Origin of the sequence: Lysinibacillus sp. NPDC094177 (assembly GCF_050279145.1) — a bacterium.
GTDB lineage: Bacteria > Bacillota > Bacilli > Bacillales_A > Planococcaceae > Lysinibacillus.
The window spans coordinates 27,430-85,100 of record NZ_JBNNTW010000011.1; the positions used below are offsets into that span (position 1 = coordinate 27,430).

The following is a 57,671-nucleotide window of genomic DNA, read 5'->3' on the forward strand; positions in this document are numbered from 1 at the left end:
GGTGAACATCGCTGATAAACCGGTGAACATCGCTGATAAACCGGTGAACATCGCTGATAAACCGGTGAACATCGCTGATAAACCGGTGAACATCGCTGATAAACCGGTGAACATCGCCGCTAACCCCTGCCAACAACCAAGAAATTAATTTTTATCCTCAATTAAAGAATTAGCGAGCAACATAAATTCAAGTGTAATCCGATTATGGCCCTTCATGAAATTTTTCCCTAAGAGACTTTCAAGCTTTTTTAAACGATGATAGAGCGTTTGGCGCACGATGAACAGTTGATTGGCTGTTTGTTGTTTGGAGCCATTCGTTTGCAAGTATACTTGTAGAGTTTCTAATAGTTTGCTGTTATATTTTTTGTCATATTCAATAACAGGTTGCAAATAATCTTGAATTACTTCCTGTAAATTTACTTGCATCTGTAATTTATAGATGAGGTGATACAAATGTAAATCATCGTAAAAATAAGATGTTGTTTGTACTTTACTGCAAATATACAATGTTTCGAGTGCCGTTTGATAGCTCTTCGGGATTTCTTCTACGTCTGCAACGACTTTGCCGATTGCTACTTGATAACCTTGGACCATTTGTTTTTTATAAAAATCGGTTTTCTGAAGGGAAGAAACTAATGTATTTAATAATTCACGACTCGATTTACTATCCTTCGTATGGAGTAAAATAAAAATGACATAGCTTTTTCTTTCAAATAAAAATGGTATAAATCCATTTTGTTCGAAAAGATTTCGATAGTAGAGCTTACTATAGACAATATCCTCTTGTACCTTAGTGACTGCATTAGGAGTTGCTAAAATAAAAACAGCTCCGCTAGAAAGATTATAGTTAGAATGATAGGTTACGATAAATTTGTATATTTCCTCTTTCGATAGTTTTTGATCTATCCAGTCCGCTAAAATAGAGGCATCTTCAATGTCTCTTTTCTCTTCAATATAAAATTCTCTCATTAACAGTTGTGCTAACGCAGTAGCTGTACGGTCTAAGATAAGTAGTTCGAACTCTGAGAATCGACCATCTTCTCTATAGAGCGTTAAATCTGCATATTGCTGATCAAAAATAAAGATTGGCTCATTTTTAAATACGGGTGCTAATTTTTTCATCGTTAATAGTTCTTGGCGTTTTTTATACGGCATATTTGGAAAAAAGATAGGCTCTCGACCTTTAATAGAAAAGATAATTTGTGTCTTTAATTCGTTATACATATTTTGTAAAATTTCTTCTGCGGTTTGCCCTAATAGCGCGTTCTTATTTAATGTTTGAGAGTAGGATTCTAACGTAGAGATCATTAAATATTGTTGATTCATAATTTGACTATGTAAATCCTGTGTAATGCGGACAAAAGGAACCGTGTCATGAAAAACGATAATAGGGAAGCTGTGACGGTTGGCAAGGGATACAATTACTTCTGGGATGGTTTGTATGGAAGTCCCATATTCAATACACAATGCAGCGCAATTTTTTTTGATTAAGGATTCTACAAAAAAGATAAAATCCTCTATGCTATGCTGAAGGCTTATCCCTGTTGTTAAAACCAGTTCATCACCAGCTAGAAAATTATCTACCTGTATAATTTCAATGACATGAGCCCATTTTACAATTCGTAATAATCCATCCTCACCAGCTACGACCTCGGCGCTTTGAAAGTATGTATTTTCTAATACATCCCTCACTTGAAGCTTAAATTGGCTCATTTTTATCCTCCCTCCTTTTAACATAGACCATTTCCCGATTTTCTTATTGATGTGCGATTATTGCTTAAATAAGTAATAATATTATATTTTTAGAATGTTTAGTCTATTTTACATTATGTTTAAAACAAATGTATAGAATTTTACAGTTTGTCTATTACTTCGTTTCTATGTAACATGTAAAATTTTAGTAAGCGGTAATCCAATCTAATAAAAGAGGGGAGTTGATATGGAGCAACAAACGCATTTAAAAGGGTGCACCTGTTAATGCCATATTAACAGCGACATTCTTCTCTTATATTGCCGTTATTATGAACTATGTTTCACCAGATAAAGTATTTATGTTTTTACTTAGTTCATGCAATGCAATCACGTTGATTTTTTACTTAATCATTGCATTTTCTCAATTGAAAATGCGACGGAAAATTGAGAAAGAAAATCCGGAACTTTTAAAAGTTAAAATGTGGTTATTTCCGTATTTAACATATTTAACAATATTGGCTACAACAGCATTACTGATCTCTATGTTCTTCATCGAATCGATGCGATCACAAATTTAGTGATAGTAGTGATGGTTTTCTATTTAGTTACACAAAAGAAAAAATTGCTTAACCCAGTGGATGAAGCAAGTTCTATTTTCCGAAAGGAAGAATTGGATTTTGAATAACAATAAATGAGGAGTGGGGAAATTATGACAGTTCAGCAAAAAGTAAAAACGCTATCACATTTTATCAATGGTGTTGAAACAGCAGGTACTAGTGGCCGTTACTCGGAAGTTTATAATCCAACAACAGGAGAGGTCATTGCGCAAGTTCCGTTAGCGACTAGAGATGAGGTGAAGCAGGCTATCCAGCAAGCGAAGGCAGCTTTCCCTGCATGGAAAAAGACATCGATTGGTAAACGGGTTGAGGTTTTGCATCGTTTCCGTCAGTTATTAGTTGAAAGACAAGATGAGCTCATTGAGGTTATTTGTGAGGAAAGTGGGAAAACGAAGGAAGATGCAAAGGGCGAAATTGTTCGTGGCATTGAATCCGTAGATATGGCAATAAGTGCCCCGCAAATGCTGAAAGGGGAATATTCGGTTAATGTAGGCGGCGATATTAATGCCTTTTCTGCAAAAGCCCCACTTGGAGTTGTTGCAACAATTGCTCCATTTAATTTCCCTGTTATGGTTCCATTGGCAATTACAAGTATGGCGATTGCGGTTGGAAATGCAGTTATTTTAAAGCCGTCTGAGCGCGTACCAATCTCAGCCTTATATTTAAGTAACTTATGGAAAGAGGCGGGACTGCCAGACGGAATTTGGACAGTTGTTAATGGTGATAAAGAAGCGGTAAATGAGCTGTTAGAAAATAAAGAGATACAAGCAATTTCATTTGTTGGATCAACGCCTGTTGCGGAATATATTTACCAAACAGGGACGAAGCACAATAAGCGCGTCGCAGCATTTGGTGGTGGGAAGAACTTTATGATTGTCATGCCAGATGCAAATCTAGAGCAAACAGCTAATGCCTTTTTAGGTGCAGCATATGGAGCGGCATCTCAACGTTGTATGGCCATTTCAGGAGCAATCGTCGTTGGCAAAGATATTGAACAACGCTTTACAGAGATATTAAAGGAGAAAGTTTTAAAATTAAAAGTTGGTCCATATACAGATGACGAAGTAGACTTTGGCCCAGTTATTACGCAGCAATCAAAAGATACTATTCTTCGATATATCGACGGTGCTATTGCGGAGGGAGCCAATCTTGTAACTGACGGCCGAAATCCAAAAGTATGTGAAACATCGAAAGGCTTCTATCTTGGTCCGACATTATTAAATAATGTAACTCCAGAAATGACTATTTTTAAAGAGGAAGTTTTTGGTCCTGCGCGTATTGTTGTAGGCGTTGAAACCTTGCAAGAAGCTATTGATTTGATTAATGATCACGAACTTGGGAATGGTGTCACGATGTTTACGAGCAGCGGTTCGGCGGCGCGTAAATTCCAAGAAGAAATTGAAGTGGGTATGGTAGGCGTTAATGTTCCGATTCCGATTCCAGTTGGCTATCACAATTTTGGCGGATGGAAGCGGTCTAAGTTTGGTGAAGGGCATATGTTTGGACCAGACCAAGCACGATTCTTCACGAAAGCGAAAACGATTTCTGAACGTTGGCCGGATGAAACAGAGGATACGACAAGTTCATTTGCGTTCCCAAGCAATAACGATGTGAATAAGTGAAAAAACATAAAGGGGTGTATAGATATGGTTCAAGTAAATCTTAAAAATGATATTTTAAAGAAAGATGAACAATATGTATGGCATTCAATGAAACCCTACAATCCACAAGCAACGTATGTAGTAGAAAAATCAAATGGTGCGAGGATTGTTGATACAGATGGAGTTGAATACATCGATGCAATGGCAGGATTATGGTGTGTAAATGTAGGCTATGGACGCAAGGAATTAGCAGATGTTGCACATGAGCAGATGATGAAAAATGCATATGCTCCTTTATCGCAGGGACATTTACCAGCAGTTGAACTGGCTGAAAAGATTAATGAAATGCTTGGTGGAGATTATGTCATTTTCTTCTCTAATAGTGGGTCAGAGGCTAACGAAACAGCGTTTAAAATTGCGCGTCAGTATCATCAACAAAAAGGGGAAAGCTCTCGTTATAAAATTGTTTCTCGCTACCGTGCATATCACGGAAGTTCTTTTGGAGCATTGGCTGCGACAGGGCAAGCGGAACGAAAATATAAATATGAACCATTATCTCCTGGCTTTATCCATGTAGCACCACCTGACCAATATCGGGAACATGAAAGTGATACAATTGCTCCAACAGATTTAGCAAGCGTCAAGGCTGTAGACAAGACGATGACGTGGGAGCTAAGTGACACAATAGCCGCAATGATTTTAGAGCCAATTATTACAGGTGGGGGCGTCATTATGCCTCCGGAAAACTATTTAAGGGGCATTGAGGAAGTGTGTAAAAAACATGGAGCTTTAATGATTGTAGACGAGGTAATTTGTGGCTTTGGTCGAACAGGTAAGCCATTTGGATTCATGAATTACGGTGTGAAACCAGATATTATTACAATGGCAAAAGGGATTACAAGTGCCTATTTACCATTATCAGCTACAGCGGTAAAACGGGAAATTTATGAGGCATTCATTGGATCTGATGCATACGGTTATTTCCGTCATGTCAATACTTTTGGCGGATCACCAGTTGCATGTGCGGTCGCATTAAAAAATATTGAGATTCTTCAGCGAGAAGCATTATTTGAAAGATCTAGCGAGGTTGGAGCTGCTACTCTGCAAGCGCTTCAGCAAGCGTTGGAGAATCACCCGAACGTTGGGAATGTTCGAGGCAAAGGTTTATTAATTGGTATTGAGTTAGTTTCAGATAAAACGTCGAAGGAGCCTTTACCAGTAGATAAAGTAAATGCTGTTATCGCTGCATGTAAGGAGCAGGGTGTTATTATAGGTAAAAATGGTGCAACTGTTGCAGGCTTTAATAACGTATTAACATTATCTCCACCTCTTAATATTGTACAAGAGGATCTTGATACAATCATAAAAGTTGTCATTGATAGTATTCATAAAGTGAAGCTTAATTAGTGGTGTCTTGTAGATAAATTACTGCCTGTAAAAAAAGTAAAGCTGTCTCTTAAGTTAAAGTAGAAACTTTTGAGACAGCTTTTTGATTGTCTTATAGCATAGGAAAAGCGAGGCAGTATGAGTATGAACAACGCTCCTCCTGTTAGAAAAAGTATCATTCATACACAACTTCACCTACTCTTTTGTTGTTTTAAACAAGTAGCCACTATAAGAATTGTAGATAATCATCACAATGCCCATTAACATGAAATTTGATATGAGTGAACTTCCGCCATAGCTTAAAAATGGTAATGTCATACCTGTTACAGGTAAAAGTCCAATTGTCATCCCGATATTTTGTGTAATTTGGAAGGCTAATAAACTAGAGATACCTGCTCCCATCAACGTCATAAATGGGTCCCTTGCTTCTACTGTAATGAGAACAATACGGTAAATGACAAAAAATAAAAGAGCAATGACAAATGCCCCTCCAATGAACCCGAGCTCTTCAGCGATGTTTGCGAAAATGAAATCTGTATGCTTTTCTACGACATAGACATTATTGTTCATGTATCCCTTACCATTAAACCCTCCTGAACCTATTGCTAAAAATCCCTGCCTAGTTTGATAAGATGAATCCAGATGCTCATAAGGCTGCAACCAGCCATAAATGCGAGAAATTTGATGCCCTGATAATTTATTTAATATTTTATCTGTAAAAAATTCATTAAATTTTACATAAAGAATAACCACAACGCTGAGAATTGATACTGGAATGGCTGTAAAGATTATAAGCAATTTTCTTTGTATACCTGAAAAGAAAATCATCGGTATAATCATCGACATATAAATCATTGCCATGCCCGTATCAGGCTGCTTATAAACAGCAAGCGTAGGTGGAAGGGTGATAACAGCAATTATGAAGAGAAGCCGCATATCCGTTAAAAAGGTAGGGCGCACATATTTCTCTCGATGTGCAACAATGACCTTACTGACAACGATTAAAAGCGCGAACTTTAAAAACTCTGACGGTTGGAATGATCCTAACACTGGAACTTGGTACCAACGCTTCGCCTCATTTACAGTTCTAGCTATACTCTCGGGTGCAATAAATAAGCCAAATGTTAAAACGACCATCGCCCAATAAAATGGCCAGCCAATCTTTTTTAGTTGCTCAATATCAAGCGTCGCTACTCCATACATAATTAAAAATCCGATTAGATAATAAAAAAACTGCTTTATAATAAACGAGCTTGTATACTGCTCAAACACCGTACTACTGGAATGAACAAAGAGACAACTAATAATGCAAAGTAACATTAAGCTAACGACTAAACTTTTATCTAATTTATATATTTTATTTAATTCTAACATTCTAACACCTCCCTTAAAAACCAAACTATTAATAGAAAACGATAGAGATATACAGAAGGTTGCGAGTTAAATGAGTATTACAAAAATTAAAAATCTTAAACTAATTTTACTAATTATTTAATTTTATATTTGATTCTATTTGAGTAGTTTTGTGGATTACCAGCATAATGTTTTGTTTTTTTCTGGGCTCGTCAAATGGGGGTGCTTGGGGATACGAGTGTGTTAAAGAATAAAACGATTAATCATGAACACCTGAAACGGGATGTGTTGTTAAATATAATAATTTTCTGTTGAGATAATTTAGAAACTCTTCGTGCAATCTTTACAAAAACATAACACTGGCTTTACATCTTCATACTATCATTATTGGTAAGAGTTGGAGAAGGAGCCAAGGATGATGCATTTTTTTCGATACATAATGGTGAAGGACAAGTTACTTGTGCTGATGATTGTTTGTGTACTATCGAATGTATTGCTAGGTGTTTTTAGTGTTGATTATTTACGGAAAATGTCATGGCATGCAAGTGAAAGTTATACCGAAGGGCTTATACCGATTGGCTGGTTAAATGAGTTAGAGGAATCGCAACGAAATTTAGACTATTTAGTAGATTCAGCTGGGACTAATCAAGAAATGACAGCCATTTTAAAAAATGCTGAGCAGCCATTAGGTCATTTAGAAAGTCTAGAAATTGATAAAAAGATGAGTCATCAGGTGAAAAAAATTAAAACCTTACTAGCACAGCAGGTAGAATTGATTGATAGCTATCAGCAATTGAGTCAAAATGAACAACAACAATTTTATGCTCAGTCTTATTTACCTGTAAGTAAGCAAAGTCATACATTATTAGAAGAAACTCAAAGCTATTTGGTTCAGAGGGCAAAGGAACAGCAACAGGCATACCAAAAAGATGTTCAATTTGGTTATTGGTTATTAGGAGGAGTGTGTTTATTTGTTGTTTTGCTAGTAATCTGTATAGGATTTATAGCAGCAAAGGCAGTGAATATACCAACACGTCAATTGAAGTCATTATTAAAGCGTGCAGAGCAAGGTGATTTCACAGCGAGTGCCAGCTATGTGGCGCAGGATGAGCTTGGCGAAGTAGTATCGTCTTACAATCAAATGGTAACAGAAGTGAAAAGATTACTTCATACAGTATCAAACAGTGCACATGAGGTTGAAGGGATGACTGGGAAGCTGCAGGAATCCTCAGAGCAATCGTCTAACACGACGCACAAAATTGCAAAGGATGTGCAGTCAATTTCTGATTCAACTGCTGCTTCTACAAAAAAATTAGCTTCCAATACAGCATCTCTAGAGGAAGTGCTAAATGGAGTGCAAGTAATTTTAGAAAAAGTACAGGTTGTAGAAAATTTTGCTCATAAAACTGCGCGTGATGCAGAAAGCGGTACGGAAATTGTACAGGCAAATTTAACACAAATACAGGCTATTAAGCATGCAGTTGAGAAATCGAATACAGCCATTTTTAATCTTGTAGAGAGAGCAGCTACTATCGATCAAATGGTTGAGGTAATTGAAAAAATTACAGCGCAAACAAACCTTTTAGCCTTAAATGCATCTATTGAGGCTGCTAGAGCAGGGGAGCATGGTAAAGGATTTGCAATTGTGGCCAATGAAGTACGCAAGCTTGCGGAGCAGACAGTTCATTCAACACAAACAATTACGTCCATTGTACAAAACATTCATTTAGATTCTAGCTATGCTGTCCAAATGATGGAGGGTGTGTTAGTCGCAACTGAAAAGGGTGTGCAGGTGACAGGGGATACGGCAACAAGCTTTGATCATATTTTAGAAAAAGTACACACAATTAAGCCTTATATAATGGAAGTATCTGCAACTGTTCAAGAAATTGCTAATCATACGAAAAAGGTTAGTGAAGATGCGGTGATGTTAACATCATTTTCTGATACGAATGCGGCATCAACTAAAAATGTAGCTACGTTAACAGCCGATCAATTAACCGCGCAGCAGCAGTTCCATAATTATACAAAAGAGTTACATAAGGTATCAAAAGTTTTACAAATAGCCGTAAAACGTTTCTCAATCTAATAAGAACGAAAGGACCTTTCTTTGTATTCAAAGAAGGTTCTTTTTTGGCTCATCACCATAACGTTGGTTGATTTCCGTTCCTCTATTTGCTCACTCCATGGTCTCATCTGTGGCGCTGATCCCCAAGGAGTCGCCCAGTCTCCACTCCAATCAACTTATATCAATTTCGCCTCTGTTGCTATGAGTAAAAATGGACAAATGTACTTTTCGGATGTACATTTGTATTTCGTTTGTTTTTCTAGCACAATATTTTATAGGGCTCATATACTGGTAATAAAGGGTTTTACTCTATGTTTTTTAAATTATAAAATATGAAGGTTGTATTTTTAATAAGAACACATTATAATGAGATTCATCGGAAATGTTATTAAATCAATGTTTATTTATATAATATTGTACTCTCTGGTAGTACAATTGTTCATAGGTGGAGGTTCGGAGAAATGAAGAAGATAATGGTTACAGGAGCACTAGGTCAAATAGGTTCTGAGCTTGTAGAAAAGCTTCGTAGTATTTATGGAGAGGACAACGTGTTGGCGACAGATATTCGAAAGCTTGAACTTTCTAAGGGCCCATTTGAAGTATTGGACGTGACGGATGGACAAAGAATGCATGATTTAGCGAAAGATTTTGGTGCAGATACAATGATGCATTTAGCGGCGCTATTATCAGCAACAGCAGAAAAAAATCCGTTGCTGGCGTGGAATTTAAATATGGGTGGTTTAATGAATGCATTGGAGGTTTCACGTGAGTTAAACTTGCAATTTTTTACGCCGAGCTCAATAGGTGCGTTCGGTCCATCGACACCGAAGGATAATACGCCGCAGGATACATTGCAGCGTCCAACAACAATGTATGGGGTCAATAAAGTTGCAGGTGAGCTATTATGTGATTATTATTTCAATCGTTTTGGTGTAGATACTCGCGGTGTTCGTTTTCCAGGGTTAATTTCATACGTAACTCCTCCTGGAGGTGGTACGACAGACTATGCAGTAGAAATCTTCTATGAGGCGATCAAGCAAGGGAAGTACACATCTTATATTCAAGAAGGTACGTACATGGATATGATGTACATGCCAGATGCATTGCAGGCTATTGTAGATTTAATGGAAGCGGATAGTAGCAAACTAATACATCGGAATGCCTTTAATATCACTGCAATGAGCTTTGAGCCATCTCAAATTGCGGCGGAAATTAAAAAGCATTTGCCACATTTCCGTATGGATTATAATGTAGATCCAGTACGTCAAGCTATAGCAGATAGCTGGCCAAATTCTATAAATATAGACGCGGCACAGAAAGAATGGGGTTTTAAAGCACAATATGACTTAGCAAAAATGACAGTTGATATGCTAGAAAAATTAAAAATCAAACTACAAACAAAAGCTTGTTCATAAATAAGAATTCCTGAAAAAAGATGAAGAAAACAATATAGTTTTCTTCATCTTTTTTTGTTGGAGCATAAGATGGTCAAGGAAATCTCGGTAAATGCTGTGACACTTTAAATGGGATAATTTATGTTTTTAGACAATACACTTTCCTACAGGCGCGATTCTCATGTTGTTATCAGCGATCATTGACATTTTATCAGCGATTCTCATGTTGTTATCAGCGATTATTGGCGTTTTATCAGCGATTCTCATGTTGTTATCAGCGATCATTGACATTTTATCAGCGATTCTTATGTTGTTATCAGCGATCATTGACATTTTATCAGCGATTCTCATGTTGTTATCGGCGATTATTGGCGTTTTATCAGCGATTCTCATGTTGTTATCAGCGATCGGCATTGTAGCATCGAGCCGCTTATCGCTATCGCGCAGAAAACATCTGTTGGCTCCCGGGAAAGCGCCCAGTCGGAACCGAAATCAATATCACGTTATGCGAATGAGTTATTTTAGAAAATGTTTACAATAAAAAGAAAATTATTGGAATATATAGCGAAAATTATAATTTTAAAATATAATTATATTCAGAATATTAATAGTATTCAAATTAAATTTCTATTAATATTTCACAAGGGGAAAGATAGGGAGTTCACAAGACGAAGGGATGGATGGTTTTTATGATGCAAACGCCGTTAGTATTAACAAGCTTTTTTAAACGAGCAGAAACTTATTTTGCTAGAAAGACTATTGTTTCGCGGACGAGCCCACAGAAGATTCACCGTTTAACATATGGGGAATGGGCGAAAAGGACACGTCGCTTAGCAGATGCACTTACAAAGCTGGGGATGAAGAGAGGGATGAAGATTGGCTCTTTTGCCTGGAATCAGCATCGCCACTTAGAGGCATATTTTGCGGTACCGTGTTCTGGCGCTGTTTTACACATGGTGAATATTCGTTTATCAGAAGAGCATTTGATTTATATTATTAATCATGCAGAAGATGAGATTTTAATGATTGATGTGGATTTGTTACCAATCATTGAAAACATTGCGCCTGAGCTTAAGACAGTGAAACATTATATTATTATGACGGATGAGGATACTTTGCCAGAAACGACATTACCGAATGCATTATCATATGAAGATTTATTAGCAGCAGCAGATGAAAACTATCAATTCCCAGAGGATATAGGAGAAGAAGAGCCTGCTGGAATGTGCTATACAAGCGCTACAACAGGAAATCCAAAAGGGGTGGTTTATTCACATCGAGGTCTGGTACTACATAGTATGATGCTGAGTATGTCTGATTCAATGGGCATTTCTGAGCGTGATGTTGTGATGCCAATTGTACCAATGTTTCATGCTAATGCATGGGGATTACCATTTGCAAGTGTCAATGTAGGTGCTACACAGGTATTACCTGGTCCACAATTCACATCGGCAATAATTTTGGATTTAGTGGAGCAGGAGAAGATTACATTAACTGCTGGAGTGCCGACAATTTGGATTGGGGCGTTGCAGGAACAGGAGAAGCGTGAACGAGATATAAGTTCGCTACGTGCCATTTGTTGTGGTGGCTCTGCTTCACCAACTCGTCTTATTCGTACATTTGAAGAGCAATATGGCATTCCATATATTGTTGTATATGGGATGACTGAAACAACACCGATTGTAGCGTTATCGAATTATATGTCTTGGATGGATGACTGGCCAATTGAAAAGCGTATTGAATCGAGAGCAATGCAAGGAATGACGATGGCCGGTATTGAATCGAGTATTATTAATGACAATGGAGAGGTACCATGGGATGGAGAGACAATGGGTGAGTTACGCTTACGAGGTCCATGGATTTCACACGAGTATTATCGAGATGAACGGACAAATGATGCGTATCGAGATGGGTGGTTATATACCGGGGACATCGCGGTACGAACAGAGGATGGCTTTATCAAAATAACAGATCGTACAAAGGATTTAATTAAGTCGGGTGGGGAGTGGATATCCTCAGTTGATTTAGAAAATGCATTAATGACTCATGACGCTGTTTTGGAAGCAGCAGTTATTGCAATTCCGCATGTCAAATGGCAAGAACGCCCACTAGCTTGCGTGGTATTGAAGGAAGGCAAGTCAGCAAACGAAGAGGAGCTTCTTGCATTTTTAGAAAGCCAATTTGCAAAATGGTGGGTACCAGATGATGTAGTATTTTTAGATGAGATTCCAAAAACATCGGTTGGGAAGTTTTTGAAAGCTAAGCTTCGAGATAATGTGGCAGAAATTTATCCGAAATTAAGTTCATTCGTATAGGTAAAAGAGCGATTTCCACATAGGGAAGTCGCTCTTTCGTTTTTCTATTTATTTAACATTTGGAATACTTGTTCCACGTCTTTGTCTCCACGGCCAGAAATATTGATAATAATGCTCTCTTCCGAAGATAATGTTGGAGCAAGTTTTAGTGCATGAGCAACTGCGTGGGAGCTTTCAAGTGCAGGAATAATTCCTTCAACTTTTGACAGCACTTGGAATGCTTCAAGCACCTCTTCATTTGTCACTGTTACATATTCTCCACGACCAATTGTTTTTAAATAGCTATGTTCTGGACCAGCCCCAGGATAATCTAGTCCTGCAGCAATCGAATATGTTGGTAGTGGATTGCCCTCTGCATCTTGCAGTACTAAACATTTGAAGCCGTGTAATTCACCTGGTGTTCCTTCATTTAATGTTGCTGCTTTTTCAGGTTCAATGCCGATGAGGCGAACATTTTCATCTGAGATATACTCTGCAAAAGCACCAATTGCATTACTACCACCACCGACACAAGCAAGTATTGCTGCTGGTAGCTTTCCTTCTTTTTCCAAAATTTGTTCACGACTTTCACGGCTAATGACTGATTGGAAATGCTTCACCATTGAAGGGAATGGATGAGGCCCAACAGCAGAACCTAATAAATAGAAAGTCGTTTCATAGTTTTCTACTAAATCAGCAAATGCTTCATCCACTGCATCCTTTAGTCGCCCTTGGCCTTTATCAACTGCTACTACCTTTGCACCAAGAAGCTCCATACGGAACACATTTAATGCTTGACGCTTTGTATCCTCTAAACCCATATAAACTGTGCAATCCATTCCGAACATTGCGCAAGCAGTTGCTGTTGCTACTCCGTGCTGACCTGCACCTGTCTCGGCGATAACACGATTAGCACCCATGCGCTTTGCTAATAAAATCTGTCCAAGAACGTTGTTAATTTTATGTGAACCTGTATGGTTGAGATCCTCACGCTTTAAATAAATTTTTGCGCCACCTAATTGTTGTGTTAAATTTTCAGCAAAATAAAGTGGAGATTTGCGCCCAACATATTCACGGAAATAATAATCTAGCTCTTTGTTAAAGTCTTCATCGTCTTTGTATTTTTGGAAGTTTTCATCAAGAATACTTAATACATTTTGAAGCTCCTCAGGAACGAAGCTACCTCCAAATTCACCGAAATATCCCTTTTTCTCTGCTACTTTACTCATCTGCTCTCGACTCCTCTATCTAATTTTTCCACAAAAAAAGTCACTCCAATCCTTCTGTAAAAAGGACGAGTAACCGTGGTGCCACCTTAATTCGCAAAAATGCGCGCTTTCGTACTCCGGTAACGGGGAGTAAATTCGTCCTCACATTTGATGAGGCTGCTCCAAAGTCCATTCACAAGTATGTACTACTGATTTGCACCAATCATCAGCTCTCTTTAAGCACAACCGCTTGCTACTATTCTTTTTCCTAGCATTTATTGAAAAGAATTGTAAAATATTTTCAGAATATTGTCAAGGTATTAAAAAAAACGAATCTAAAAAGATCCGTCTGTTAAATCAAATTTTTGAAGTTTAAGCGTTTATTCAAGATATACATAATCGGTGCACCGACTGCTAAAACAACAAATTCACCTGCAGCGACAGTTAACCATGTCCAGAAGAATGGTAGTTCTAATGCTAAGTTCAATTCAAATGCGATGATAAACATAGTACATGTAAATAAAAACGTATTGATCACTAAACGTGCCCAAATATTTTTGACAAATTTACAAATAAGAATGAGCAACCCAAGGGTAATTATCGAATGGCCTACACCGAAAATTAAATCGTAGATGCCGAGTGGAGAAAATATATTGGAGATAAATACACCAATAATAATTCCAACGGCAAAACGTGGGTTAAAGGCAACTAAATGGTTAAACATTTCCGATAAACGAAACTGCACCTCTGTAAAGCCAAATGATCCGATCAGTAAAGTAACAGCAATGTAGAGTGCAGCAATAATACCACTCGTTGCTAAAAATTTTATTTTCATATTCATTTCTCCTTAGTTTTTTTACGTGGGATGGTTACGAACCACGTGAAGCAAATGCAATCATATCAATGTTCATGCTTATTTGTAAATAGCGATGAGCAAAAAAAAACGCAGAAATTCATAGTGCTAACGGTAATATTTAGCTCTTGTTCGTTGCTCATTAGTGTGTGCGTGATCAGGATTTGAATTTGGAATATAAGAAGGGGGGCTTGTAAACTTGCTTCTTTACATATGGAATGAAATGGGACTATAGATGAGAAGCAACCACTAAAGAAGAGTCCAGCCATATCAAAAAAGAACTGTTCTAAGCAGTTCTTTTAACAAGTGTAGTTATCAGTAGTTTTTTAAAACACTAAATGCTTGAGCAAATTTTCGGGCAAAGATTAATGGGGGCTCTATTGATTGAAAGTGAACGTATAAAATAGCGGGGACCGAATATATCCAGTGATTATGAACAGCACTTATAATCAAATTATTTTCAGCAAGTACCTTAACAAATGGGGACAATTCCTCTTCTAGTACTACAACTTCACCTAAGTTAAGTGCATTTCCATATATATCGAGCGATTCGAATGTTATCCCAGCGTGAAGTGCACTACGACTTGGGCGACCTTGAATCATAACATTAAGATTTCGATTAAGTCTTACTGAGCATACGCCATGTTCCATAGAAGCTTTTCCGTTTGCAATCTGAGCAAATTTTGTACACATATTTTGGGGATTTTGCATTTAGACACCTCTACTTTTTAATATTTGAGATATCTTGGAGCGAAAGTAGTAAGGGCTTCTGATTTGAAACTACTCATCTAAAACATTTTTAATTTCTTCTATTTCTAAAATTAAATCGTCCAGTTGCTTTTTAAATTCATCCGTATATTCTAGTTCTTCATCTAAGTCTTTTGTATATTCTAAAGCATTTAAGGCAAAATCTAGTGCAAATTCGAATAGACTGTCACAAAGATTAGAAATGATTGTGTCAATATCTCCTGTTTTTGCATTTTGCTTCTCTTTTGAATAAGAAGGTTGATGATTTAAATCCATTTCATCATTATTCATGGTATTCCTCCTTTTGGGAACAGCACTAGTCTCATTTGCATCATATGCTTTAAATGTAAAAAAGGAGACTAGAATGAAGCGTTTCTGTAGAAAAGTTAAGTCGCATCAAATCAGATGTGGCTTTTTATAATGCATAAAAATGTCTTCGATAAGAAAAAGTTGGAACATTGAACGGAGCTAGATAAGCTACTTTTCGTTATTGACAAATTAATTAATCAATAATAAGGTTTAATTAATTGACTAATTAATTAATTAATAAATGAAATGTTTGGAGGTCTAACATGTTAAAAGTAAATAATTTGGTTAAAAGTTATCAAAATGGTCGTGAATTGCTTTATGCATTAAATTCAGTTTCATTGTCAATTGGTGATGAGGAATTCGTTGTCATTCTAGGCCCTTCTGGATCGGGTAAATCTACGCTTCTTAATGTAATTTCTGGTTTAGAGCAACCAGATTCAGGAAGCGTTACTTACGATGACTACGAGATTTGTGGATTAAATCAGAAAGATCTTACGTTGTTTAGACGTGATAAAACAGCTTTTATTTTTCAAGCATATTATTTACTGCCGTTTTTAAATGTAGAATCCAACATTAAAATGGGTGCTGACTTAAAAGGGAACAAAAATATTTCTGAAATAATGGATGGTGTAGGGCTTCAAGGATTAGAAAAACGCCTTCCTTATGAACTTTCAGGGGGACAACAACAACGAGTGTCTATAGCACGTGCTTTAGCGAAAAAACCGGATTTTTTGTTTTGTGATGAACCAACTGGAGCATTAGACGAAGAAACGAGCAAACAAATTTTAACCTATTTGAAGCAGCTTCAAAAACAAATGAAATTTACAATTATTATGGTAACGCACAATGTTAGTATTGCTCAAATTGCAACAAAGATTATTAAAATGACTAGCGGGAAAATCGTAGAAGTAACTAGCAATGCAAATCCACGAGATGTTGAAGAAATTAAATGGTGAGAAGAGGAGTACATTTGATGAGAGTAAAAAAACAGTATCCGCTCCTAATGGTTGTTGCCTGTGCAGTATTTATTTGTACGTTACTGATTTTCTATCTTCAAAGCATAAACTCCATAAAGAAGGTACAAGAACATCAAAATCAGCAGGACTTTACGCTTATTCTGCAAGGAGAGGAAATAACGGACCTTTCAAATAAATATTCTTTTACGTATGACCCCGTAACATATAAAGTCATTTATGATGGAAGAAATGTATATCGTATTATGCATAATAAACGCAACATTGATATTCCTTTATACTCGGAAGGCGTTGCTCCCCAAAAAACAACTGAAATTGCAATAGATAAAAATTTTGCACAGGAGAATAAATTGACATTAGGAGATCCAGTTACTATTGGCAATACAGCATATTCAATTAGTGGAATTTTTACTTTACCAGACGCGATTTCACCACTAGTAGCTGATAATGGTGTTGGCTATAAACCTTCTACTCAAGCATTAATACTATGTAGTGAAGAAGCTTACTCAAGTTGGGGTGAACAGGAGAAAACAGGTTATTCAGGCCGATTTTTGGAAAGTGTGTCTGAGGAACAGAAACAAATCTTTCTAGAAAAAATGCTAATGGATTCAAATGTAAAATCCGTGGTGAGTAAAGAGGATAATCCACAAGTGCTTGCTACATTAATTGCGAAAGAAAAAATGTTTAAAATCTGTCTTATTAGCGCTTTAAGTTTCTTAGGTTTAACTGTAATGGTTTTGCTTATTATTACCGTTATCCAAAATATAACTGAGACAAAATCAACTATGGGTGTTTTAAAAGCACTTGGCTACTCTAGAATACAAATTGCTAAAAGATATTTCCTAATTGGGCCATTTTTGTTTATAGGCGCAGTTGTAGGATATTTAGCTTCCTATGCAGTTAGTCCTCTGTTCATTAAACGAATTAATGCTACATTTCTCGTGCCAAATGTTACACAAAATTTTGATCCAGTACAATTCATAATGTTTACAACAATCCCCGCGCTGTTTTTCTCTGTGATGGCTTTTGGGATTGTAGTATTTGCCTTACGTAAGCCGCCATTGGAAATGATTCATAATTCAGAATCAGTAAAATTAAACTTTCTTGTTAAGAGAATGGGGAAGAACAAATCAACTAATTTTAAAAAAGCGGTCTTTAAAGCAATTGTATTAAATAATATTCTATTAGTCTTTTTAGCCTTGCTCACAGGTTTTATGGCTAGCGCTAATTTACAGATTGCTTTTTCTTTGCAAACAATGTCTGATAAGGTATCCTCATTAACATTAAAAGGTTCTGAATATGAAAGTAACGTTCGATTTATTGAGGCGAAGGACATGAAATTTTTAGACTCGGAAACGCCTTATTTTTCAGAAGATTGTAAAGTAGAGTTTCCGAATGGTGGAGTACTAAATAATGGCCAGTTTATGGCATTATCTAGTAGTCTTTCTCTTTTTAAACTCTATAGTATAAAGAATCAGGAAATTATAGATATTTCTAAGCAAGAAGGCATTGTCGTGAATGATTGGATGCGCAAGAAATATGATTTGTCGATTGGTGATACTGTAAAAATTCATATTAATAATGTTGTTTATCAGTTACCTATAACAGCTATTGAGCAATCAGTGTATGGTGAAGTAGTTTACAGTAATATTGATGTTGCAATCAACGCTGGTCTTTTAGAAAAAGAAGAATATAATGGTGTTTTTTCAGAAGACAATGTAGAGTTTGACAGCAAGCAACATATGTTTGTTTCAAAACTTGAAGACGTAATATATTCAAGCTCTCAGCAAAAAGGAACATATTTTGCACTATCCTTTTTATTTATCGCAATTGGCTTAGCTTTAAGTATTATAACGATTAGTATTGTATTGAAAATCATTATTTCTTCTAATCGTAAGTACTTGGCGATGATGAAAGCATTTGGGTATACAAATTCAGAATGTAATCGCATTGTTTTGTCAGGCTTTAGAATAATTGCTTACATTGGATTTATAATTGGAACACTCTATGCTATTGTGTTAACTAAATTTTTATTTGATTTATTGGCTAAAGCATCTACAGTAGCAATACCAATGACACCAGATAGCAAGGTAATAGCACTTTCTCTCGTGATCTTTGCTGTTTCATACGAGGTCATTATGTTACTCTATAAAAAAAGCATGAATGCAGTATCATTGCAGGAGGTTATGATGAAATGAATAAACGCCGCGAACAGAAGGAAGTTAGACGAGAGCAAATTCTAAACGCGGGCTTAGATTTGTTTATTAGAAACGGTTATCATGGAACTACAACAAAAGAAATTGGAGACTCAGTTGGAATTAGCCAAGGATTACTGTTTCATTATTTCGGCTCTAAAGAAGAGGTATACCTTGAACTTTTAAATCGAGCTAAAACTAGTATGTCTGTTATCGGTATTTCAGAAGGGGAATTTGCACAACCTTTAGCGTATTTAAATGTGATAGTTACTTCGATACTTGATTCCTTTAAAACGCATCCATTATCAGCAAAATTGTTAATGTTAGTTGCTCAAACGCAAATAGCAAGTAACTTACCAGATACTATACAACAAGTTGCTAAGGATCTTGCTGCATCTGAAGGATTTGAAAGTTTAGTAAAAGAGGGTCAAGTTAAGGGAGTAATACGAGATGGTGATTCTAAAGCACTCGCTGGTTGTTTTTATTCGGCCATTCAAGGTGTTGCTCAAACGTACGTATGCTTCCCAGATATCCCGTTACCTCAAAGTAGTTGGTTAGTAGATATCTTAAAAAAGTAAGAGATAATTATAATTGTTATGAGGGCCTGACATTTCTAATGAAGAATGTCAGGTTTTTTGGTTTTCCATAAATTATTTAAAAATCAAAAATAACTTCGCGAAATTGTCAAAAAAATTTTTGTTATGTTAGAAAAAGAAATCGATTTGTGAAAACAGCGTAGTTTAGCGGTTTAAAGCGACAAATTAAATGAAAAGATAAAATATTTTGATGAATTCGAAAGTCAGAACATTCATAATGTTGTTGACGAACCTTGATAATAACGATAATATAGCGATACATTCACACTTTGTTTGGATAAAGTGTGATAAATATCAGAAATAATAGTCGGGGGGATTATTTGTGAAAAGCAATGTAAAAAAGCTTTCGTTCCTGTTATTTGGGTTAGTATTAATGCTTGCTGCTTGTGGTAGCGGTGGCTCTAGTTCATCGGATTCGAAGGGGAATGAAACGAAGAATGCAAGTGAGAGCGGCAATGCAGACAAAACATATAAAATTGGGATTACTCAAATTGTAGAGCATCCATCTTTAAACGCTGCAACTGACGGTTTTAAAAAAGCAATTGAAGAATCGGGCTTAAAAGTTGAATACAATCCACAAATAGCGCAAGGAGATAACAGTCTTAACACGACGATTGCAAACAATCTAGTAAGTGCGAACGTAGATTTAATCTTTGCTAACTCTACGCCATCTGCGCAGGCAGCAGCGACAGCTACTAGTGATATTCCAATCGTCTTCACTTCTGTAACAGATGCTGTTGGCGCACAGCTCATTGAATCTATGGAGAAGCCAGGGAAAAATGTAACAGGAACGATCGATTTACATCCTGATACTATTTCGAAAACAGTGGCATTCTTAAAAGAATTAGGTGCGAAAAAAGTAGGTATGGTTTACAACGCTGGTGAACAAAACTCAGTAGCACAAATAAAAGAAGTGAAAAAAGTCATGGACGAGCAAGGCCTAACAGTAGTTGAAGCATCTGCGGCAACTTCTGCAGATGTAAGACAAGCAGCTGAATCATTAATTGGTAAAGCAGATGCATTCTATATCATTACTGATAATACAGTAGTTTCGGCTCTAGAGTCTGTAATTGATGTAGCGAATGCCAATAAATTACCACTAGTTGTTGGAGAGCTTGACTCTGTAGCACGTGGTGGCTTAGCAGCATATGGTTTTGAATATTATGACATCGGTTATGAAGCGGGGCAAATGGCTGTGAAGATTCTAAAAGGTGAAGCAAAACCTGCTGATATACCAGCTCAATATCCACAAAAGCTAAAACTATTAATAAATAAAAAAGTAGCGGATGATTTAGGAATCGAAATTAAAGATTCTTGGGGTGCAGAGCTTTTAGAAAAGTAATGACCCAACATCATCTTATGAAATGAAGCGGGGGAGAATTAAAACTGCCCCCGCTTTATCTACTTTTAGAGTAAAAATTGAATTCATTTATGAGGAAGAATCACCGCTCTGTTTGTGGATAGAATACATTTAAGAATTATGTAGTGATCCACAATAATGGTGGGGGTAATCCTTTCGAGTTACATTTTATTAGAATACTAGTTTCCTAGAAGGTTATGATTCATCATTGAAAGTCTTGTTAAAAGTATGACATGTGGATAAGTTGATTGGAGTGGAGGCTGGGCGACTCCTTGGGGATTAGCGATAGAGGAACGAAGGCTAAAACCATCACATCCTGTGATAACGCCTTCGTGACCAACATCGTGTTGGCCCGAGACCCTGCAGCGAAGCGGATGTTTTCTGTGCGAAAGCGAAGCGTCAGCGGCAAAGCGCCCAGCCGGAACGGAAATCAACTTCAAGTTATAGTGATGAGCTAAATTATTTATTAAGAAATTAATAGGAGATGATTCAACTATGTTTTTAGCAATATTTGGCGCGATGGAGCAAGGAATCATCTATGCAATTATGGCGCTTGGTGTGTATTTAACATTCCGCGTGTTAGATTTTCCGGATTTAACGGTTGATGGAAGCTTTGTAACAGGGGCGGCTACTGCAGCAACGATGATTCTGCTTGGCTACCACCCAATCTTAGCGACTTTAGTGGCAATTGTTGCTGGATTTATTGCAGGATGTATGACAGGAATTCTTCACACAAAAGGGAAAATTAATCCTTTATTATCGGGGATTTTAATGATGATTGCTTTGTATTCTATTAACCTACGTATTATGGGGTCAACTGTAGAAAATACGATAGGTCGTCCGAATATTCCACTTTTGAATTCAGAGACTTTATTTTCAAAGTTTCAAGCATTTTGGAGTAATTTAGGTATTGATAGTGCATTAAATAATCTATTAAAAAGCATTGGCGTTCAGTCGCAACTACCTTCAACATGGAGTACGTTGATCGTAGTATTAATCATTACGATTATCATTAAGTTCTTTGCAGATTGGTTCTTAAAAACAGAAGTTGGCCTGGCTATTCGAGCAACTGGTGATAATAAGCGTATGATTCGTAGCTTCTCGGCTAATACAGATACATTGGTTATTCTTGGGCTAGGACTATCTAACGCACTTGTCGCTTTTTCTGGAGCTTTAATCGCACAATACTCTAAGTTCTCAGATGTAAGTATGGGGATTGGGATGATTGTTATCGGTCTTGCATCTGTTATAATCGGCGAAGCAATCTTCGGTACAAAAACGATTATGCGTACAACTTTCGCTGTCATTGCGGGAGCTATCATTTACCGCATTATTTTAGCATTAGCATTACGAGTAGATTTCCTTGATTCAGGAGATATGAAATTAATAACAGCTATCATCGTTATTATAGCGTTGATTTTACCTCAATTTATCAATAAGAGTAAGGCACGCAAACGTAAGGTGAAGCGCGCAGCAGAGAGGACGCAAGTAAAGACGGTTGAGCAGGGAGGGAAAGGCCTTGCTTAAATTAAACGGTATAAATAAGATTTTTAATGAAGGTACGCCTGATGAAAAAATTGCACTTGCAGAAATTAATTTGCACTTAAAGCCAGGGGATTTCGTCACAATTATCGGCAGTAATGGTGCTGGTAAATCGACAATGATGAATATGATTTCTGGCGCATTAACACCAGACTTTGGTACAGTTTCAATTGATGGAAATGAGGTTACTTCTTTACCAGAATACAAACGCTCCCACTACATTGGTCGCGTGTTCCAAGACCCGATGGCTGGTACAGCACCAACAATGACGATTGAGGAAAACTTAGCGTTAGCTTACTCACGTAATAAGAGTAGAGGCTTGCGTATCGGTGTTGATAAAAAGCGTCGAGAATTTTTCAAGGAATCGTTGGAGATGTTAGGCCTAAATCTAGAAAATCGCCTATCTGCAAAAGTCGGCTTACTTTCTGGAGGGGAGCGTCAAGCGTTGTCTCTTTTAATGGCAACATTTACGAAGCCTTCGATTTTATTGCTAGATGAGCATACGGCGGCACTTGACCCATCTCGTGCAGAGTTAATCACACGTATTACGAAATATTTAGTCGAGAAAGACAGCTTAACGACATTGATGGTCACGCACAATATGCAACAAGCATTAGACTTAGGAAATCGCCTGATTATGATGGATAAAGGGCAAATCATTTTAGAGGTTGGCGAGGATCGCAAGCATGAACTAACCATCCCAGATTTGATGGCCGAGTTCGAACGTATCCGCGGAGAGAAAATGAACTCAGACCGTGCGTTACTAGGATAATGATAACGAAGCGCTCATACTTAGGTATGGGCGTTTTTCTGCTAGATGTCGATATTTTTTAGAAGTTGGGTGATAAATTAAAAAAGTTGGTCGATAAATCGATAAAGTTGGTCGATAAATCAATAAAGTTGGTCGATAAACAATCAAAAGTTCTCGATAAATAAGCAAACTCTTTCGATAAAGTGCATTATAATCTAGCTAAAGGAGGTGAAAATATGCTATTGAAAAAACGTGAAGTTTCATCAAAGCAACTCACATTAGAAATGATTGAAAGGAGGTTGCCGAAATCTCACCCAAAGTCTACTTACTATCAAGAAATGCTAAATAGAACAAGAGCAGGGTATGCAGGTGAGCAAAGAGTAGATCAGGAATGGCAGGAAATCTATTTGGAGCAAGTGCATTATTTATTGCATGATATACAGCTTAAAGCTGAAGGTGGAGCAATACATCAAATGGATACATTATATATGTCGAGAAATTTTGTTTTAATAGTGGAAATTAAAAATATCGTGGGCCGTGTCGAGTATATGGAAGATAATCATCAATTTGTTCGAATTACTTCTGATGGCAAAGTAGATGGCTTTAGAAATCCCTTTGATCAAGTGAAGCGGCATGCTAGATTTATGCGTCTGATTTTTCAAAAAGCGGGCTACCATATACCGATTGTATATATGATTGTCTCTGCAAATCCGAAAATGATTATGTCGGCAAGTTTGTCAGCGCAACCGATTATTCATGTGAGTGGTTTGGCAGAAAAGGTAGAACAGCTGTTTTTACGACATTCAGAAATCTGTTTAAGTGAAAAAGATTTAAAGCATATCGCTGAACACATCTTAAAGAAGCATGAGCCCACGCAATGGATACCAGATATCGAATGGGGTGAACTAAGAAAAGGAGCGCTATGCTCGCTGTGTGAGTATCAGTATGCTTTACAGTATTCCTTTGGGAAATGGAGTTGTAGCAATTGTCGACGGACAGATAATAAATCGATGCTAGTAGCATTACACGATTATCAGTTAATGATGGGAAACAATATTTCCAATGCTCAATTTCGTGATTTTTTTGATATTGACTCAGAGAGAGTAGCCTATTATTTATTGAAAAAGTTAAAGTTTAAAGTGAGTGGTGGAAAAAAGAATAGAAATTATGTAATTCCTGCTAAATTATTAGATTAAATATAAGCGACGAAACTATCAGTGCGGTCAGATAGTGTCGCATGTCGATATTATTGGAAAGTTAGTCGATAAATCGAAAAAGTTGGTAGATAAATTAAAAAAGTTAGTCGATAAATCGAAAAAGTTGGTAGATAAACAATCAAAAGTTCTCGATAAATCTCAAAAGTGCCCCGATAAACCTAAAAAAGCCACACTTACATAGCAAGTGTGACCCTTTATATTAGACTAGTAAGCCGAATAATTGAATGTCGTTGTTTACTTCTTTGTATTTGAAGCCGAATTCATTCATACGTGCTAGTAATCCTTCGTAGTCTTCACGATTACCAAGTTCGATACCAACTAAGGCAGGACCACTTTCTTTGTTGTTTTTCTTTGTATATTCGAAGGTAGTAATGTCATCATTCGGTCCTACAACGCTTGTTAGGAATTGGCGAAGCGCGCCTGCACGCTGTGGGAAGCTTACGATGAAGTAGTATAGTAAACCTTCGTGAATTAAAGATTTTTCTTTAATTTCCTGCATACGTCCGATGTCATTGTTACCACCACTAATGATGACTACGACTGACTTGCCTTTAATCTCCTCTTTATAAGAGTCGAGTGCTGCTACCGATAATGCTCCAGCAGGCTCTGCGATAATGGCGTGTTTATTGTAAAGATCTAAAATCGTAGTACATACTTTTCCTTCTGGTACTAGTACGATGTCGTCTAAGTAGCGACGGCAAACATCATATGTGTGATTACCGACGCATTTTACTGCAGCGCCATCTACGAATTTGTCAATCCAATCAAGTGCCACTGCACCGCCTTCTGCAAATGCAGTCTTCATACTGCCGGCCCCAGAAGGCTCTACACCGATAATTTTACTAGTAGGTGAAAGGTTTTTCACGTAGGCAGAAACACCTGACATTAAGCCACCGCCACCGATACTACCAAATACATAATCAATCGGTTCCTCCATGTCATTCATAATTTCAACAGCGACCGTTCCTTGACCAGCAATAACATCAAAATCATCAAATGGATGAATAAAGATTTTATCGTGTTCATCACAATAAGCAAATGCACTTTCTGCAGAATCATCAAAGGTATCACCAGCCAAAATAATTTCCACATAATCACGACCAAACATACGCACTTGGTCAATTTTTTGCTTAGGTGTTGTTTGAGGCATAAAAATACTTGCTTGAATTTTCAATTGTGCACAGGCGTAGGCAACACCTTGGGCATGATTGCCCGCACTTGCACAAACAACGCCAAATTTACGAGCCTCTTCCTCAATTTTTTTTATCTTATAATAGGCACCACGAAGTTTGAATGAGCGTACATGCTGTAGGTCTTCGCGTTTAAAATAAATATTAGCTCCGTATTTCTCGGATAAATAGTCATTTTTTTGTAGTGGTGTGTGTACCACTACATCCTTTAAGAAATGATGTGCAATCAAGATATTTTCTACCTGCACAGTTCTAGTGTCAGCAACTTCCATATTATTCATCCTCCGTTATACGTATAAAACATTTATCTATGATAGCACATTTTAAAAGCTTTTTGTTATTAATTTTTAGTAAATTCTAAATTTTCCGTGACTATTTTATCTAGGTAAATACAGAATGGAGAATAATTAAATTTCTTCGAGAAATTTTTGTAGAAATAAAGGATACACTCATTTCCTCATAACGAAAATGGTCAAGCATATACTAGAGTACCTTAGGACAAGTAGGAGGGTATGTAATTGGAAATCATTCAAGGAATTCTATCTACATACATGCAATTTTTCAATTGGGAGATGTGGAAAGAGATCTTAACTGACCCTGTATCTTGGGGGTTAATATCAACACTAATTATAATAGAAGGTTTACTCTCGGCAGACAACGCACTTGTATTAGCAGTGCTAGTGAAGCATTTGCCAAACAAGCAACGTAAACGAGCATTAATGTACGGTATGTTGGGTGCCTATTTTTTCCGATTTTTATTTATCGGGATAGGTGTTTATTTAGTAGAATTTTGGTTTATTAAATTGCTAGGAGCCCTGTATTTAGGTTGGCTATGTGTCGCTCATTTCTTACAGATTGGGGAAGCGGATAGTGCCAAGGAGATGAAAAAAACAGGGTTGTTGGTTCGCCTTTTCGGGACATTCTGGGCAACGGTTATTTCTGTAGAACTGATGGATATTGCTTTTTCAATTGACGCCATATTTGCCGCTTTCGCGATATCCAATCAAATTTGGATATTACTTATCGGAGGAATGTTAGGTATTTTAATGATGAGAACTATTGCAGGTTTATTTTTAATCATAATTGAAAAAATACCTGAATTAGAGGCAACAGCATTTATTATTATTGGAATTATTGCATTGAAGATGTTAGCTAGCGTCATAGGCATTCACGTTCCACATTATATGTTTTTTGTTGTGTTAATTATTATTTTTTCTATAACTTTCATTATTCATTTTTTAAAAAAGATGAAAGTCGCTTAATATAAAACGGTTCTGTTCTCAATGAAGAAAGAGGACAGAACCGTTTTATTGTTATTTTACATAATGATCAGGATTCACAATATAGAATTTTTCGATATTTAGCCAGCTTTCACTCATCGGCTCACCGTCATCGATACGTTTTTCTGTTTCTTGCATCATCCAAGCTGTTTGAGATGCATGCGCTTGTAATGCTTTAATTTTGTCCATCTTCATTTCACTAATATTGATGACAACATGCGGTTCTCCATTTTTTTCAATAGTATCATTTGCAAAGGCGCAACCTAATACTTGTGGACGTGCAGCTTTCGGCATACGACGAACAGCTTCTACTACTGCACGTGCTGTTGCCTCATGGTCAGGATGCACTGCAAATCCAGGTAAGAATGTAATGATAAGAGAAGGCATTAATTCCTCTATTAAACCTTCAACTAGCTTTACCATTTTTTCATCATCTTCAAATTCAATCGTTTTATCACGGAAACCAAGCATACGTAAATCTTGTATTCCCATAGCCTCTGCTGCTGCGATAAGCTCCTTGCGTCGAATTTCTGGCAAGGACTCACGTGTAGCAAATGGTGGATTTCCTAAATTACGCCCCATTTCGCCTAGAGTTAAACAGGCATATGTAACAGGTGTATTCATTTTCTTTGTATAGTAGGCAATTGTTCCAGCAACTGAAAAAGCCTCATCATCTGGGTGAGGGTAAACAATTAAAATATGACGTTGTGGTTGTAAATTCAAAAAGTCATCCCCCTTAGTAAGTAAACGGCGTTTCGCTAATTTCAAGTGCAATCGCCAATTTACCTGAGTAGTCTAGTCCAGCCATTAATAAACGGCCTAAATCATCTAATTCAAAATGTGTGATGCCTTGAGCATAGACCCAGCCATGTGCCATTTTTAATCCGACACGATGGGGTGAATCATCTACCACTTTAGCAAGCTCATAGTTGATTTTAGCATTGCGAATAAAAGCACCTGCATTAAAAAATTTCTCATCAAAGTGTGCTGCATAAGAACCGTTCGTCGTCTCAAGATGAATATAAACGTCTTTGTTGGCGAAAGAATTCAATAATTCCTGCAACGTCTTTACTTGTACTTCTTGCATCTTAACACTCCTCTCGATTATTTCTTCCTTAAGTATAGTAAAAATAATTCACAAAGGGAAATTGAATGCCTATGTAACACAATATCATCGATAAACAGATATCTCGGAGGCTTGTCCAAAACAAATAAATTTCTTCCAGCGGGTGTCCAAACCTCCGCTGAAAGAAGTTAAAGCTTCTGGCCAAATCCGGACGCAATTATGCCTAGGTATAATTGATTACATCTTTTATTCAATGAAGATTTTTCGAGCAATATTCTTGAAAAAATCATTAAAATATATCAATATAATGAGTGTGAAAGCAATTTTGTGCAAAATGTATCGTTTTGTATTGTATGCGGTTTCACAAATGAAAATATACTGCGACCATGATTTCTTCCTAAACTAACGGATACAGTGCATAATGTTGAAAGGAATTTTAAACTAGGTTAAAACGAATTCTATCTTGGTACAATAGATGACGTTCTTTCATCATTAGTTTGTGTTGTAGTGACATGGGAAGAAGACGAAAAGCTCATTATCATAGTATAGTTAAAAAAGCCGCGATTCTCTTTTATGACGGAGAATCGCGGCTTTTTATAATTAGCGGTTTTTGGGGGTATGTATTTATTAATATCGGTTGAGTTTTCGTTCAATGGAATCTAGACGATTGTTGAGATGTGATAGATGCCTATGCATTTGTCTAAAATGTACATTTTGATTTTGCGCGTTGGATGATCTTGTTTGCTCCATTGCCTCTTCTTCCTGCAAAGCTAAAACGTTGGAGAGGGTGGCTAATGAATACCCTATTGTCAAAACCATTGAAGATATTAATTCTACTTTGGTAGAGGTTATTTCTCCAGTTTGGACACCTGTGTCTTCACCTAGGAGACCTGCTTCTTCACCACCTAGGAAACTTGCTTGTGTATTTGGATTTGGGTCTTGTTGTTGTTTACGTCTTTTCATTTTTCTCCCTCCCATATACAGCTAATATATGGCATATGAAGTAGTAGTGTATCTTGTCCAGTGCTTTTTACATTAGAAGTAATAATCCTCTCGTTTTCTCTGTAAAGTAAAAATTCTTAATTTTCCAACTGTTTAATTGCTTTTTATCGAAAAATAGAGCAGTATAGTAGAAATAAACAGTTGTTTTTAGGGGGAATTGATGTGAATAAAGACTTTAAATATTGTAAAGAATCTAGAGTTATGCGTACAAGTCGAGTTTTTCCGAATGATATTAATAACCATAATACACTGTTTGGTGGTCGATTAATGAGTGACATCGATCAAGTAGCTTCAATTTCAGCTGCTAGGCATAGTCGGAGAGATTGTGTGACAGCCTCAACGGATTCTGTAGATTTCCTGCATCCAATTCGCCCGACCGATTCTGTCTATTTCGAATCTTATGTAACGTGGACAGGGACATCTTCAATGGAGGTTTTCGTAAAGATCATTTCTGAGAATTTGAAAACGGGAGAACGTAAGGTAGCGGCAACAGCGTTATTAACCTTTGTTGCATTAGATGAAAATAATAAACCAGCTCCAGTTCCATCTGTCATTCCCGAAACGTTAGAGGAGACAAAGCTACATGAAACTGCAGCTGAACGAGCGAAGGTACGTGCAGAGCGTAAAAAGGACAGTAAGGCATTGGCTCAATTTATTTCGATGAACGATCCATGGGATTGCTCGAAATGATGGAGAACTACTATATGTAAAAGAGGCATCTGATTAGTCAACCTACAACTAATCAGATGCCTTTTCGTTTTTATATTTCTGTCACTGTTACTTGTGGTGTGCCAAAACGAGATTTTGCACCGTGCATAACTGGTCCTACATAGTCATTTAATGCCCAACCGTGAGCAATTGCAGCTGAAACGAATTCCTTAGCTTCAATTACAGCCTCTTTTACTGAAAGACCATTTGCAAGGTTTGCTGTTACTGAAGCAGCAAATGTACAGCCAGCCCCATGGTTATAAGTAGAAGCAACTTTTTCAGATTCTAATAAGTAGAATTTTTCACCGTCGAAGAATAAGTCAGCTGCTTTTTCAGTAGCTAACGCTTTTCCACCTTTAATCACAACTGCTTTAGCGCCGAGTTCGTGAATTTTACGAGCTGCTGTTTTCATTTCCTCGATTGTTTTTGGTGTTCCAGTTCCAGCTAATTGCCCAGCCTCGAACAGGTTAGGGGTTGTAACTGCAGCTAATGGTAAAAGATGTTGAATCATTGCATCTGTGTTACCAGGGTTCAATACTTCATCTTCTCCCTTACATACCATTACAGGGTCAATGACAACATTTGTTGTACCAGATTTTGCGATAGCATCACCTGCGATACAAATAATTTCTTCAGTTGACAGCATACCAGTTTTTATTGCGTCAATGCCTGTTGAAAGAGCAGTATCGATTTGTTTTTGCAAAAGCGCCGTTGGTAATGGCGTTACGTTATGAGTCCAACCGTTTGGATCCATTGTTACGACAACCGTTAATGCCACCATGCCATATGTGCCGTGCTCCTGGAATGTTTTAAGATCGGCTTGCATACCTGCGCCGCCTGATGTATCAGAACCAGCAATTGTTAAAGTTTTTTTAAGAGTCATGTAGAAGGTCCCCTTTATAGATGAAAGTTTTAAAATTACCATCTAGTATAGTCTCATTCTGATTATATAAAAATAGTCAGAATTTTATATTTTCACAAGGTCAGTTTTACCTTCTTTCAGCGGTGTTCAAACATCTGCTGAAATAGAGGAACTCAGGCTAAGAACTTAACATCCTGTGAAAACGCCTGAAATCATGCTACGTTAACACTAAGCTTTCGCACAAAAATATATCGTATTTTCTTAAGGAATCAGATTAATTATACCGAGGCATAATTGATCTGATGCTTGAATTCGACATTATTTTTTTGTACCGTTGTAAGGAGAGAAAGGGGCTTATATTACGATGAAAGAAGTATTCCCGAATGATTGGCAAGCAATACTTGCAGATGAATTGGAAAAAAACTACTATACAAAGCTAAGTCAATTTATAGCACATGAATATTCAACAAAAACAATTTATCCACCAATGAATGACATAATGAATGCATTTTATACAACAGCTTATCATGATGTTAAGGTCGTAATTTTAGGTCAGGATCCTTATCATGGACCAAACCAAGCACATGGATTAAGCTTTTCCGTCATGCCGGGAATCCCACATCCACCAAGCTTGCGAAATATGCTAAAAGAGTTACAGGATGACCTTGGTTGTCCCATCCCTCAAAACGGTACATTAACAAAATGGGCACAGCAAGGTGTAATGTTATTGAACACTGTATTAACTGTTCGAGCAGGTCAGGCGAATTCTCATAAAGAGCAAGGATGGGAGCAATTTACGGATGTTGTAATTGATAAATTAGCATCAAGAGATAAACCAATTATTTTTGTTCTTTGGGGTAAACCAGCACAACGGAAAAAACAATTAATTCGTAAATACTCAACGCCACATTTTATTTTAGAAGCGCCTCATCCAAGTCCACTTAGTGCTTATCGAGGATTTTTTGGCAGTAAACCATATTCGAAGATCAATGCACAGTTAGTAGAATGGGGAGAGCAACCAATTGATTGGAGCCTAGCTTAGGCTTTATACACTTATAGTTTCGTGTTACAGTTAATAATAGAAGAAAGTGAGGGGCAACATGAAGGTAAATTGTTTCAAATGTCAATATTTTAAAGTAACATGGGACCCACAAACTCCACGGGCTTGTGTAGCGTATGGCTTTAAAACAAAGCAAATACCATCCGTTGTCGTTAAACAATCCTCTGGCACGGACTGTCTAAAATTTGTGCCAAAAGCAGAAAGTGGGAGAAAGCAATGATTCCTTATCAAGCCGTTATTCAACAACTTGAAAAACAATTATCTGGTGTCAAAAATGCTGGAAACGACCAACAAATTCGTGAAGCTTTAACAGCAATCCGAGCATTATGCGATGTGGTATTAGACTCACCTGACGGCATTTCTAAAGCGCAATCAAAACATTTGCCACAAATGCTAGTGTCAGAGCCGAAACAAACAAGTTTATATACAGCAAAAATTGAAGAAGACGGAGCAAATGGTGATTCAATTTTTGACTTTTAATTATCTTCATTCAGCGAAGACTCCCACCTCTGAAGGTGGCAAGATGAATGCGGATGTGGTTCCTTTTCAGTAGGTGTCCCAACGCCTACTGAAATAGAAGAACCCAGTCTAAGAACGCCACGTCCTGTGGCAATTTATCTGTGCGAAAGCGCAGCGACAGCAACACACGACTGAGTGACCAACATCATGCCGCTGACGCTTCGCTTTCGCGCAAAAGACATCTGTTGGCCCAAAGACTCCGGCGGATGTCACGGATTTTGAAAGGAATAAATTGTGCAAGCACAATTCGAAATCCGGACCATTGTTTATCTGCGCGAAAGCGTAGCGCCAGCAGCAAATGTTTTCTGTAGCGGAAGCAAAGCGTCAGCTACAATTACGCCAAGGCGAAATTGATTAAAGGCAGGGGAAATGACATGAAAAAATTTATCGTGACAGGTGCACTCCACGGCTTTTTAGCAGTGGCATTGGGTGCATTCGGTGCACATGCGTTAAAAGAAGTTCTAGACGATTACGGTCGCGGGATATGGGAAACAGCTGTTCAGTATCAAATGTTTCATGCCACTGGTTTACTTATAATTGGTATATTAATGAGCTCCAAATTACTAGGTGAGGCAAAGCAGTTAAATTTAGCTGGAATCTTTTTCAACCTAGGTATTATCTTCTTTTCAGGAAGCTTATATGTACTTGCAATCAGCGGCGTTAAAGTTTTAGGTGCCATCACACCAATTGGTGGTGTTCTATTTTTAGCTGGCTGGGTTCTAATTATAGTATCTGCCCTTAAAAATGCTCGATAAAAGTTGAATATAAATATTCCTACAAAGTTACTCCTTTGCACTATGTGTGAGGGAGTTTTTGTTTTTTAGAAATTACTAGTAACGGATCAAGAGAATTTTTCTTCGTAATGAACAATATAATTTCTATAGAATGATAGTTTTAATTCCTATTGTTTTTGTAAGGATTTATAGTACACTGATATTATCAAATAAGTTCGACAAATCAGAAGTGGGGTTTTGAGATATGGAGAAGCTTTTTACTTTACTAGATAATAACTACGATGAAATGGTAGCAATTCGTCGTCATTTACATGAATATCCGGAAATATCCTTTGAGGAAGTGGAAACACCAGCGTATGTAGCTGCTTTTCATCGAGCGCTTGGCCATGAGGTTCGAGAGCATGTAGGTGAACGTGGTGTTGTTGCAACTTTACGTGGAGGGAGACCAGGTAAAACGGTCGCATTGCGCGCTGATTTTGATGCACTGGCAATTCTGGAGGAAAATGATGTCCCTTATAAGTCAAAAGTAGATGGTAAGATGCATGCATGTGGACATGATGGTCATACTGCAACATTACTTGGGCTGGCTAGAGCACTTAATGCAATGAAGGATGACATTGTAGGTAATGTAGTATTTATTCATCAGCATGCAGAAGAGATGGCGCCAGGTGGTGCAAAGCCTATGATTGAAGATGGCTGTCTGGACGGGGTAGATGTTATTTTCGGTACACATTTATGGGCACCAACGCCATTTGGAGATATATTGGTGAGAGATGGAGCAATTATGGCTGCTGCGGATAAGGTGGAAATTACGATTCAAGGCAAAGGGGGTCATGGTGCGGAGCCTCATCATTCTATTGATGCTGTTGCTCTTGCGTCACAGTTTGTAGTTAATGCACAGCAGCTTATATCCCGACGCATAGATCCGTTGAAATCAGCCGTTTTAACAATTGGTCATTTTGAGGCGATTAATCCTTTCAATGTTATTGCTGAACGAGCAGTATTAGCTGGTACAGTCCGTACTTTTGAGGAACAGGTGCGCAGACAAATGGAGCAAGAGCTTGAAGCGGTTTTAAATGCCACTTGTTTGGCCTTTGGTGCAAGCTATGAATATCGTTATACTAGAGGCTATCCACCGGTTTACAACCATGTAAAAGAAACGGAATTTATTGCACAACTTGCAGCAGAAATACCAGGAGTAGAAAACATTATAACGTGCCCACCATTTATGATTGGTGAGGACTTTGCGTATTATTTAGAAAATGTACCTGGTACATTTTTCTTCACAGGTGCTAAAAAGCCAGAGTGGGAAGAGGTGTACCCTCATCATCATGCACGCTTTGACTTTGATGAACGTGCGATGTTGATTGCTGCCAAAACATTAGGAAAAGCAACATTGCAGTTTTTACAAGAAAATCAATAATAAGCTCTTCCGCAAGGCCTGAGCTTTACATAAAAATTGGCATGCTAGGAGGTATCCTAACATGCCAATTCTTTTGATTTAATGGCAAATATCCAAGCAGATTCCTCGCCTTCATTCGAAAAATATTTGCTGCGCAAGCAAGGATATGAGACTTAATGGGAGTCTAGTGAAACGTGCTATGCGACGTAGCATGAGTAAAACGAGTGAAGGAACACACTGATTCTGCTTGTATCTTACTCGCATTTAGAGGAGCGGAATATTACCATATAAGAAAATATGAATTAGAAGTCTTTTGAAAAGTTCATTTCAATTATGGATTTTGGTTAAAATAAGCCATTTCTTCATCATATTCAGCAAAATCAAAGTAAATCATTGGGAATAGGAAACGATGATTCGATTTGAGTTCACGTAAAATAACATGATCTCGACCAGCAGCTTCTACAACGCCTCGCACTATTTTCGTGTTTTTCCCTGGCTCAACCGCATGCTCGAAGGAAAAATGGAAAGTACCAGGCTTTCCTCGATTCAAACGAAAAATATTTTCAATATACGATTGCTCCCGTCCAGGTGGTCGTGCTCCAGTCGTCTGTGGAGGCATTACCTGTGGAGGCATTTGTTGTTGCGTTGTCGGTGTCCAATAATAAGGCATCATAAGTTATCAACCTTCTTTCTTTTAGATTTGAGGACAATTTTCTTCGGTTGGCGAGAAGAAGCAATGTGCTTTGAATCTTCCCGTGTTCCACTGACCATATCATTGTGCTGGACAATATCCCAGGTCTAAAAAACCATAGCGAACGAGTCGCCGGATGGAATCTTTCGCCTTGAATAACTCTCTTCGCTAATCGAAGGTCTTGATCACGTGCTCGTTGATAAAAATAGCCCTTTTGTGTCGCTTCAAAGCCCCCAGTACGCTGAAAAACCATTTGTTCAATTGTACGAATATCCGTAAAATCTAAACAATCGGCTCGTACACGATTGACGCCAACATTGCCGACCATCAGCATACCTAAATTCCCTTCACCTTCTGACTCAAAGCGCAAAAGCCTTGCTAGCATGGCTGTTTGTGCATCATTCGTCTTTATAACGGCGACTTTCACTCCTCCTCGCAGACAGTATATGCATGATGGTATTGTAGACATGTTCAATTTTAATGAAAGAAATTCACAATTAAAAAATACTAAGCATATATTAGTAATAACGAGTCGTTGGTAAAATAAGGCCAGTTTTTGACCGACTACCATAACGTGAGTTTGATTTGCATTGTGAAAGCGAAGCGTTAGCACAGGATGTGATGTTTTTAGACTTTGTTTTCTCTACTATGCTCGCTCCAGAAATAATCTGTGACTCAGATCTTCAAGGAGTCTCCCAGCCTCTGCAGTCCAAAGTTTGGTGATGCGCTAAAATGGTTAAATAGAGAATAGAAAATATAATGGGGAACGTGAAATAGGAAATTGCATGTGTACTGAATACATGTGAGGTGACAGGGTATGGAGATTGGTGTTTGGGTAGGGATTTTGTTGAGTGCTGTGCTGGCATTTTTAGTTGGGAGTTTTTACGGACAGCCACTCCACTGGTATCTCTTTATACTAATAATCGTAGTGGGATTTTTCATCAATACGATTATACTAATTTTGAAGGTTAAGGATGAAAAGTCTTGAGGTACAGTACAGCCATATGAAAATAAGAAGGTGTCATCGTAATGGTGGCGCTTTTTTTATTTTTGTTAGATTTTTGCGATTAAGTAGATGGAATATGAAGTTTTGCAAGTATATTAAAAATAAATCGTGACATACTATAATGGAAAATTATTTTTCGCTTTCATAAAGGAGTGTTATAATGCATATTTTTGGTACGTTTGTAGCAATTATCATAAGTGCATTCATCGCCATTGGTATAGCAGAATACTATCATCAACCATATAATTGGTATTTAGTTTTCCTTATGATTCTAACTGGTTTTTTTATTCATACAATTATTTTAATATTGGAATCAGAGAACAGCGAAGAAAACGAGTTTTAAAAAATGCGAGTCCATATTATCGGACTCGCATTTTGTATTTAAAAGCATTGTGAATTAAACAGTTAAGAATTTCACAAGTTTTTCTTTATCAAGAAGGTTACCAACGAAGAATGCACCGAACTCACCATAGCGAGCCGAAACTTCATCGAAACGCATTTCATATACTAATTTTTTGAATTGTAGTACGTCATCTGCGAATAGTGTTACGCCCCATTCGTGATCGTCGAAGCCAACAGAACCAGTAATGATTTGTTTAACTTTACCAGCATAGCCACGACCAATCATACCGTGAGAACGCATTAGCGATTTGCGTTCGTCCATTGAAAGCATATACCAGTTGTCATTACCTTGACGACGCTTATCCATTGGATAGAAGCATACATGCTTAGCACGTGGAAGTTCAGGATATAGACGAGCTCGCACATGTGGATTTTGGTAAGGATCTTCGTCAGAATCACCTGCTAAATAGTTAGAAAGCTCTACAACAGATACATATGAATATGTAGGAATTGTAAAATCAGCAATCGCTAATTTATTGAATTCAGCTTCAAGCTCTTGTAGCTCTTCCATTGTTTCGCGTAATGTCATAATCATAAAGTCAGCTTTTTGACCAACGATTGCGTAAAATGCATGGGCGCCTGTTTTAGCTATATCAGCCTCGTTTAATTTTTCTAAATATGCAATAAACTCTTCTACTGCTGCTTGGCGTTCCTCAGCAGAAACTAATTTCCATGAAGCCCAGTCGATTGAGCGGAAATCATGTAAAGCGTACCAACCATCTAAAGTAATTGCTGCTTCATTCATTATTAAAAACACTCCTTTATAAGTGAATAATATTCAAATTTCAGTTTATCATAGTTTGTACAAAATCCATAAGTTCATGATTGCGTTTCACCAATTTGACACCTTCAATAGATAATGTATGCTAAAGAGAAGAGATGTAGATAGAGGAGCTCCAATCATGAAAAGTATTTTACAACAGCCGATTTGGCGTTTTTACGATCAATCCCTTAGCGCGAAGCAAAGATCGCCGCTTGAATCCTTTGCCACAGACGATACTTTATGTCAGCTAGTTGGGCAATTAGTCTCTCCACCAACTATTCGTACATGGGTACATGATGCATCTGTTGTGCTTGGTATTCAGGATCACCGTTTACCATATGTGCAGCAGGGCATGGATTTGCTCAAAGCACGTGGCTATAATCCTATTGTACGCAATTCAGGCGGATTAGCAGTTGTGCTTGATGAAGGTGTACTGAATATTTCCATAGTTTTATCTGAACAAACGGAAGCGCTAAGCATTAATGACGGCTATGATGTAATGGTAGCTCTAGTAAAGGGATTATTCCCAGAAGTAGCGGATCAAATCGAAGCCTATGAAATTGTAGGCTCTTATTGTCCAGGTTCCTATGATCTAAGTATTAAAGGAAAGAAATTTGCGGGTATTTCTCAAAGACGCTTACGTCAAGGGGTAGCCGTGCAAATTTATTTATGTATTGAAGGAAGCGGTTCAGATCGAGCTGCACTCATTCGTGACTTTTACGAGGAAAGTCTAAGAGGAGAGGAAACAAAATTTACGTATCCTAATATTGTCCCTGATGTGATGGCGTCACTATCTGAACTTATTGATGCATCATTAACAGTGGAAGCCGTTGTTATCCGTTTACAGCAGCTTTTTAACAATATGGCAGAAGAAATTCGATTTGAATCTTTTAATGATGAAGAACTAACACTATATGCGTTTTATTTACAACGTATTTTAGAACGGAATACGAAAATGCTTGAACCAAAGTGATGTTAATCACTGAGGGTACCAAACGAGATAGATCGTTTCAAAGAAAAAAGCGATGCTGCTAATTAAGCGCATCGCCATTTTCTTGTGTATAAGGGCTACTTACAACAAGATTTCCGTTTTTCTCCATTTTGAAAACAGGTGCAATTCGTTCTTCCTCTTCATCTAGTGTTACTAGTCGTCTAGCACGGTTCATAATTTGTACAAATTGCTCGTAATCTTTTCGAATAGCTCTATTTTCCTCTTCTAGTTGTGTAATTGTCTTCTCTAGTTTTTTATTTCTCTCAGATGTTACATGTACTAGTTGTCTCCATTTTGAAGACTCATTACCTATCTCACCAGAGTGCTGTAAACGTAGTAAATAGGCTATGACAATATCAAGATTTAGTGCAGATAGAGGAATTGATTTACCCTCTGCGGCACTACTATTAACTGTAAACATACTAGAAGTACGGCGTCTTGCTGGAGCTCCTAACACTCGCATTCTTTCTTTTCTTTCTTTTTTCGCTTCTGATAATTGTTCCTCGTATTCTTTGCGAACAACAGCATTCCAACGAAAACCACATGCAGCAGCTGTACGATTTAAAGCATCACCAGCTTCTTCAAAGGCATTTAATTGTGTACTACCTTCTGTCACGTGACGAATTACCGCCTCTGCTAATAATTCATCGTTTTCTTCTAACCAAGCATCTTGTCTTATTTTACTCATATTAAAATCCTCCCACCTTTATTTGGAACTTTTATTTACAACTAGCATGACCAATCTTTTAACCTTTTATTCATCCATGTGAAAGGAATTATGCTTGAATACAAGGGGAAAAATGCGATACAATACCCGATGTAGGTTTGTACGTATGCTACATACTTAAATATGTGAAAGTCATACGTTCCATAGAAACGACTTTTTGAATCAATTTTGCCTCGGCATAATTGCGTTCGGAATCGGCTTTGTGCCTGCACAAAGAACTCCACTCTGATTCCGTGACATCCGCCGGAGGCTTTAACTTATTTCAGCGGATGATTGGATACCCGCTCTGAAAAGAGATTAAAAAACGCATTCATTTCACCACCTATAGAGGTGGGAGACTTTCAGCTGAAAGAAGTTACAAAAATACTATATAGAAAGGGTTGTTGACAAAATGGCAAACGAATTTAAAGTTTGCGATGAATGTCAGGCCGTTAACTTAAAAACGTTAATTCCAAAATTAAAGGAAATCGATCCTGATGCAACCATCGAAATTGGCTGTCATTCCTATTGTGGCCCAGGACGTAAAAAAACATTTACCTTTGTAAATAGCCGTCCTGTTGCTGCATTAACAGAAGAAGAACTAATGGAAAAGGTTTTAGCAAAGTTAAAGAAATAAGAAAATCAAAATGCTATCTTCACTAGTTGGAGGTAGTTTTTGTTTTTTGTCCATTTTTAGAGTCATCGAAGCGACGGATAAAAGATTCAGAGCGACGGAAAGAAGAGTAAAAGTGACGGAAAGAAGAGCCAAAACGACGGAATGACCTCGAGATGACGGGAAGCTTCACGTTCGCTCCATCACTTAGAAAATTAGAACAATAGAATCCTAAATTAAGACGAGAATACAGTGAGTTAGGTTGATAGTCTCTAGAATTAAAAGGGAATATGTATGCTAGTCCTGCATTTATCGCATATAATAGAACAAATAGGAAACGGGGGTGCTGTACAATTGACACACTATGCAAAAGCTAAGTTACAAGAGGAGAAAGTATTCAAGGATCCAGTGCATCGATATGTGCATGTACGGGATCAAGTGATTTGGGATCTAGTTGGTACGAAAGAATTTCAGCGATTACGTCGAATTCGCCAACTCGGTACAACGTTTTTAGTATTCCATGGAGCAGAGCATAGCCGCTTTAGTCACTCACTTGGTGTTTACGAAATTATACGCCGTATAGTAGATGATATATTTGCAGGTCGCCCTGAATGGGATGAAGATGAACGACTGCTTGTGCTTTGTGCAGCCCTATTACACGATTTAGGGCATGGGCCATTTTCGCATGCTTTTGAAAATGTCTTTGAGCTTGATCATGAATTTTATACTAGGCAAATTTTACTTGGCGATACAGAAGTGAATGCAGTATTAAAAAAAGTATCGGCTGATTTCCCTGAAAAAGTATCACAAGTAATTGAAAAAACATATCCGAATAAGCAGGTCGTCAGTTTAATATCAAGTCAAATAGACGCTGATCGTATGGATTATCTACAACGCGATGCTTATTTCACTGGCGTAAGTTATGGTCATTTTGATATGGAACGTATTTTAAGAGTAATGCGTCCACGAAAAAATCAGGTGGTAATTAAAGCAACGGGCATGCATGCGGTAGAAGATTATATAATGAGCCGCTATCAAATGTACTTACAAATTTATTTCCATCCAGTATCTCGCAGTGCAGAGGTTGTTTTAAATAATATTTTAAAACGCGCTAAGCAACTTAGCTTGGAAGGTTACAAATTTAAGCATGAGCCTACACACTTTTTAGCATTTTTCTGTAATTCAATTACGCTTGAGGACTATCTTGCATTAGATGAGAGTATTCTTTTTACGTATTTTCAGCTTTGGATGCAAGAGGAAGATGCGATTTTAAGTGACTTAAGCCGCCGCTTTGTTAATCGAAAGCTATTTCAATACATCGATTTAGATCCAGGTGTAGAGCTAGATAAATATCAAAAACTACAAGAGCTCTTCAGGCAAGCTGATTTAAATCCAGAATATTATCTTGTCCACGATACGACGGCAGATTTACCTTATGACTTTTATCGACCAGGAGAGGAAGAAGTGCGTGTTCCTATTTTCTTAGAAATGAAAAATGGAGAGCTAAGAGAGCTATCGCGGGAATCTATTATTGTTGATTCTATTTCTGGCCGTATGAAGCGAGATCATAAAGTATATTTCCCACTAGATTTCTTAGAGGACAACAGTACCCATTCCGTTGTGAAGAACAAAATATTAGCTTTGATTCAAGGACAGGGGAAAAATTAAAAAAATTTTTTATGTATAAAAGTGTGTATGTAAAATAAGGTGGAATAAATAGTATTCCAACATACCTATAGTGAAAAACAGTGAAAATACTCTATTTGAGTTATTTTTACTGTTTTTTTGTCGTTGTATAAAGATGAATAAAGTGGAAACTATATAGAATTTTTTAGAATTTTGTAAATAGAAAGTCTGTGATTGTTTAGAATTTGTTTAGTATTATCTTTTATAATGAGTCGAAAACCCTAATGTGGATAATACCTATTGTTTAAGACGTTACAAAAGTACTATGAATATATTCGAATTGTACATAGAACATACATAAGTCATCATGAATGCCTATTCGTGAGTGCTTACTTGAATGTATTCATTTAGACGACAAGTGAATAGAAGGAAAGAGGGACCAACCTATGTTTGTGGCATACTTTTATAACATGCAGAAAGAATGCAACGTCGTCAGCAAACATTAACAGGTATCTCTCTGAACTTAGAAAAGGAGAGAAACATGAGGAAATTTAAAAAATTAAACATAGCAATAATCTTAATGCTACTAGTATTCCAAACAGTACTATCACCGATTTCAGTGTTTGCAGCAGAGGGCGAACCACCTGCAGTTAAAACTGGAACAGATACTGGTACTGGTTCTACAGGAGGGATCGTACCACATGTAACACCACCAGCTGAAACTGGAGGAGATGCTGGTACTGGTTCTAAGGGAGATGCCGTACCACATGTAACACCACCAGCTGAAACTGGAGGAGATGCTGGTACTGGTACAGGTTCCGCGGACGAGCTCCCACCACCAGCTGAAGCAGGAAAAGAAGATGGGACTAAAGCTGATTCTGGCAGTGAAGTAAAAGACTCAAGTGGAGATATGCAGGACGAAACTACACCGCCAAAGTATGATTCAACTATGTCTGTTGATGTCATTAAAAATGTTGAATTTACTGTGGGTGAAGCAAAGGTTAATCCAAATGACAGCATTAAAGTTACTAATGGACAATCTGCAGAGTTTAAATTTTATTTAGAACTAGCAGCGGGACATAATTATGGCCCGGGTACAACATTAACGTACACTTTACCAGCTATTTTTGAAGATATAACATTCCCAAATGGAACAGCTTATGGTGAGGTTGGTACAATTTCGAAAAATGGAAATAATATTGTAATTACATTCAACGATGAGTTACGAGATAGTTTAGGAACGGGTGTAGCCCTTGAGCCAGGTGCATACTTTATGGTAGAGGCGAAATTTTCAAAGGGTAATATGAATTGGGATGAAACAATTAGTTTACCAGGCACTGAAAACATCGAGCTGAACTTCCAACCTTCGAATAACGGTACACCTGTTTTCAAATCAGGTAAAGCAGATAATGGTGCGCTAAACAGCGAGTCTATTAACTGGAAAGTAGATGTTAATACAGATCTAGGGGTTAATGAAGCGTCAGGTACTACAAATTTTGTTGATACATTAATAGAAGGTGAACATACATTTAAGCAAGATTCTGTAAAAATCACAAAGTTTAATGTATTACCTAATGGCACACTAAAAGCCTCTACTGACCCTGTAACTGCGATTCCAACCTTTGATACAGTTTCTGGTAAAGACAGAATGACAATTAAATTACCAAATGAAAAGTATACAGCTTACCATATTGAGTACCAAACAGAAGTTGGTGACCCAGGTAACGTTAAAAGTGCAAACTTTAAAAATGAGGCTACTTATAATGGGGAATCCTCTCCTCAATCAGTAACTGTAAACTTTGGTGATCCATTAGCAAAAACACATGAAGGTCCTACTTATAATGATTTAGCAACACATTGGACGATTAATTACAACTTCAATAAGCGCAACATATCATCGAAAAATGCAGTATTGACTGATGTGTGGCCAGACACCCAAGAATTAGATGGAGACGTACTGGTGTTCATGGAAGATGGTACTACTCCTGCCGATATTTCTTCTAATGTAGTTGAATATAAAGACAAAAACAAAAACGGCTTTAAATTATCATTTGATGCTGATGTAACAAAACCATATGTTATCAAATACAAAACAAAGCCAAAAGCTAATGTTTATCCTACGGAAGACTATACAGTAACAAATACAGTAACGCGTAGCGATATGGAACAATCAGTTCAAGACAGTACAACTTATAGTAAAAATGGTTTATTACTATACAAATCTAAAAATGGTATCGATTATCATAATAAAACAATGTCATGGAAAATTGTGGCGAACCAAGCAGGCTATAACTTAGCTGCTAATACAGTGTTTACTGATACTTTTACAGATAAAAATCTAACTTTAAAAGAAGATACTTTAGTAGTAAAAGTAGATAATACTCCATTAGCTAAAGATACAGATTACACGTTAACTAATAAAAACGATCAAACTGGTTTCGAAATTACTTTAAAGAATCCAACAAATAAACTTATCGAAATTACGTACGATACAGATTACGATATTCGACATGTTGGAGAAAATACAATTCAATATCGAAATGAAGTAAAAATGACAAATAGTATTTTATCAAATGCTTCATCTGATTGGGATGAACAAGCTATCCGCCCTGAACAAAAAGCAAACGGTAAAAAAGAGGGTTACTATGATTACGCAACAAAAACCTTCTACTGGGATGTTGAGTTAAACTTTAACTACAATTCATTAGAAGGTGCAGTATTTGAAGATAAATTACCGGATACACAAAAAGTTCAAAATATTGTAGTGAAAAAAGGTGAACTAAATGCAAATGGTGATTTCGTAGAGAAAGAAACATTAACAAATATTAAAAACACTTCAGGTAAAGCGAATGAAATAAAGCTTGAATTAGGGAATATTGATAGCGTTTATAAAGTGACTTATGAATCAGTAGATACAGATAGCATTTTCCCACATGGTAGCCCAGTAAGCATTACAAATACAGCTACATTAACAAGCGCTAAGGGTGAAAATGCATCGTGGTCAAAAACAGTTGATGTAAGTCATACAGACAAAATTTTAAACAAAAAGGGTAAACAAGCACAACAAGGTTCTGCTGTAGCTAAGTGGAATTTTGAATTTAACTACGCACAATCTATATTAAACAATGTAGTCATTACCGACACAGTTGGTAAAGATGATGATGGTAACCCAGAACAAATGATTTTAGAAGATACATTTAAAATATATAAAGTTGCATTGTCTGGGATAACTCCAAGTGATCCGACTGAAGAGAAGACACTTTTAGATCCAAGTAAGTATACATTAAATGTAGATATGAAAAATGGTACGTACACACTTGATTTAGGTAATGTAACTGGAGCTTACTACGTAGAATACGAAACAGTATTTACAGGTCCTTCAGGCACTGATGCTAAAAATGAAGTAGAAGTAAGCTATCAAGGTAGCAGTCAAACAAGTGGAAATGATAGCTGGTCAATTACTAATTTTAAATATGGTAACCAAGCATCAACAGTTAAAGTACCATTCGTTATTGTAAAAACGAATGCTGCAACAGGCGAAGTAATGAAAGATGTTGAGTTTACTTTATATAGCGAATACACAGGTGATAAACCATTAATTAGCGCTAAAACAGGTAATAACGGTGTATTAGATTTCGGATTAAAATTAGCTGAGGGTAATTATATATTAAAAGAAACAAAAGTCCCTGGTTTTAATAATCCAGATGTAAGCTTTACATTAAATCGCGATGAAAAAGAAACATCAGGCACATATACAGGTAACCAAATTATTGAAATCAAAAACGAACCAGAGGGCTGGACACCAGATCCGGAAAAACCAGTTGATCCAAACAAACCAAATCCAGATCCAGAGAAACCGGTTGATCCAAATAAACCAAATCCAGATCCGGAAAAACCAGTTGATCCAAACAAACCAAATCCAGATCCAGAAAAACCGGTTGATCCAAACAAACCAAATCCAAATCCAAATCCAGGCCCAGGCCCAAATCCAGGCCCAAATCCAGATCCGGAAAAACCGGTTGATCCAAACAAACCAAATCCAGATCCGGAAAAACCGGTTGATCCAAACAAACCAAATCCAGATCCAGAGAAACCGGTTGATCCAAACAAACCAAATCCAGATCCGGAGAAGCCAGTTGATCCAAATAAGCCAAATCCTGATCCAGAAAAACCGGTTGATCCAAATAAACCAAATCCAGATCCAGAGAAACCGGTTGATCCAAACAAACCAAATCCAGATCCAGAGAAACCGGTTGATCCAAACAAACCAAATCCAGATCCGGAGAAACCGGTTGATCCAAACAAACCAAATCCAGATCCGGAGAAGCCAGTTGATCCAAATAAGCCAAATCCTGATCCGGAGAAGCCAGTTGATCCAAACAAACCAAATCCAGGTAACTCAGGTAACCAAATAGATCCAAAAAATCCGACAAACCCTGGAAAACCATCTGTACAAGAAGTCATTGATCAAGGAAAAGACTTAAAGCCATACAATCCTTCTACAGCAAATAAAGACACATTAGATGCATATAAGGATTTCCTCGATAAATACAACAAGTTATCTAAAGAGGAACAGGATGAAGTAGCAAAATCTCTTGATATTGACAAAATCAAAGCAGATGCAAATGAATTGGAAGCACAGTTAAAGGCGAAAGGCAAACTGCCACAAACAAATGGGGCAAACCAAACAGCTCTTACACTAATTGGTGTAGCTCTAGTTCTAGGTGCATTATTCTTATTGCGCCGTCGCAATACGGAAGTTAAATAATTTTCCATAAGAAAACCCCAAGATCGTGAAATCTTGGGGCTTTTCTTATACTAAAAAGTTTCTGATAGTTTTGCAGGTGCTTCATCAAATGGATATTGCTCGACAAAATCTGCTTGAACGGCCAGTCTTTTTGTACCTTTATCAGCGCATGTAACGAGGGTCAAAATAGTTTTATCAGGGATGTCATCAATAACGTAAACATCCGTTGCAGCTATGATTTCCTTGGTCGTTATCTTGTACTCATAAATACTCGTTAAATCCGTTAAATAAATCGTATCTCCTATGCTCGCTTTGTATAAGGGGCCAAATAAAATATCTTTTTCCTCAAAGTAATGACCTGCTAATGCGTAGTTTCCTTGTCCAAGTTTTTGATTAGGCTTCATAGTGCCTGCTCCAACCGCAAGAGAGGCATTACCAACTCCTTTGACGATAGGAAGTTTCATACTAACACTGGGGATAGCGATACTACCAATGACAGGCATTTTATTTGCGGTTGTTTGGGCTTTTAAAACTTCCGCAATGGATAGAGATTGCACTGCTTCAAATTCAAAATTAGCATCCGCATCATTGTTTTTTTCAATATCTTCTGCACTGTATTCAGTGGTATTTAATTGTTTACTCAAATGGGCGATAATTGCATTTTGAATGGGATTAATAAAAATAAGTAGGAGGCCAATGATGAGCATACAAATGAGTACTGACAGTTTAAATTTATTCATTTCATAGATCACATCCTAGTATTGAAATTACGAATAGACGGAAGTAGGCCGAGTTCCACCGGTAGAAACGAAAGAATCGCCGGTAACGAGTCGAGTTGCGCTACTAAAAGTGGAAGAATCGCCGGTAAAGGTTCGAGTTGCGCTACTAAAAGTGGAGGAATCGCCGGTAAAGGTTCGAGTTGCGCCGCTAAAAGTGAAAGAATCGCCGGTAAAGGTTCGAGTTGCGCCGCTAAAAGTGAGAGAATAGCCGGTAAAGGTTCGAATACCGCCGCTAGAACTAAAAAAATCGGCAATTATAGCCGGCCTGGTAAAATGTTATGTATCTTCAGTAATTACACCATACGTAAAAAGAGTAGAGCTTTATGATGCTCTACCCGTTAACTCATTATTTATCGCTGAAACGCACGCCTGCAACTCCGTAATGGTTTTTAGACATTTCTTCAATGAAAACTGTTACGTTTTCTGGTGGCGCGTTAACTGTACGAGAAACGGCTTCTGTTACTTCTTTTACTAGGGCACGTTTCTGTTCTTCTGTACGACCTTCAAGCATTTTCACTGTTACGTATGGCATAATATTGCCTCCTTTATTGAATAATGTTGTATAGTTAGTTAAGAAAGTATAAACTTCTTACTTGGCATTTGCGCAAAGCCAGTGTCGCATTTATTACGGCGTTAATGCGCTTAACTATGCTTTACTTTTATAATAGCAGAATGGAGGTAGTTAGAGTATGGAAAATGAAGAAAAACCAAAACAAAAAATGGGCTTTACTATTATTAAAAATGACCCGACAGACGGACATAAGGGATTTGGTATCGGTTCGCTTTCTCTTGAAAACGTATCGCCAGTCATTATCGATATAGAAGAAGGGACGGCATCAGTTGAAATTGGTGCTATGCATGCTCGCAGTGATGTGGAACGAGGTATTAAATTTACGACAGATCGTGCTGATTCAGAAGGTGGGAGACCGTATTGGTTAGTGTGGGTGACGATAGACCATAAAGCGGATGGGCCTTACTATGCAGGTGTAACTGCGTGTGAAATGGTAGTTAATCGAGAAAAACGTCGTGGCTATAAAATTTTAGCTGATCATGTGAATAAAATGGATAAATCTATGAAACGTCATATTATTGTAGAACATATGGATGCACCATCTAAAAAAGTGTTAGCTTCTTTCCTAGAAGAGCTCAATCCGGATCTGTGGGCACGCAGTGAGGAGCAATTGCGTCAAGATTTATTTGTTAAATAGACCTACAATGATTGAACAATCTGTGACATTTTGCAATCGCTTTCGATATAAGGTTGAAAGTAGGTTTGAAACAAAGTAAACTTGATTCAGAGCTTACATTTTAGTAAGCTAGGACACTTGGTTCTGCGAATGTGATGAGCGCTATGCGGCATTTGAACAACCCAAACCCAAGCCAAATGCCCCATGATGCTCATCTACTTCGCGAACCATAAATAAGAAAAGCTTTCTGTTCCCACGGACACGGCTCCGGGGAAGAGAAAGCTTTTCTTTTTCGTATATGTCTGTTACTTTGTCGAGAGCCTTCGTTAGTTAAAACGTTTATAGCTGATAAAGGTTCCACAGGATTAGTTAATTTTTAAAAATGGAGAATGGAAGCATATTCCAGAAATTTCCCCACGTATTGGTATCGAGAATATCAAAGTTTGAACATTTTTCAGTTGGTACATCTTTAGCATCCATATATACGAGACGCTGTTTAGGACAGGCATCTGTCGCTAACTTACCTGATTCAATATCGACGACCACACCTTTAACGCCTTTAGGCTTTGCGAAATCCTCGTTTTTTGTTCCTTTATTGACAGCCTCCATAAAGTCAATCCAAATTTGCTTTGTAGATGCAGTATCTTCTTTTGCCGTTAGATTTTTTCCTTGGTCATAGCCATTCCACACGCCGGCGGTTAAGCTAGGTGTAAATCCAATCAGCCACTGATCGCTATTTGTAGAGCCAGATTTTGCTGCATACGTATGCGTCATGCGAGAGCGAATGCTAATCCCTGTAGCAGGAGAATAATCGCTAAAGACTGGGTCGAAAATACCCGTCATCATTTCTGTTAAGATATACGTATTTTCTTTTGAGAGAACTGTCTCAGCTTCTTTATTAACTTCTTTATTTTCGTAGATGATATCCCCATTAGCATTTTTAATAGAAACAATAGTAGTAGGAGTGGTCTTTTGACCCTGTGATGCTAAAATATTATAGGCATTCGTCATTTCATATAATGTTGTTTCAGTCGTTCCAAGGGCGATGGATAAATTGTCTTTAGTACCGATATTGACGTTGAAGCGATTAGCCATTTCATGAAATGCTTTAAATCCAATCTCCTCTAAAGTTTTAACAGCGTAAATATTATCAGAGATAGCGATGGCTTGTGCCATTGACATATCATGTTTTGCAAATTGACCGTTAACATTTTTTGGTGAATATGTGGCCCGTCCATGATCATAAGTGAAAGTTGTCTCACCCACATTTAAATATGTTAATGGTGTATAGCCATTCTCTAAAGCTGCTGCATATAAAATAGGTTTAATTGTTGATCCTGGTTGACGTTTTGCCTGTGTAACTCTGTTAAATGAACTTGCAGAATAGTCACGGCCTCCAACTAATGCTGTAACGGCGCCTGTTTTGGGTACCATACTAACAAAAGCAGTTTGCAGGTCATCAGCAGGCATATGTTTGGCTACAGCTTCTTCTGCTGCCTTTTGGTGTTCTAGATTAAGAGTTGTTTGGATAGTCCAGCCACCTTCACTAATGTCGAGATTCTGTGATTTCAAAATTTCACTAGCCTCTTGCCATGCTACGTCAAGGAAGAATGGTGCTACAGATTTTGTTGCTACCCAGCTATCATTCTTTAAGACAAGCTTTTCATTTTCTGCACGTGTTTTTTCATCTTGCGTAATAGCTCCTTGATCGGCCATCAATTTTAAAATAACGTGTTGGCGATTAGTTGCCTTTTCTAGATTGGCAATAGGGGAGTAAATACTTGGCCCTTTTGGAACCCCTGTTAACATTGCTGCTTCAGCAAGTGTTAAATCCTTTGCAGATTTTCCAAAATAAAATCGACTAGCTGCTTCTACGCCGTACATACCATGTCCGTAGTAAACAGTATTTAAGTAGCCTTCCAATATTTCATTCTTATCATAAAAAACTTCTAATCTATAAGCATACAATGCTTCATTTAATTTTCGTGTCCAAGATTTTTCATGTGAAAGATATAGATTTCGAGCATATTGTTGAGTAATTGTACTTGCTCCTTGCACCTTACCTCCAGCCTTAAGATCAACTAATAATGCACCAGCGATACGAGAAAAATCCAAACCGCCATGCTTATAAAAGTCTTTATCCTCAACAGCGACTACTGCTTTCATTAAATAGGGAGACATCTCATCAAGACTAACCCAATAACGCCGTTCATTCGTAAAGTGATCCCCGATCTGGTTGTCATTTTCATCTAAGAAAATAGAGGCTTTAGGTACGGTTAAAGGCGGAGCACCAGCCACTTGAACATAGATACGTAAAGCTATAAATGCTACTACAATTGCAGATGTAAAGGCGACAAAAAGGGTAAGTGCTTTACGTGTACGCTTCGAACGCTTTTGCTTACGTTGATAGCTTTTTCTCTTCATCCGACTTCACCTCGTTTTCTCACACTTGCGTATAGTATGTGTCTGAACATCCATATTTAATCGAAATTATTGGTAAAAACTATTGCACTTTATTCAAAAACATCTATACTTTTTTTGTACTGTTTGAAATGCTAGCGTTCGACAAAAGAATGTTACCTTGTAGATTTTAATCGAATTTTGCTAGACGTTCCAATAATGTATACGAGGATACAAGGATAGAGGTTTCATTACAATCCTGTAAGCCCATAATAGAGTAATGGTAAAAAGGTTCATCATCGAAAGTTATTAAAACAGATTTCATGTGGATAAGGTGATGAACTGATAAAAATGAATTCAATAGAATTAATTCTAATAAAAGTGGAGGTCTAGTAATGAGATTTGATGAAGCTTATTCAGGAAATGTTTTTATAAAAAGTCATCCTACGTATGAGGATGCTCAGGCAGTCATTTACGGTATGCCAATGGACTGGACAGTTAGTTATCGTCCAGGCTCACGATTTGGTCCGCAACGTATTCGTGAAGTATCGATTGGTCTAGAAGAATATAGCCCATATTTAGACCGTGAGCTAGAAGAAGTGAAATATTTTGATGCAGGAGATATACCGTTACCATTCGGGAATGCACAGCGTTCTTTAGATGAAATTGAAAAGTATATCGAGAAGCTTTTAGCAGATGGCAAGATTCCTGTAGGTATGGGTGGGGAACATTTAGTATCGTGGCCTGTTATGAAGGCTGTATCAGCAAAGTATGATGACCTAGCAATTATCCACTTCGATGCACATACAGACTTACGTGTAGAATATGAAGGGGAGCCACTTTCTCACTCAACTCCTATTCGTAAAATTGCTGAACATATCGGACCAAAAAATGTGTATTCATTTGGTATTCGTTCAGGGATGAAGGAAGAGTTCGAATGGGCGAAGGAAAATGGCATGCACATTTCAAAATTTGAAGTGCTAGAGCCATTAAAAGAGGTATTACCATCTTTATCGGGACGTAATGTTTACGTTACGATAGATATAGATGTACTTGATCCAGCACATGCGCCAGGTACAGGAACAGTAGATTGCGGAGGCATCACATCAAAAGAATTACTAGCGTCAATCCATGCGATTGCAGCAAGTAATGTCAATGTAGTTGGCTTTGATCTAGTTGAAGTAGCACCAATCTACGACTCATCAGAAATGACAGCGAATACAGCGAGTAAATTGTTAAGAGAAATGATTTTGGGCTGGGTAAAATAAGTTAGTCATTATAAAGGTTGATATGAAGCGGTTAGAGTGGGGTTTAGCTATGAGCTAGCCCCATTTTCCTTTAAATTCTGACTAAATAGTTTTGTTGATAAAGTCGATATTCCGCCATTGAAGCCCTAACGCTATACCTTTACTCATGCTTGTATAAGCAATTGTTAAAAATGTTTTAGGAGACAAGAAAGGGGGCAATCCCTAAATCATTGTGTAATGACTTTTTGGATTACCCCGAAATATATTTATTAATGTTTTGAAATATAAACTTTACCGTTTATTGTTACTTTAGAAGCTGAGATTAGTATTTCTTTATTTGCTTCAAAATATGGATTTAAAATTTTGTCGATAGCATCCCATTTTTCATTAGATTTTTCATAGTCACCTTTTTTATCAAGAGCTGTTGCTTCTTCATAAAGCTTTTTTAATTTTTTTTGATCATTTGCCTTGATTTCGAAATCAAAGTTAGACAAGTAATCTTCAAAGCTAAGTGGCTTAAAATAAGGGTTAATCATTTCATCAAATTCACCCCATAGCTTTTCAGATAATTGATCATTTTTATCTTTATCAGCTTTTTTAGCATCATTGTATAAAGTTTTTAGTTTTGGCATGGCTTCAGCAGGGATATCTAATTCCAAATCTGAGATGTATTCTTCAAATGTTAACGGTGGATTTAAAACATCTAAGTAAGGTTGAAGAACCTTCTGGAATTCATCAAATTTTTCTTGTGCGTTTTCCTCTTTACCATATTTTTCTAGTTTTATCCACTGTTGATAAATATCTTTCAGTTGTTTTTGATCTTTTTCTTTAATAACTATATTTTTTTCATTAAATCCATACTGTTCAATGAACTCTTCAAAGGATACAGGTACCCAGCTAGCTAAAATATACGGCTTTGTGATTTTATCCATTTCAAGACTAATTTTTTCTACTTCATCATATTTCTCTTCTTTTTCTAACTTCTTCGTTTGATTAAACAACTTTTTTAATTTTGCTAAGTCTTCTTTTGTTATTTCTTTAGGTAAGCTTTTTTTATATACGTCAAACGTATAGAAGTCTGAATAGTCTTGTACTAAACTACCTTCTACAGAGATTTCCTGACCTTCTATTAAGTTCATTTTTTCTAATTGCTCATCAGAAAATTCCTGAATTCCGATATAATAGTTTTTGCCGTCTTTGCCTTTAATTGTGATGCTATCTCCGTAAACACTTTTAATAGTTCCTTTAATTTGTTGCTCAGCTTTAACAGTTATTTCGTTTGTCGTTTTTGCTGTTGTTGCCTCAGCTTGATGTGGCGTGAAGACAGCCATTCCTATTGTTAGTGCTGATACAATCATCCAAGATTTTTTAATTGTTTTTTTCATAATTATTTCTCCTTTTGTTTAAATGGTTAAATTACTAATTATTAGACGTCTTTCCAATTATAAAAAGTTTATTAAAGTTAGAAAAAATTTTTAAATGGTTGGAAGTATAGATCAATACTTAAACTTTTCCCGGGGATAGGTGTTAAATGGAAGGGAAATTAGGCTGGATAAAATAAGTAGGGTCTTCGAAATGAAGCGGGTGGTGTGGGGTTAGCTATAAGCTAGCTACAAAAAAAGACGCCATCATAAGATAGCGCCTTGATATTAGTTCTATTAAGGGTTCGTAGACCAAAGCCCAGCGTGTTTTAATACAACACGTGGATGAAGTTTTAACTGTGCAACCATTAACTCTGCTAAATCTTCTGCTTGCATCACTTTTTCTGGATTGCCGTCTGTTAAGTTTAGTTCAACAGCCATATCTGTTGCAACTGTACTTGGCGTTAATGTTGTAACGCGAATATTTTTCTTACGCACTTCAAGCATTAGTGATTCACTTAGTCCGATAACTGCAGCTTTTGAAGCCGAGTATGCACTTGTAATCGGTGCCCCTTTTTGACCAGCTGTTGATGAGATATTAATGATGTCGCCTGTGTTGCGTTCAATCATCTCAGGTAATACAGCGCGTGTTGTGTAGTATACGCCTTTTACGTTAACATCGATAATATTTGTCCATTCTTCAGGCGTTAAGTCCATGAAGCTACCAAATTTTGAAATGCCGGCATTGTTTACTAAAATATCGATTGCACCAAGCTCGCCGCGAATTGATTCAACTGCTGAAGTGATAGAGTCTAAATCCGCTACATTTGCTACAGCGATGGCTACCTTCACATCATATTGTTTCAGTTCCTCTGCTACTTGTTGTAAATTTTCAAGAGTACGTCCAACAAGGCCTATGTGAATACCTTCTTGTGCAAAAGCAACTGCTGTTGCGCGTCCTATTCCACGCCCTGCTCCTGTAATTAACGCCACTTTTCCTGCGATTGTTTGCATGATTTTCGCTCCTTTAAATGAGATGTTTTATTTAGAAGAAAAAATAGATTAAGATTTGTCTTTAAGACTATCCTCATTTTACTACGGTTTTCTACATTGTGAAGAGTGCACTTTTTGGTGCGGAGGTTACTAAAAGTTACTTATATGAAAAGGAGTTAGCTCTATGACGGATAAATTAAGAGAAGAGATAAAAGAGAGAATATTAAATAACGATTACCATTGTGAAAAGGAACTTACCTTATCAATTATTAGCGGGAAATGGAAAGTAGTTATTTTGTGGCATTTAGGTGTAGAAGGACCACATCGTTTCAGTGAGCTTCAAAGACTTTTTCCGAAAATATCTCATAAGATATTAACAAACCAATTACGTGAACTGATGGAAGATGGGATTGTTCATAGAGAAGTGTTTCCGGAAGTTCCTCCGAAAGTCGAATATTCAATGACTGAACTAGGGATGACGTTATTACCAATCGTTGAGATGATGTATGAATGGGGGAAAAAGAGAATCGATCAAATTAAACAAGTAAGCAATAACGAGGTCATTTCAGATAATATAAATTGTTAGTGATGTTTGCGAAAGGCAATATGCATTCTACGGCGAAAGTGAAATGTTAGTCGCAAATACAGTTTAATGTGGGGCTAAAAGTGGGGAGGCATAATGAGATCACTTTTAGCCCCATTTGCTTTTAAAATTTGGCTAACATAATCATTCCAAGCATCAATAGATATGAGGAGTTCAAAGATTTTCTTGGGAAAATAAAGCTCATTTACAAAGTGAGCTTTTTCATTTCTTTGGAACTTTTTTGATTATTATCACATATCTTGTTGACATAGCCAGGGAAATATTGTTTCATTATAGGTAACAGATGTTACCTGATTGAAGGAGGCGATTTTTTTTGGCACCAAAAGAGCGATTTACAGAGGAAATTTTAATGGATTGTGCTTTTGAAATGGTTAGGAAGAGTGGCATTGATAGTGTGAATGCAAGAGATTTAGCAAAAGAGTTAGGTTGTTCGACAAAGCCTATATTTCGATTATTCTCGAGTATGGACGATTTAAAGTATGCACTATATGAAAGGGCTGGCAATCTTTATAACGAAAGAATGGTAAAGGGTTTGCAAGAAAGTTCTTTTTTAGGAATGGGATTAGCTTATATTAACTTTGCACGAGAAGAAAAAAAGTTATTTGAGCTGTTATTTCTATCTAATAAATATAAGATCTCGAGCTTTTCAGATTTAGTAAATGACGTAGAGAACCAAGGAATTATAGCGCTAATTTCTAAATTAACAGGATTAACCCAAACTTCTGCTAGATCTTTATTTATAGATATATGGTTAACTACGCATGGTATAGCGACAATGTGTGCGACGAATACCTGCGATTTAGATAGCTTGGAAATTGAGGGTATTTTAAAAGAGGTTTATGAAGGTGTTAAACAAAAATTGTTGAATGGAGAAAATAAATGAAAATGAAAAATTCACCTATTCTTTTATCATTATTATTTACTGTGCTTGCACTTGTTTTCCCTGCTATAGCTGGGACAATTATAACAATCAAAAATATAAGTAGCTTAAGCTCAATATTTTTGATTCAATTTATCTCCACTGCAGCTGGTGTTCTAGTTATTCTTGGGATCATGAAAAAAAGTAAATTCTCGTTCCGTGATTTTGGATTTAGAAGATTTAAAGCCGAGGCTTGGATGGCTGTGATTGTTATTTCTGAGCTGATTGCTTTCTTCAATGGTATTACAGATAAAGATGGCTTTTCTGCGCAGTATGTATTTATTTTACTTCTATTTGTTATTGCAGTTGGTTTTTGTGAAGAGCTTATTTTCCGAGGCTTAATTTTCAAATATTTATCAGCAAAAGGGCTTAAAGTGGCTATTCTAGGCTCCTCAATTTTATTTGGTATTGGACATCTTGCAAATTTAGCTTCAGGTGCTGATTTTTTAATGACATTACTACAAGTTACTTATGCATTCCTCTTTGGGCTGGTTTGTGCAGAAATTGTAGCAAAAACAAAAAGTATTATTTTCCCGATCGTCTGGCACGCTATGCATGATTTTATAGCTTTCTTAACTGATAGTGAGCCAAATGTTCTTGCTGTTTCTATCTATGTTTTCCATTGTATAGTATTAATTGGTCTCGCAATTTATTTCTGGAGAGCTTTATTTACTAAGAAGGATTCAATGAAATTAAAAAATACGGAAAGCTATGTTTAACAAAAAAGCATCTACTCATTAATTTGAACGGATGCTTTTTTGTCTAGTTCTATTCAGGTGTTAATCCAACATTACCTCCTGAAATAAGAAAACACACTTTTTCGTTTTTATGAATAGGTAAAGCTCCTTGCAGGGCAGCCCCAACCCCGATAGAAGAGGAAGGTTCTGCAACAATTTTACCCTCGGAGAATAAGGTTTTCATCCCGCGATGGATAAATGCTTCATCTACGCTTACAACCTCATCGACAAGCTGTTGAACAAGTGGAAAGTTCCGTTCTCCAGGCTGTAAAGTTAGTAGGGCATCAGCCAAAGATTTTTGTTCCGATAAAAGCAATCTTTCGCCAGCTTCTAAGCTTTTGCTATAACGCGAAACAACAGCAGGCTCCGCACCAATTATTTTGATATGCGGGGCAATGGATTTTACAGCAGTTGCAATGCCACTAATTAATCCACCACCACCAATAGGAACAACTATAGTATCGACATCAGGGAGCTGTGCTAATATTTCCAAACCTGCTGTTCCTTGTCCTGCCATAATATCGTAATCATCATAAGGGTGTATGTTGCAATAGCCATGATCACGACTAAGTTTTTCTGTTAGAACATGTCTTTCTGCCAGCTTACACTGCACAACTTCTGCACCTAAGGCACGTATTCCATCAACCTTAACGGTAGGAGCTGAATCCGGTAGGACAATTGTTGCCTTAATATTTAGGAGCTTGGCAGCGTAGGCAACGCCTTTGCCATGATTACCCGAGGAAGCAGCAACTACGCCTTTTTGCAATTGTTCTAACGGCATGGATAGCATTTTATTAAGAGCCCCACGAAGTTTGAAAGAGTTTGTTTTTTGCATATTCTCGGCTTTTATGTAGGCATGACATCCTAAAAGTTCATCGAGCCCATTTAATCGAATCATAGGCGTTTCGTATATATAAGATGAAATTCTTCGTTTTGCAGCATGAATTTGTTCAATTGTTAACATACAGCAACCCTCATTCCGGTTAATTAATTGAAAATTCTGGTTTCATAACATAACTGTAGATTTTCAGGGGATTTTTGTCAATGTTAAATAGTAAAGTGATTATTGACAAATTACTGCCATATCGGATAGAATACTTACTTCTATCTTGAAAAAATATGAGTATTCATCCTATAATAAAAAGGTTATAGTAAAAACAATAAAAGGGAGCGTCCATAATGGCGAACGAGGCAAGATCGCAGGTGAACATTAAGCTCATTTCTACGATTCGCCCGATTGATGGGGAGTCCGAAAGTTATGAAATGTGGCTGACAGGGCAGCTACTTGAAAAAGCAGGAAACATGTATTTGAAATATGAAGAGGTGCAGGAGGATAAAACCATCCGCACAACTATGAAGCTAGGCAATGAACAGGCATTAATTATGCGTGCCGGAGCAGTAAAGATGCGACTACCACTTAACATAATTGAACAACAGATAGGTCATTATGAAAGTGAGTTCGGTTCAATGCCACTCGTCATACACACGAAAAATATGACATTTACAAAACAGGCAGTAAGCGGAGATTTCCATGTACAGTACGATTTACTAATGGGTGGGCAATCCGTTGGCAATTATACATTAGACATTACATTTACGGAGGTACAATGATGAACGCAGTAGAACAAGTACAACAAGCCATTAAAGTAGCAATTGCGCAGGCTGTTGAAAAAGCTGGCTTAGTAGAAGCTGGCACAGAGTTAAATATTCACCTTGAAACACCGAAGGATAAAGCAAATGGGGACTATGCTACAAACATTGCTATGCAATTAACGAAATTAGCAAAAAAACCACCTCGTGCCATTGCAGAAGCCATTTTAGAAAATCTTGACACAGCAGATACAGATATTGAGAAAATCGATATTGCTGGCCCTGGCTTCATGAATATTACTGTACGTAAAGATTTCCTATCGGGTGTA

General features: G+C 37.2%; 52 protein-coding genes, 2 pseudogenes, 1 riboswitch and 1 other annotated feature (1 of these 56 running past the window's edge). Of the genes and pseudogenes, 31 read left to right on the forward strand and 23 right to left on the reverse strand.

From position 1 onward, the window contains the following. Positions 1-144: 144 nt before the first annotated feature. Positions 145-1,713 (reverse strand): PucR family transcriptional regulator, encoded by a 1,569-nt coding sequence (locus tag ACQKNC_RS16935; RefSeq protein ID WP_427425930.1) that lies wholly within the window; start codon positions 1,711-1,713, stop codon positions 145-147. A 248-nt stretch (positions 1,714-1,961) separates the two neighbouring features. On the opposite strand from ACQKNC_RS16935, the pseudogene ACQKNC_RS16940 reads away from it, so the two are divergent. The 3 genes and pseudogenes from ACQKNC_RS16940 to ACQKNC_RS16950 form a co-directional block, all read left to right on the forward strand. After that, positions 1,962-2,377 (forward strand): annotated as a pseudogene (locus tag ACQKNC_RS16940) (GABA permease); the annotation flags it as partial. A gap of 24 nt (positions 2,378-2,401) precedes the next feature. Next, positions 2,402-3,931 (forward strand): CoA-acylating methylmalonate-semialdehyde dehydrogenase, encoded by a 1,530-nt coding sequence (locus ACQKNC_RS16945; RefSeq protein WP_427425931.1) that lies wholly within the window; start codon positions 2,402-2,404, stop codon positions 3,929-3,931. 24 nt (positions 3,932-3,955) lie between these two features. After that, positions 3,956-5,317, forward strand: a complete 1,362-nt coding sequence (locus ACQKNC_RS16950; protein WP_427425932.1) for an aspartate aminotransferase family protein — start codon at positions 3,956-3,958, stop codon at positions 5,315-5,317. Positions 5,318-5,491: 174 nt separating this feature from the next. Here ACQKNC_RS16950 and ACQKNC_RS16955 read toward each other — a convergent pair whose 3' ends face one another. Continuing rightward, a complete protein-coding gene (locus tag ACQKNC_RS16955) occupies positions 5,492-6,670 on the reverse strand; it encodes an FtsW/RodA/SpoVE family cell cycle protein (protein ID WP_427425933.1) in 1,179 nt (392 codons plus the stop codon). Between the two features lie 394 nt (positions 6,671-7,064). Between ACQKNC_RS16955 and ACQKNC_RS16960 the strand changes: the two genes are divergently transcribed. Continuing rightward, entirely contained in the window at positions 7,065-8,738 is a 1,674-nt protein-coding gene (locus tag ACQKNC_RS16960; protein WP_427425934.1) for a methyl-accepting chemotaxis protein, read from the forward strand. Positions 8,739-9,178: 440 nt separating this feature from the next. Then, positions 9,179-10,132: an L-threonine 3-dehydrogenase gene (locus ACQKNC_RS16965; protein ID WP_427425935.1), complete on the forward strand. Its 954-nt coding sequence runs from the start codon at positions 9,179-9,181 to the stop codon at positions 10,130-10,132. A 126-nt stretch (positions 10,133-10,258) separates the two neighbouring features. Here the strand turns inward: ACQKNC_RS16965 and ACQKNC_RS16970 are convergent, their stop codons facing one another. After that, a complete protein-coding gene (locus ACQKNC_RS16970; RefSeq protein WP_427425936.1) occupies positions 10,259-10,525 on the reverse strand; it encodes a hypothetical protein in 267 nt (88 codons plus the stop codon). Between the two features lie 275 nt (positions 10,526-10,800). On the opposite strand from ACQKNC_RS16970, the gene ACQKNC_RS16975 reads away from it, so the two are divergent. After that, complete coding sequence (locus ACQKNC_RS16975; RefSeq protein WP_427425937.1) at positions 10,801-12,426, forward strand: long-chain fatty acid--CoA ligase; 1,626 nt, start codon at positions 10,801-10,803, stop codon at positions 12,424-12,426. A gap of 44 nt (positions 12,427-12,470) precedes the next feature. On the opposite strand, the gene trpB is transcribed toward ACQKNC_RS16975, so the two are convergent. From trpB to ACQKNC_RS16995, 4 genes are all read right to left on the reverse strand, one after another. Next, the gene (gene trpB, locus ACQKNC_RS16980) at positions 12,471-13,634 is read right to left on the reverse strand and encodes a tryptophan synthase subunit beta (RefSeq protein ID WP_427425938.1); all 1,164 of its coding nucleotides are present in this window, start codon (positions 13,632-13,634) and stop codon (positions 12,471-12,473) included. Between the two features lie 58 nt (positions 13,635-13,692). Continuing rightward, positions 13,693-13,892, reverse strand: a binding site (T-box leader). Between the two features lie 73 nt (positions 13,893-13,965). Further along, entirely contained in the window at positions 13,966-14,448 is a 483-nt protein-coding gene (locus tag ACQKNC_RS16985) for a QueT transporter family protein (RefSeq protein WP_427425939.1), read from the reverse strand. 6 nt (positions 14,449-14,454) lie between these two features. Beyond that, positions 14,455-14,499: riboswitch (PreQ1 riboswitch) on the reverse strand. Positions 14,500-14,781: 282 nt separating this feature from the next. Then, the gene (locus tag ACQKNC_RS16990) at positions 14,782-15,177 is read right to left on the reverse strand and encodes a DUF1259 domain-containing protein (protein WP_427425940.1); all 396 of its coding nucleotides are present in this window, start codon (positions 15,175-15,177) and stop codon (positions 14,782-14,784) included. A 69-nt stretch (positions 15,178-15,246) separates the two neighbouring features. Next, positions 15,247-15,504 (reverse strand): hypothetical protein, encoded by a 258-nt coding sequence (locus ACQKNC_RS16995; protein ID WP_427425941.1) that lies wholly within the window; start codon positions 15,502-15,504, stop codon positions 15,247-15,249. A 281-nt stretch (positions 15,505-15,785) separates the two neighbouring features. Between ACQKNC_RS16995 and ACQKNC_RS17000 the strand changes: the two genes are divergently transcribed. The 7 genes from ACQKNC_RS17000 to ACQKNC_RS17030 all read left to right on the forward strand — a co-directional run bounded on the left by ACQKNC_RS17000 (position 15,786) and on the right by ACQKNC_RS17030 (position 24,136). After that, positions 15,786-16,478: an ABC transporter ATP-binding protein gene (locus ACQKNC_RS17000; RefSeq protein ID WP_427425942.1), complete on the forward strand. Its 693-nt coding sequence runs from the start codon at positions 15,786-15,788 to the stop codon at positions 16,476-16,478. Between the two features lie 17 nt (positions 16,479-16,495). Further along, positions 16,496-18,694, forward strand: coding sequence for an FtsX-like permease family protein (locus ACQKNC_RS17005; protein ID WP_427425943.1), 2,199 nt, complete (start codon positions 16,496-16,498; stop codon positions 18,692-18,694). Further along, positions 18,691-19,269 carry a TetR/AcrR family transcriptional regulator gene (locus tag ACQKNC_RS17010; protein WP_427425944.1) on the forward strand — a complete coding sequence of 193 codons (579 nt, stop codon included), beginning with the start codon at positions 18,691-18,693 and terminating at the stop codon, positions 19,267-19,269. The genes ACQKNC_RS17005 and ACQKNC_RS17010 overlap by 4 nt, the downstream gene beginning before the upstream one ends. Positions 19,270-19,609: 340 nt before the next feature. Next, positions 19,610-20,629, forward strand: a complete 1,020-nt coding sequence (locus ACQKNC_RS17015; RefSeq protein WP_427425945.1) for an ABC transporter substrate-binding protein — start codon at positions 19,610-19,612, stop codon at positions 20,627-20,629. A 513-nt stretch (positions 20,630-21,142) separates the two neighbouring features. Continuing rightward, complete coding sequence (locus ACQKNC_RS17020; protein ID WP_427425946.1) at positions 21,143-22,174, forward strand: ABC transporter permease; 1,032 nt, start codon at positions 21,143-21,145, stop codon at positions 22,172-22,174. Beyond that, positions 22,167-22,961: an ABC transporter ATP-binding protein gene (locus tag ACQKNC_RS17025; RefSeq protein WP_427425947.1), complete on the forward strand. Its 795-nt coding sequence runs from the start codon at positions 22,167-22,169 to the stop codon at positions 22,959-22,961. The genes ACQKNC_RS17020 and ACQKNC_RS17025 overlap by 8 nt, the downstream gene beginning before the upstream one ends. Before the next feature lie 215 nt (positions 22,962-23,176). Beyond that, complete coding sequence (locus ACQKNC_RS17030; RefSeq protein WP_427425948.1) at positions 23,177-24,136, forward strand: nuclease-related domain-containing protein; 960 nt, start codon at positions 23,177-23,179, stop codon at positions 24,134-24,136. A gap of 220 nt (positions 24,137-24,356) precedes the next feature. Here the strand turns inward: ACQKNC_RS17030 and ilvA are convergent, their stop codons facing one another. Beyond that, the gene (ilvA, locus tag ACQKNC_RS17035; RefSeq protein WP_427425949.1) at positions 24,357-25,619 is read right to left on the reverse strand and encodes a threonine ammonia-lyase IlvA; all 1,263 of its coding nucleotides are present in this window, start codon (positions 25,617-25,619) and stop codon (positions 24,357-24,359) included. 246 nt (positions 25,620-25,865) lie between these two features. On the opposite strand from ilvA, the gene ACQKNC_RS17040 reads away from it, so the two are divergent. Next, positions 25,866-26,609, forward strand: a complete 744-nt coding sequence (locus tag ACQKNC_RS17040; RefSeq protein WP_427425950.1) for a TerC family protein — start codon at positions 25,866-25,868, stop codon at positions 26,607-26,609. A gap of 51 nt (positions 26,610-26,660) precedes the next feature. Here ACQKNC_RS17040 and bshB2 read toward each other — a convergent pair whose 3' ends face one another. The 3 genes from bshB2 to ACQKNC_RS17055 all read right to left on the reverse strand — a co-directional run bounded on the left by bshB2 (position 26,661) and on the right by ACQKNC_RS17055 (position 28,656). Beyond that, positions 26,661-27,350, reverse strand: a complete 690-nt coding sequence (gene bshB2, locus ACQKNC_RS17045) for a bacillithiol biosynthesis deacetylase BshB2 (RefSeq protein ID WP_427425951.1) — start codon at positions 27,348-27,350, stop codon at positions 26,661-26,663. Between the two features lie 13 nt (positions 27,351-27,363). Continuing rightward, entirely contained in the window at positions 27,364-27,714 is a 351-nt protein-coding gene (locus ACQKNC_RS17050; RefSeq protein WP_053484519.1) for a YojF family protein, read from the reverse strand. A gap of 606 nt (positions 27,715-28,320) precedes the next feature. After that, positions 28,321-28,656: a hypothetical protein gene (locus ACQKNC_RS17055; RefSeq protein ID WP_427425952.1), complete on the reverse strand. Its 336-nt coding sequence runs from the start codon at positions 28,654-28,656 to the stop codon at positions 28,321-28,323. Positions 28,657-28,896: 240 nt separating this feature from the next. On the opposite strand from ACQKNC_RS17055, the gene ACQKNC_RS17060 reads away from it, so the two are divergent. Then, a complete protein-coding gene (locus ACQKNC_RS17060) occupies positions 28,897-29,385 on the forward strand; it encodes an acyl-CoA thioesterase (RefSeq protein WP_427426046.1) in 489 nt (162 codons plus the stop codon). A gap of 70 nt (positions 29,386-29,455) precedes the next feature. On the opposite strand, the gene thiD is transcribed toward ACQKNC_RS17060, so the two are convergent. Beyond that, the gene (gene thiD, locus ACQKNC_RS17065; RefSeq protein ID WP_427425953.1) at positions 29,456-30,286 is read right to left on the reverse strand and encodes a bifunctional hydroxymethylpyrimidine kinase/phosphomethylpyrimidine kinase; all 831 of its coding nucleotides are present in this window, start codon (positions 30,284-30,286) and stop codon (positions 29,456-29,458) included. Between the two features lie 343 nt (positions 30,287-30,629). On the opposite strand from thiD, the gene ACQKNC_RS17070 reads away from it, so the two are divergent. The 5 genes from ACQKNC_RS17070 to ACQKNC_RS17090 all read left to right on the forward strand — a co-directional run bounded on the left by ACQKNC_RS17070 (position 30,630) and on the right by ACQKNC_RS17090 (position 34,001). Next, entirely contained in the window at positions 30,630-31,307 is a 678-nt protein-coding gene (locus tag ACQKNC_RS17070; RefSeq protein ID WP_427425954.1) for a uracil-DNA glycosylase, read from the forward strand. Between the two features lie 58 nt (positions 31,308-31,365). After that, complete coding sequence (locus ACQKNC_RS17075; protein WP_427425955.1) at positions 31,366-31,545, forward strand: uracil-DNA glycosylase; 180 nt, start codon at positions 31,366-31,368, stop codon at positions 31,543-31,545. Further along, positions 31,542-31,805, forward strand: a complete 264-nt coding sequence (locus ACQKNC_RS17080) for a YwdI family protein (RefSeq protein ID WP_427425956.1) — start codon at positions 31,542-31,544, stop codon at positions 31,803-31,805. Before ACQKNC_RS17075 ends, ACQKNC_RS17080 begins: the two co-directional genes overlap by 4 nt. A gap of 413 nt (positions 31,806-32,218) precedes the next feature. Next, complete coding sequence (locus ACQKNC_RS17085; protein WP_427425957.1) at positions 32,219-32,599, forward strand: DUF423 domain-containing protein; 381 nt, start codon at positions 32,219-32,221, stop codon at positions 32,597-32,599. A 223-nt stretch (positions 32,600-32,822) separates the two neighbouring features. Beyond that, positions 32,823-34,001: a M20 family metallopeptidase gene (locus tag ACQKNC_RS17090; protein WP_427425958.1), complete on the forward strand. Its 1,179-nt coding sequence runs from the start codon at positions 32,823-32,825 to the stop codon at positions 33,999-34,001. 310 nt (positions 34,002-34,311) lie between these two features. Here ACQKNC_RS17090 and gerQ read toward each other — a convergent pair whose 3' ends face one another. The 3 genes and pseudogenes from gerQ to hemQ form a co-directional block, all read right to left on the reverse strand. Next, the gene (gene gerQ / locus ACQKNC_RS17095; protein ID WP_082172840.1) at positions 34,312-34,653 is read right to left on the reverse strand and encodes a spore coat protein GerQ; all 342 of its coding nucleotides are present in this window, start codon (positions 34,651-34,653) and stop codon (positions 34,312-34,314) included. 21 nt (positions 34,654-34,674) lie between these two features. Then, positions 34,675-35,056: pseudogene (locus ACQKNC_RS17100) on the reverse strand (cell wall hydrolase). Positions 35,057-36,074: 1,018 nt separating this feature from the next. Further along, positions 36,075-36,824 (reverse strand): hydrogen peroxide-dependent heme synthase, encoded by a 750-nt coding sequence (hemQ, locus tag ACQKNC_RS17105; RefSeq protein ID WP_427425959.1) that lies wholly within the window; start codon positions 36,822-36,824, stop codon positions 36,075-36,077. A 157-nt stretch (positions 36,825-36,981) separates the two neighbouring features. On the opposite strand from hemQ, the gene ACQKNC_RS17110 reads away from it, so the two are divergent. Continuing rightward, positions 36,982-37,815: a lipoate--protein ligase family protein gene (locus ACQKNC_RS17110; protein ID WP_427425960.1), complete on the forward strand. Its 834-nt coding sequence runs from the start codon at positions 36,982-36,984 to the stop codon at positions 37,813-37,815. Positions 37,816-37,873: 58 nt separating this feature from the next. On the opposite strand, the gene ACQKNC_RS17115 is transcribed toward ACQKNC_RS17110, so the two are convergent. After that, positions 37,874-38,521, reverse strand: a complete 648-nt coding sequence (locus tag ACQKNC_RS17115; protein WP_427425961.1) for an RsfA family transcriptional regulator — start codon at positions 38,519-38,521, stop codon at positions 37,874-37,876. 430 nt (positions 38,522-38,951) lie between these two features. Between ACQKNC_RS17115 and ACQKNC_RS17120 the strand changes: the two genes are divergently transcribed. Continuing rightward, a complete protein-coding gene (locus ACQKNC_RS17120) occupies positions 38,952-39,176 on the forward strand; it encodes a DUF1450 domain-containing protein (protein WP_049667962.1) in 225 nt (74 codons plus the stop codon). A gap of 22 nt (positions 39,177-39,198) precedes the next feature. Here ACQKNC_RS17120 and ACQKNC_RS17125 read toward each other — a convergent pair whose 3' ends face one another. Continuing rightward, positions 39,199-39,345, reverse strand: a complete 147-nt coding sequence (locus tag ACQKNC_RS17125; protein WP_427425962.1) for a hypothetical protein — start codon at positions 39,343-39,345, stop codon at positions 39,199-39,201. A 101-nt stretch (positions 39,346-39,446) separates the two neighbouring features. Between ACQKNC_RS17125 and ACQKNC_RS17130 the strand changes: the two genes are divergently transcribed. Further along, positions 39,447-40,820 (forward strand): HD domain-containing protein, encoded by a 1,374-nt coding sequence (locus ACQKNC_RS17130; protein WP_427425963.1) that lies wholly within the window; start codon positions 39,447-39,449, stop codon positions 40,818-40,820. Positions 40,821-41,319: 499 nt separating this feature from the next. Further along, complete coding sequence (locus ACQKNC_RS17135) at positions 41,320-45,546, forward strand: collagen binding domain-containing protein (protein ID WP_427425964.1); 4,227 nt, start codon at positions 41,320-41,322, stop codon at positions 45,544-45,546. Between the two features lie 50 nt (positions 45,547-45,596). Here ACQKNC_RS17135 and ACQKNC_RS17140 read toward each other — a convergent pair whose 3' ends face one another. Further along, the gene (locus ACQKNC_RS17140; protein ID WP_427425965.1) at positions 45,597-46,265 is read right to left on the reverse strand and encodes a class A sortase; all 669 of its coding nucleotides are present in this window, start codon (positions 46,263-46,265) and stop codon (positions 45,597-45,599) included. Between the two features lie 385 nt (positions 46,266-46,650). After that, complete coding sequence (locus tag ACQKNC_RS17145; RefSeq protein WP_053484500.1) at positions 46,651-46,836, reverse strand: 2-hydroxymuconate tautomerase; 186 nt, start codon at positions 46,834-46,836, stop codon at positions 46,651-46,653. A 157-nt stretch (positions 46,837-46,993) separates the two neighbouring features. Here ACQKNC_RS17145 and ACQKNC_RS17150 point away from each other — a divergent pair, with 157 nt between their 5' ends. Continuing rightward, positions 46,994-47,512, forward strand: a complete 519-nt coding sequence (locus tag ACQKNC_RS17150; RefSeq protein WP_427425966.1) for a YwhD family protein — start codon at positions 46,994-46,996, stop codon at positions 47,510-47,512. 348 nt (positions 47,513-47,860) lie between these two features. Here ACQKNC_RS17150 and ACQKNC_RS17155 read toward each other — a convergent pair whose 3' ends face one another. Then, the gene (locus ACQKNC_RS17155) at positions 47,861-49,915 is read right to left on the reverse strand and encodes a transglycosylase domain-containing protein (RefSeq protein WP_427425967.1); all 2,055 of its coding nucleotides are present in this window, start codon (positions 49,913-49,915) and stop codon (positions 47,861-47,863) included. 371 nt (positions 49,916-50,286) lie between these two features. Here ACQKNC_RS17155 and speB point away from each other — a divergent pair, with 371 nt between their 5' ends. Continuing rightward, positions 50,287-51,159 (forward strand): agmatinase, encoded by an 873-nt coding sequence (gene speB, locus ACQKNC_RS17160; protein WP_427425968.1) that lies wholly within the window; start codon positions 50,287-50,289, stop codon positions 51,157-51,159. 248 nt (positions 51,160-51,407) lie between these two features. Here the strand turns inward: speB and ACQKNC_RS17165 are convergent, their stop codons facing one another. After that, the gene (locus ACQKNC_RS17165; protein ID WP_427425969.1) at positions 51,408-52,523 is read right to left on the reverse strand and encodes a hypothetical protein; all 1,116 of its coding nucleotides are present in this window, start codon (positions 52,521-52,523) and stop codon (positions 51,408-51,410) included. 273 nt (positions 52,524-52,796) lie between these two features. Further along, positions 52,797-53,513 (reverse strand): 3-ketoacyl-ACP reductase, encoded by a 717-nt coding sequence (locus ACQKNC_RS17170; RefSeq protein ID WP_427425970.1) that lies wholly within the window; start codon positions 53,511-53,513, stop codon positions 52,797-52,799. Between the two features lie 163 nt (positions 53,514-53,676). Between ACQKNC_RS17170 and ACQKNC_RS17175 the strand changes: the two genes are divergently transcribed. The 3 genes from ACQKNC_RS17175 to ACQKNC_RS17185 all read left to right on the forward strand — a co-directional run bounded on the left by ACQKNC_RS17175 (position 53,677) and on the right by ACQKNC_RS17185 (position 55,734). Continuing rightward, the gene (locus tag ACQKNC_RS17175) at positions 53,677-54,078 is read left to right on the forward strand and encodes a winged helix-turn-helix transcriptional regulator (RefSeq protein ID WP_427425971.1); all 402 of its coding nucleotides are present in this window, start codon (positions 53,677-53,679) and stop codon (positions 54,076-54,078) included. 331 nt (positions 54,079-54,409) lie between these two features. Then, positions 54,410-54,979 (forward strand): TetR/AcrR family transcriptional regulator, encoded by a 570-nt coding sequence (locus ACQKNC_RS17180; protein ID WP_427425972.1) that lies wholly within the window; start codon positions 54,410-54,412, stop codon positions 54,977-54,979. Continuing rightward, complete coding sequence (locus ACQKNC_RS17185; RefSeq protein WP_427425973.1) at positions 54,976-55,734, forward strand: CPBP family intramembrane glutamic endopeptidase; 759 nt, start codon at positions 54,976-54,978, stop codon at positions 55,732-55,734. The genes ACQKNC_RS17180 and ACQKNC_RS17185 overlap by 4 nt, the downstream gene beginning before the upstream one ends. 49 nt (positions 55,735-55,783) lie before the next feature. Here the strand turns inward: ACQKNC_RS17185 and ACQKNC_RS17190 are convergent, their stop codons facing one another. Next, positions 55,784-56,716: a threonine ammonia-lyase gene (locus tag ACQKNC_RS17190; RefSeq protein WP_427425974.1), complete on the reverse strand. Its 933-nt coding sequence runs from the start codon at positions 56,714-56,716 to the stop codon at positions 55,784-55,786. 215 nt (positions 56,717-56,931) lie between these two features. On the opposite strand from ACQKNC_RS17190, the gene ACQKNC_RS17195 reads away from it, so the two are divergent. Continuing rightward, a complete protein-coding gene (locus ACQKNC_RS17195; protein WP_427425975.1) occupies positions 56,932-57,363 on the forward strand; it encodes a DUF1934 domain-containing protein in 432 nt (143 codons plus the stop codon). Further along, positions 57,363-57,671 carry the start of an arginine--tRNA ligase gene (gene argS / locus ACQKNC_RS17200; RefSeq protein ID WP_427425976.1) on the forward strand. Its footprint extends 1,359 nt past the window's final position, so only the first 309 of its 1,668 coding nucleotides appear in the window; it begins with the start codon at positions 57,363-57,365; the stop codon falls past the right edge of the window. Before ACQKNC_RS17195 ends, argS begins: the two co-directional genes overlap by 1 nt.

Coding starts and splice junctions, on each gene's coding strand:
- ACQKNC_RS16935 (WP_427425930.1), bottom strand. CDS start 1,713: ATGAGCCAATTTAAGCTTCAAGTGAGGGATGTATTAGAAAATACATAC.
- ACQKNC_RS16945 (WP_427425931.1), top strand. CDS start 2,402: ATGACAGTTCAGCAAAAAGTAAAAACGCTATCACATTTTATCAATGGT.
- ACQKNC_RS16950 (WP_427425932.1), top strand. CDS start 3,956: ATGGTTCAAGTAAATCTTAAAAATGATATTTTAAAGAAAGATGAACAA.
- ACQKNC_RS16955 (WP_427425933.1), bottom strand. CDS start 6,670: ATGTTAGAATTAAATAAAATATATAAATTAGATAAAAGTTTAGTCGTT.
- ACQKNC_RS16960 (WP_427425934.1), top strand. CDS start 7,065: ATGATGCATTTTTTTCGATACATAATGGTGAAGGACAAGTTACTTGTG.
- ACQKNC_RS16965 (WP_427425935.1), top strand. CDS start 9,179: ATGAAGAAGATAATGGTTACAGGAGCACTAGGTCAAATAGGTTCTGAG.
- ACQKNC_RS16970 (WP_427425936.1), bottom strand. CDS start 10,525: ATGCCGATCGCTGATAACAACATGAGAATCGCTGATAAAACGCCAATA.
- ACQKNC_RS16975 (WP_427425937.1), top strand. CDS start 10,801: ATGATGCAAACGCCGTTAGTATTAACAAGCTTTTTTAAACGAGCAGAA.
- trpB (WP_427425938.1), bottom strand. CDS start 13,634: ATGAGTAAAGTAGCAGAGAAAAAGGGATATTTCGGTGAATTTGGAGGT.
- ACQKNC_RS16985 (WP_427425939.1), bottom strand. CDS start 14,448: ATGAAAATAAAATTTTTAGCAACGAGTGGTATTATTGCTGCACTCTAC.
- ACQKNC_RS16990 (WP_427425940.1), bottom strand. CDS start 15,177: ATGCAAAATCCCCAAAATATGTGTACAAAATTTGCTCAGATTGCAAAC.
- ACQKNC_RS16995 (WP_427425941.1), bottom strand. CDS start 15,504: ATGAATAATGATGAAATGGATTTAAATCATCAACCTTCTTATTCAAAA.
- ACQKNC_RS17000 (WP_427425942.1), top strand. CDS start 15,786: ATGTTAAAAGTAAATAATTTGGTTAAAAGTTATCAAAATGGTCGTGAA.
- ACQKNC_RS17005 (WP_427425943.1), top strand. CDS start 16,496: ATGAGAGTAAAAAAACAGTATCCGCTCCTAATGGTTGTTGCCTGTGCA.
- ACQKNC_RS17010 (WP_427425944.1), top strand. CDS start 18,691: ATGAATAAACGCCGCGAACAGAAGGAAGTTAGACGAGAGCAAATTCTA.
- ACQKNC_RS17020 (WP_427425946.1), top strand. CDS start 21,143: ATGTTTTTAGCAATATTTGGCGCGATGGAGCAAGGAATCATCTATGCA.
- ACQKNC_RS17030 (WP_427425948.1), top strand. CDS start 23,177: ATGCTATTGAAAAAACGTGAAGTTTCATCAAAGCAACTCACATTAGAA.
- ilvA (WP_427425949.1), bottom strand. CDS start 25,619: ATGGAAGTTGCTGACACTAGAACTGTGCAGGTAGAAAATATCTTGATT.
- ACQKNC_RS17050 (WP_053484519.1), bottom strand. CDS start 27,714: ATGCAAGAAGTACAAGTAAAGACGTTGCAGGAATTATTGAATTCTTTC.
- ACQKNC_RS17055 (WP_427425952.1), bottom strand. CDS start 28,656: ATGAAAAGACGTAAACAACAACAAGACCCAAATCCAAATACACAAGCA.
- ACQKNC_RS17060 (WP_427426046.1), top strand. CDS start 28,897: ATGCGTACAAGTCGAGTTTTTCCGAATGATATTAATAACCATAATACA.
- thiD (WP_427425953.1), bottom strand. CDS start 30,286: ATGACTCTTAAAAAAACTTTAACAATTGCTGGTTCTGATACATCAGGC.
- ACQKNC_RS17070 (WP_427425954.1), top strand. CDS start 30,630: ATGAAAGAAGTATTCCCGAATGATTGGCAAGCAATACTTGCAGATGAA.
- ACQKNC_RS17075 (WP_427425955.1), top strand. CDS start 31,366: ATGAAGGTAAATTGTTTCAAATGTCAATATTTTAAAGTAACATGGGAC.
- ACQKNC_RS17080 (WP_427425956.1), top strand. CDS start 31,542: ATGATTCCTTATCAAGCCGTTATTCAACAACTTGAAAAACAATTATCT.
- ACQKNC_RS17085 (WP_427425957.1), top strand. CDS start 32,219: ATGAAAAAATTTATCGTGACAGGTGCACTCCACGGCTTTTTAGCAGTG.
- ACQKNC_RS17090 (WP_427425958.1), top strand. CDS start 32,823: ATGGAGAAGCTTTTTACTTTACTAGATAATAACTACGATGAAATGGTA.
- gerQ (WP_082172840.1), bottom strand. CDS start 34,653: ATGATGCCTTATTATTGGACACCGACAACGCAACAACAAATGCCTCCA.
- hemQ (WP_427425959.1), bottom strand. CDS start 36,824: ATGAATGAAGCAGCAATTACTTTAGATGGTTGGTACGCTTTACATGAT.
- ACQKNC_RS17110 (WP_427425960.1), top strand. CDS start 36,982: ATGAAAAGTATTTTACAACAGCCGATTTGGCGTTTTTACGATCAATCC.
- ACQKNC_RS17115 (WP_427425961.1), bottom strand. CDS start 38,521: ATGAGTAAAATAAGACAAGATGCTTGGTTAGAAGAAAACGATGAATTA.
- ACQKNC_RS17120 (WP_049667962.1), top strand. CDS start 38,952: ATGGCAAACGAATTTAAAGTTTGCGATGAATGTCAGGCCGTTAACTTA.
- ACQKNC_RS17130 (WP_427425963.1), top strand. CDS start 39,447: ATGCTAGTCCTGCATTTATCGCATATAATAGAACAAATAGGAAACGGG.
- ACQKNC_RS17135 (WP_427425964.1), top strand. CDS start 41,320: ATGAGGAAATTTAAAAAATTAAACATAGCAATAATCTTAATGCTACTA.
- ACQKNC_RS17140 (WP_427425965.1), bottom strand. CDS start 46,265: ATGAATAAATTTAAACTGTCAGTACTCATTTGTATGCTCATCATTGGC.
- ACQKNC_RS17145 (WP_053484500.1), bottom strand. CDS start 46,836: ATGCCATACGTAACAGTGAAAATGCTTGAAGGTCGTACAGAAGAACAG.
- ACQKNC_RS17150 (WP_427425966.1), top strand. CDS start 46,994: ATGGAAAATGAAGAAAAACCAAAACAAAAAATGGGCTTTACTATTATT.
- ACQKNC_RS17155 (WP_427425967.1), bottom strand. CDS start 49,915: ATGAAGAGAAAAAGCTATCAACGTAAGCAAAAGCGTTCGAAGCGTACA.
- speB (WP_427425968.1), top strand. CDS start 50,287: ATGAGATTTGATGAAGCTTATTCAGGAAATGTTTTTATAAAAAGTCAT.
- ACQKNC_RS17165 (WP_427425969.1), bottom strand. CDS start 52,523: ATGAAAAAAACAATTAAAAAATCTTGGATGATTGTATCAGCACTAACA.
- ACQKNC_RS17170 (WP_427425970.1), bottom strand. CDS start 53,513: ATGCAAACAATCGCAGGAAAAGTGGCGTTAATTACAGGAGCAGGGCGT.
- ACQKNC_RS17175 (WP_427425971.1), top strand. CDS start 53,677: ATGACGGATAAATTAAGAGAAGAGATAAAAGAGAGAATATTAAATAAC.
- ACQKNC_RS17185 (WP_427425973.1), top strand. CDS start 54,976: ATGAAAATGAAAAATTCACCTATTCTTTTATCATTATTATTTACTGTG.
- ACQKNC_RS17190 (WP_427425974.1), bottom strand. CDS start 56,716: ATGTTAACAATTGAACAAATTCATGCTGCAAAACGAAGAATTTCATCT.
- ACQKNC_RS17195 (WP_427425975.1), top strand. CDS start 56,932: ATGGCGAACGAGGCAAGATCGCAGGTGAACATTAAGCTCATTTCTACG.